50 protein-coding genes and 1 tRNA gene are annotated in these 57,671 nt (G+C 70.4%); 35 read left to right on the top strand and 16 right to left on the bottom strand.

What is annotated here, in order from left to right:
* The first annotated feature begins 91 nt into the window (after positions 1-91).
* From ACGFYV_RS14410 to ACGFYV_RS14390, 5 genes are all read left to right on the top strand, one after another.
* A complete protein-coding gene (locus ACGFYV_RS14410) occupies positions 92-658 on the top strand; it encodes a GntR family transcriptional regulator (protein ID WP_393878827.1) in 567 nt (188 codons plus the stop codon).
* Between the two features lie 270 nt (positions 659-928).
* Complete coding sequence (locus ACGFYV_RS14405) at positions 929-2,242, top strand: ABC transporter substrate-binding protein (RefSeq protein ID WP_393878691.1); 1,314 nt, start codon at positions 929-931, stop codon at positions 2,240-2,242.
* An 8-nt stretch (positions 2,243-2,250) separates the two neighbouring features.
* Complete coding sequence (locus ACGFYV_RS14400; RefSeq protein WP_393878690.1) at positions 2,251-3,231, top strand: carbohydrate ABC transporter permease; 981 nt, start codon at positions 2,251-2,253, stop codon at positions 3,229-3,231.
* The gene (locus ACGFYV_RS14395) at positions 3,228-4,121 is read left to right on the top strand and encodes a carbohydrate ABC transporter permease (protein WP_393878689.1); all 894 of its coding nucleotides are present in this window, start codon (positions 3,228-3,230) and stop codon (positions 4,119-4,121) included. Before ACGFYV_RS14400 ends, ACGFYV_RS14395 begins: the two co-directional genes overlap by 4 nt.
* Positions 4,122-4,325: 204 nt before the next feature.
* On the top strand, positions 4,326-5,768 hold the full coding sequence (locus ACGFYV_RS14390; protein WP_393878688.1) for an amino acid permease: 1,443 nt from the start codon (positions 4,326-4,328) through the stop codon (positions 5,766-5,768).
* 148 nt (positions 5,769-5,916) lie between these two features.
* Here ACGFYV_RS14390 and ACGFYV_RS14385 read toward each other — a convergent pair whose 3' ends face one another.
* From ACGFYV_RS14385 to ACGFYV_RS14375, 3 genes are read right to left on the bottom strand one after another with little or no spacing between them, the layout of a single operon-like run.
* Positions 5,917-6,828: a 1-phosphofructokinase family hexose kinase gene (locus ACGFYV_RS14385; protein WP_393878687.1), complete on the bottom strand. Its 912-nt coding sequence runs from the start codon at positions 6,826-6,828 to the stop codon at positions 5,917-5,919.
* A complete protein-coding gene (locus ACGFYV_RS14380) occupies positions 6,825-7,763 on the bottom strand; it encodes an ROK family protein (RefSeq protein ID WP_393878686.1) in 939 nt (312 codons plus the stop codon). The genes ACGFYV_RS14385 and ACGFYV_RS14380 overlap by 4 nt, the downstream gene beginning before the upstream one ends.
* Positions 7,764-7,768: 5 nt before the next feature.
* Positions 7,769-8,653, bottom strand: coding sequence for an SIS domain-containing protein (locus tag ACGFYV_RS14375; protein WP_393878685.1), 885 nt, complete (start codon positions 8,651-8,653; stop codon positions 7,769-7,771).
* Between the two features lie 153 nt (positions 8,654-8,806).
* Between ACGFYV_RS14375 and ACGFYV_RS14370 the strand changes: the two genes are divergently transcribed.
* From ACGFYV_RS14370 to ACGFYV_RS14350, 5 genes are all read left to right on the top strand, one after another.
* On the top strand, positions 8,807-9,604 hold the full coding sequence (locus ACGFYV_RS14370) for a DeoR/GlpR family DNA-binding transcription regulator (protein ID WP_393878684.1): 798 nt from the start codon (positions 8,807-8,809) through the stop codon (positions 9,602-9,604).
* Between the two features lie 292 nt (positions 9,605-9,896).
* Complete coding sequence (locus tag ACGFYV_RS14365; protein ID WP_393878683.1) at positions 9,897-10,907, top strand: ABC transporter permease; 1,011 nt, start codon at positions 9,897-9,899, stop codon at positions 10,905-10,907.
* Positions 10,904-11,857 (top strand): carbohydrate ABC transporter permease, encoded by a 954-nt coding sequence (locus tag ACGFYV_RS14360; RefSeq protein ID WP_393878682.1) that lies wholly within the window; start codon positions 10,904-10,906, stop codon positions 11,855-11,857. The genes ACGFYV_RS14365 and ACGFYV_RS14360 overlap by 4 nt, the downstream gene beginning before the upstream one ends.
* Positions 11,858-11,954: 97 nt before the next feature.
* Positions 11,955-13,604 carry a hypothetical protein gene (locus ACGFYV_RS14355; protein WP_393878681.1) on the top strand — a complete coding sequence of 550 codons (1,650 nt, stop codon included), beginning with the start codon at positions 11,955-11,957 and terminating at the stop codon, positions 13,602-13,604.
* Positions 13,605-13,655: 51 nt separating this feature from the next.
* Positions 13,656-14,843, top strand: coding sequence for a Gfo/Idh/MocA family protein (locus tag ACGFYV_RS14350; protein ID WP_393878680.1), 1,188 nt, complete (start codon positions 13,656-13,658; stop codon positions 14,841-14,843).
* Positions 14,844-14,963: 120 nt separating this feature from the next.
* Here the strand turns inward: ACGFYV_RS14350 and ACGFYV_RS14345 are convergent, their stop codons facing one another.
* Both ACGFYV_RS14345 and ACGFYV_RS14340 read right to left on the bottom strand, forming a co-directional pair.
* Positions 14,964-16,193, bottom strand: coding sequence for a cytochrome P450 (locus ACGFYV_RS14345; protein ID WP_393878679.1), 1,230 nt, complete (start codon positions 16,191-16,193; stop codon positions 14,964-14,966).
* 68 nt (positions 16,194-16,261) lie between these two features.
* The gene (locus tag ACGFYV_RS14340; RefSeq protein WP_393878678.1) at positions 16,262-17,353 is read right to left on the bottom strand and encodes a TOMM precursor leader peptide-binding protein; all 1,092 of its coding nucleotides are present in this window, start codon (positions 17,351-17,353) and stop codon (positions 16,262-16,264) included.
* A 481-nt stretch (positions 17,354-17,834) separates the two neighbouring features.
* On the opposite strand from ACGFYV_RS14340, the gene ACGFYV_RS14335 reads away from it, so the two are divergent.
* Both ACGFYV_RS14335 and ACGFYV_RS14330 read left to right on the top strand, forming a co-directional pair.
* Positions 17,835-19,547 (top strand): carbamoyltransferase N-terminal domain-containing protein, encoded by a 1,713-nt coding sequence (locus ACGFYV_RS14335; RefSeq protein ID WP_393878677.1) that lies wholly within the window; start codon positions 17,835-17,837, stop codon positions 19,545-19,547.
* Between the two features lie 10 nt (positions 19,548-19,557).
* Complete coding sequence (locus ACGFYV_RS14330) at positions 19,558-20,577, top strand: hypothetical protein (protein WP_393878676.1); 1,020 nt, start codon at positions 19,558-19,560, stop codon at positions 20,575-20,577.
* A 278-nt stretch (positions 20,578-20,855) separates the two neighbouring features.
* Here the strand turns inward: ACGFYV_RS14330 and ACGFYV_RS14325 are convergent.
* A tRNA-Pro gene (locus ACGFYV_RS14325) sits at positions 20,856-20,929 on the bottom strand.
* A 105-nt stretch (positions 20,930-21,034) separates the two neighbouring features.
* On the opposite strand from ACGFYV_RS14325, the gene ACGFYV_RS14320 reads away from it, so the two are divergent.
* Both ACGFYV_RS14320 and cobF read left to right on the top strand, forming a co-directional pair.
* Positions 21,035-21,628: a DUF309 domain-containing protein gene (locus tag ACGFYV_RS14320; protein ID WP_393878675.1), complete on the top strand. Its 594-nt coding sequence runs from the start codon at positions 21,035-21,037 to the stop codon at positions 21,626-21,628.
* Positions 21,629-21,728: 100 nt separating this feature from the next.
* A complete protein-coding gene (gene cobF / locus ACGFYV_RS14315; protein ID WP_393878674.1) occupies positions 21,729-22,502 on the top strand; it encodes a precorrin-6A synthase (deacetylating) in 774 nt (257 codons plus the stop codon).
* A gap of 35 nt (positions 22,503-22,537) precedes the next feature.
* Here cobF and ACGFYV_RS14310 read toward each other — a convergent pair whose 3' ends face one another.
* The 3 genes from ACGFYV_RS14310 to ACGFYV_RS14300 form a co-directional block, all read right to left on the bottom strand.
* Positions 22,538-23,284 (bottom strand): cobalt-precorrin-6A reductase, encoded by a 747-nt coding sequence (locus tag ACGFYV_RS14310; RefSeq protein WP_393878673.1) that lies wholly within the window; start codon positions 23,282-23,284, stop codon positions 22,538-22,540.
* 131 nt (positions 23,285-23,415) lie between these two features.
* Positions 23,416-24,189, bottom strand: a complete 774-nt coding sequence (locus ACGFYV_RS14305; RefSeq protein WP_393878672.1) for a sulfite exporter TauE/SafE family protein — start codon at positions 24,187-24,189, stop codon at positions 23,416-23,418.
* Positions 24,190-24,318: 129 nt separating this feature from the next.
* On the bottom strand, positions 24,319-25,506 hold the full coding sequence (locus ACGFYV_RS14300) for a thiolase family protein (protein WP_393878671.1): 1,188 nt from the start codon (positions 25,504-25,506) through the stop codon (positions 24,319-24,321).
* A gap of 187 nt (positions 25,507-25,693) precedes the next feature.
* On the opposite strand from ACGFYV_RS14300, the gene ACGFYV_RS14295 reads away from it, so the two are divergent.
* A complete protein-coding gene (locus ACGFYV_RS14295) occupies positions 25,694-26,509 on the top strand; it encodes an alpha/beta hydrolase (RefSeq protein ID WP_393878670.1) in 816 nt (271 codons plus the stop codon).
* 58 nt (positions 26,510-26,567) lie between these two features.
* On the opposite strand, the gene ACGFYV_RS14290 is transcribed toward ACGFYV_RS14295, so the two are convergent.
* Complete coding sequence (locus tag ACGFYV_RS14290; protein ID WP_393878669.1) at positions 26,568-27,443, bottom strand: Cof-type HAD-IIB family hydrolase; 876 nt, start codon at positions 27,441-27,443, stop codon at positions 26,568-26,570.
* 243 nt (positions 27,444-27,686) lie between these two features.
* Between ACGFYV_RS14290 and ACGFYV_RS14285 the strand changes: the two genes are divergently transcribed.
* The 7 genes from ACGFYV_RS14285 (at position 27,687) to ACGFYV_RS14255 (ending at position 36,035) form a co-directional block, all read left to right on the top strand.
* Positions 27,687-28,499, top strand: a complete 813-nt coding sequence (locus tag ACGFYV_RS14285; protein ID WP_393878668.1) for an SAM-dependent methyltransferase — start codon at positions 27,687-27,689, stop codon at positions 28,497-28,499.
* A gap of 38 nt (positions 28,500-28,537) precedes the next feature.
* The gene (locus tag ACGFYV_RS14280; protein ID WP_393878667.1) at positions 28,538-29,941 is read left to right on the top strand and encodes a glutamine synthetase family protein; all 1,404 of its coding nucleotides are present in this window, start codon (positions 28,538-28,540) and stop codon (positions 29,939-29,941) included.
* Positions 29,942-30,176: 235 nt separating this feature from the next.
* Positions 30,177-31,427 (top strand): amidohydrolase family protein, encoded by a 1,251-nt coding sequence (locus tag ACGFYV_RS14275; protein WP_393878666.1) that lies wholly within the window; start codon positions 30,177-30,179, stop codon positions 31,425-31,427.
* 16 nt (positions 31,428-31,443) lie between these two features.
* Complete coding sequence (locus ACGFYV_RS14270) at positions 31,444-31,971, top strand: NUDIX hydrolase family protein (RefSeq protein WP_393878826.1); 528 nt, start codon at positions 31,444-31,446, stop codon at positions 31,969-31,971.
* Positions 31,972-32,152: 181 nt separating this feature from the next.
* Positions 32,153-32,977 carry a hypothetical protein gene (locus ACGFYV_RS14265; RefSeq protein WP_393878665.1) on the top strand — a complete coding sequence of 275 codons (825 nt, stop codon included), beginning with the start codon at positions 32,153-32,155 and terminating at the stop codon, positions 32,975-32,977.
* 308 nt (positions 32,978-33,285) lie between these two features.
* Complete coding sequence (locus ACGFYV_RS14260) at positions 33,286-34,620, top strand: PP2C family protein-serine/threonine phosphatase (RefSeq protein ID WP_393878664.1); 1,335 nt, start codon at positions 33,286-33,288, stop codon at positions 34,618-34,620.
* Between the two features lie 167 nt (positions 34,621-34,787).
* Positions 34,788-36,035, top strand: a complete 1,248-nt coding sequence (locus ACGFYV_RS14255; RefSeq protein ID WP_393878663.1) for an MASE1 domain-containing protein — start codon at positions 34,788-34,790, stop codon at positions 36,033-36,035.
* A 1,282-nt stretch (positions 36,036-37,317) separates the two neighbouring features.
* Here ACGFYV_RS14255 and ACGFYV_RS14250 read toward each other — a convergent pair.
* Positions 37,318-38,472, bottom strand: coding sequence for a hypothetical protein (locus ACGFYV_RS14250; protein ID WP_393878662.1), 1,155 nt, complete (start codon positions 38,470-38,472; stop codon positions 37,318-37,320).
* Between the two features lie 7 nt (positions 38,473-38,479).
* Here ACGFYV_RS14250 and ACGFYV_RS14245 point away from each other — a divergent pair, with 7 nt between their 5' ends.
* The 13 genes from ACGFYV_RS14245 to ACGFYV_RS14185 all read left to right on the top strand — a co-directional run bounded on the left by ACGFYV_RS14245 (position 38,480) and on the right by ACGFYV_RS14185 (position 52,971).
* Positions 38,480-38,752 carry a hypothetical protein gene (locus ACGFYV_RS14245; protein ID WP_393878661.1) on the top strand — a complete coding sequence of 91 codons (273 nt, stop codon included), beginning with the start codon at positions 38,480-38,482 and terminating at the stop codon, positions 38,750-38,752.
* Complete coding sequence (locus tag ACGFYV_RS14240; RefSeq protein WP_393878660.1) at positions 38,749-39,324, top strand: DUF6624 domain-containing protein; 576 nt, start codon at positions 38,749-38,751, stop codon at positions 39,322-39,324. Before ACGFYV_RS14245 ends, ACGFYV_RS14240 begins: the two co-directional genes overlap by 4 nt.
* A gap of 74 nt (positions 39,325-39,398) precedes the next feature.
* Positions 39,399-39,866, top strand: coding sequence for a DUF6082 family protein (locus tag ACGFYV_RS14235; RefSeq protein ID WP_393878659.1), 468 nt, complete (start codon positions 39,399-39,401; stop codon positions 39,864-39,866).
* A 125-nt stretch (positions 39,867-39,991) separates the two neighbouring features.
* Complete coding sequence (locus ACGFYV_RS14230) at positions 39,992-40,177, top strand: FxLD family lanthipeptide (RefSeq protein ID WP_067382251.1); 186 nt, start codon at positions 39,992-39,994, stop codon at positions 40,175-40,177.
* 89 nt (positions 40,178-40,266) lie between these two features.
* The gene (locus ACGFYV_RS14225) at positions 40,267-42,306 is read left to right on the top strand and encodes a lantibiotic dehydratase family protein (protein ID WP_393878658.1); all 2,040 of its coding nucleotides are present in this window, start codon (positions 40,267-40,269) and stop codon (positions 42,304-42,306) included.
* On the top strand, positions 42,303-43,373 hold the full coding sequence (locus tag ACGFYV_RS14220; protein ID WP_393878657.1) for a lanthionine synthetase C family protein: 1,071 nt from the start codon (positions 42,303-42,305) through the stop codon (positions 43,371-43,373). Before ACGFYV_RS14225 ends, ACGFYV_RS14220 begins: the two co-directional genes overlap by 4 nt.
* A gap of 36 nt (positions 43,374-43,409) precedes the next feature.
* On the top strand, positions 43,410-45,446 hold the full coding sequence (gene fxlM / locus ACGFYV_RS14215) for a methyltransferase, FxLD system (RefSeq protein WP_393878656.1): 2,037 nt from the start codon (positions 43,410-43,412) through the stop codon (positions 45,444-45,446).
* Between the two features lie 4 nt (positions 45,447-45,450).
* Positions 45,451-46,584 (top strand): hypothetical protein, encoded by a 1,134-nt coding sequence (locus tag ACGFYV_RS14210; RefSeq protein ID WP_393878655.1) that lies wholly within the window; start codon positions 45,451-45,453, stop codon positions 46,582-46,584.
* 214 nt (positions 46,585-46,798) lie between these two features.
* Positions 46,799-48,739: an ATP-binding cassette domain-containing protein gene (locus ACGFYV_RS14205; protein ID WP_393878654.1), complete on the top strand. Its 1,941-nt coding sequence runs from the start codon at positions 46,799-46,801 to the stop codon at positions 48,737-48,739.
* Between the two features lie 60 nt (positions 48,740-48,799).
* On the top strand, positions 48,800-49,939 hold the full coding sequence (locus ACGFYV_RS14200) for an NUDIX domain-containing protein (protein WP_393878653.1): 1,140 nt from the start codon (positions 48,800-48,802) through the stop codon (positions 49,937-49,939).
* A gap of 56 nt (positions 49,940-49,995) precedes the next feature.
* Positions 49,996-51,489 (top strand): NUDIX domain-containing protein, encoded by a 1,494-nt coding sequence (locus tag ACGFYV_RS14195; RefSeq protein WP_393878652.1) that lies wholly within the window; start codon positions 49,996-49,998, stop codon positions 51,487-51,489.
* Positions 51,490-51,724: 235 nt separating this feature from the next.
* The gene (locus tag ACGFYV_RS14190) at positions 51,725-52,375 is read left to right on the top strand and encodes a carbonic anhydrase (RefSeq protein ID WP_393878651.1); all 651 of its coding nucleotides are present in this window, start codon (positions 51,725-51,727) and stop codon (positions 52,373-52,375) included.
* Positions 52,376-52,437: 62 nt separating this feature from the next.
* Complete coding sequence (locus ACGFYV_RS14185; protein ID WP_393878650.1) at positions 52,438-52,971, top strand: hypothetical protein; 534 nt, start codon at positions 52,438-52,440, stop codon at positions 52,969-52,971.
* An 89-nt stretch (positions 52,972-53,060) separates the two neighbouring features.
* Here ACGFYV_RS14185 and ACGFYV_RS14180 read toward each other — a convergent pair whose 3' ends face one another.
* From ACGFYV_RS14180 to ACGFYV_RS14160, 5 genes are all read right to left on the bottom strand, one after another.
* Positions 53,061-53,501, bottom strand: coding sequence for a GFA family protein (locus ACGFYV_RS14180; protein WP_393878649.1), 441 nt, complete (start codon positions 53,499-53,501; stop codon positions 53,061-53,063).
* Positions 53,502-53,648: 147 nt separating this feature from the next.
* Entirely contained in the window at positions 53,649-53,900 is a 252-nt protein-coding gene (locus tag ACGFYV_RS14175; protein ID WP_393878648.1) for a transposase, read from the bottom strand.
* 683 nt (positions 53,901-54,583) lie between these two features.
* Positions 54,584-54,892, bottom strand: coding sequence for a hypothetical protein (locus ACGFYV_RS14170; RefSeq protein WP_393878647.1), 309 nt, complete (start codon positions 54,890-54,892; stop codon positions 54,584-54,586).
* 75 nt (positions 54,893-54,967) lie between these two features.
* Positions 54,968-56,365 carry a DUF4331 domain-containing protein gene (locus ACGFYV_RS14165; protein ID WP_393878646.1) on the bottom strand — a complete coding sequence of 466 codons (1,398 nt, stop codon included), beginning with the start codon at positions 56,363-56,365 and terminating at the stop codon, positions 54,968-54,970.
* Between the two features lie 75 nt (positions 56,366-56,440).
* Positions 56,441-56,761, bottom strand: coding sequence for a hypothetical protein (locus ACGFYV_RS14160; RefSeq protein ID WP_393878645.1), 321 nt, complete (start codon positions 56,759-56,761; stop codon positions 56,441-56,443).
* Between the last annotated feature and the right edge of the window lie 910 nt (positions 56,762-57,671).

Here is a 57,671-nt window from a genome sequence, read left to right as displayed (position 1 = left end):
ACTTCACAAATAGGTCAGAATGTAAGCACAAATGATGGACAGCATCTGCCGTCCGCGCCTACACCTGAGAACCATGAGCCACTCCTACCCCGTGGCGAGGACCGGTGACCCCGCCCGTCCTGTGACCGCCCCCGTCACCGACCCCCTCGACCTCACCCTCGACCGCACGAGCCCGGCACCCCTCCACCACCAGCCGGCCCAGCAGTTGGAGGCGGCCGGACAGAGCCCGACCACCCGGGTGCTGCGCAACGAACGCGTCCCCGCCACCGCCGAGGTGGCCGCCGCCCTGGCCCTCCCGGAGGGCACCGACGTCACCGTGCTGGAGCGGCTGCGCGGCACGCACGGCCGGCCGGTGGCGCTCCTGCGCAACCACCTGCCCACGCCCCTGCTCCAACTCGGCACCGCACGGCTGGAGTCGACGGGTCTGTACCGGATGCCGCACTCGGCGGGCATCGCCCCGCACCGCGCCCACCAGAGCGTCGGCGCCCGCGGCGCCACCGCCGCGGAGGCAGCCCTGCTGGACGAGAAGGAGGGGGCGGCGCTGCTCACCACGCGGCGCACCGCGTACGACCGCACGGGCCGGCCGGTCGAGTACGGCAGCCACGTCCACCGGGCCTCGCACCACTGCTTCGACTTCCAACTGCTGGTCAGGCCCTGAATCGGAACCGCCCGTGTTCGCACAGCCCCCGCGGCCTCCCCCCGCCACGGGGGCCACCCACCCCGAGCCGCGCCGAATGCCCAGGTAACGATTGGGATTACGTTTCGGGCAAGAGACTCCCCAGTACCCACCGAGCTATTGACGCCTGCGCGGACATGGAGCTGTTATTACGCCCACGATGTTTGGTCGAGTTGGTTTCTGATCGGTTTCGTACACCTTCGGGAGTCGACTCAATCCCTTGACCGAACCCTGTACGCCTCAGGAGCCGCCATGCGCCACTCGTCGTCCGGTCTCTCCGTCCCAGGTCCAAGCCGTCGCTCGCTGCTGCGCGGAGCCGGTGGCGCGGCCGTCCTCGCCGGCGCCGGCATACCCCTGCTGAGCGCCTGTGGCGGCAGCGGTTCGGGATCCGACCCGAAGACCGTCACCGTGGGTTCCAACGCGTCGGACGCGGTGCCCAAGAAGGCGTTCGCGGATGTCTACGCGGCCTACAAGAAGCAGTCGGGCATCACGGTGAACGTGAACACGAAGGACCACAACACCTTCCAGGAGCAGATCAACTCCTACCTCCAGGGCACACCGGACGACGTGTTCAACTGGTTCGCGGGCTTCCGCATGCAGTTCTTCGCCGCCAAGAAGCTCGCCACGCCGATCGACGACGTGTGGCAGAAGATCGGGGGCAACTTCCCCGAGGCGATGAAGAAGTTGAGCAAGGGTGCGGACGGCAAGTACTACTTCGTACCGCTGACGACGTACCCGTGGGCGGTCTTCTACCGCAAGAGCGTCTTCCAGCAGCACGGCTACCAGGTACCCACCACCTGGGACCAACTCGTGGCCCTGTGCAAGCAGATGAAGAAGGACGGCCTGGTCCCGATCGCCTTCGGCGACAAGGACCAGTGGCCCGCGATGGGCACCTTCGACCAGATCAACTTCCGCCTGAACGGCTACGACTTCCACGTCGAGCTGATGGCGGGCAAGGCCGCGTGGACCGACGCCAAGGTCAAGGCCGTCTTCGACCACTGGACCGAGCTCCTGCCCTACCACCAGGACGGCTCGATGGGCCGTACCTGGCAGGACGCCGCGCAGACCCTGAACGCGAAGAAGGCCGGCATGTACCTCCTGGGCAGCTTCGTGGCCCAGCAGTTCACCGACAAGGCCGATCTGGACGACCTCGACTTCTTCGCCTTCCCGGAGATCAACCCCGCCTACGGCCAGGACACCGTCGAGGCTCCCACCGACGGCTTCATGGTCAGCAAGGCGCCGAAGAACCACGACGGCGTCGTCAAGCTGCTGGAGTACCTGGGCACCCCGGCCGCCGAGGAGCTCTACCTCAAGACGGACTCGAGCGTGGTGGCCGCCTCCGACAAGGCCGACACCTCCGCGTACTCGCCGTTGCAGAAGAAGGCGTTCGAGATGATCGGCGGCGCCAAGACCCTCACCCAGTTCATGGACCGCGACAGCCGGCCGGACTTCACCTCCACGGTGATGCAGCCGGGGCTGCAGAAGTTCATCCAGGACCCCAAGGGCGTGGACGGTCTGCTCTCGTCGATCGAGCGCCAGAAAAAGACGATCTTCGCGTCCGAGTGAGCGGCCTGATGACCACCGACACGACCGCCGAGGTCCCGGAGGCGGCCACCCCGCCGGCTCCGGGCGTCTCGTCCGCAAGCAAGCGGGCCACGCGGGGCCACCGGCGCCTGCTGACCCGCCGCGACCGATGGACGCTCGCCGTGATGGCGGGCGTACCCACGATCCTGCACGTGGCCCTGGTGTGGGTCACCGCACTCGCCTCCGTCGCCCTCGCCTTCACCACCTGGGACGGCATCGGGTTCGACTCGATCAAGTGGGTGGGCCTCGACAACTTCACCCAACTCTTCAACGACAACCCGCAGTTCTGGCCGGCCGTCCAGCACAACGTCATCTGGTTCGTGGTGCTGATCCTGATCCCGACGCCGTTCGGCCTGTTCCTCGCGATGCAGCTGGACAAGCGGATCCGGTTCAGCCGGGTGTACCAGACCGCGTTCTTCCTGCCCGTCGTCATCTCGATGGCGTGCATCGGTTTCGTCTGGCAGCTCGTCTACAACCCGGACACGGGCCTGATCAACAGCGTCATCGGCGCCAACAAGCCCGGACACTACATCGACTGGATCGGCGACCCGCATCTGAACCTGTGGGCGGTCCTCGTCGCCGCGTCCTGGCGGCACACCGGCTACATGATGATCCTTTACCTGGCCGGCCTGAAGAGTGTCGACCCGTCGCTGCGGGAGGCCGCCGCGCTGGACGGTGCGAGCGAGTGGCAGACGTTCAGGAGCGTCATCTTCCCGACCCTGCGCCCGACCAACACGGTCGTCCTCGTCGTCACCATCATCGAGGCACTGCGCGCCTTCGACCTGGTCTTCGTCTTCAACAAGGGCGCCCAGGGCACGGAGTTGCTGTCGATCCTGGTGACCAACAACATCATCGGCGAGTCCAGCCGCATCGGCTACGGCTCGGCCATCGCCGTCGTCCTGCTGGTCATCTCCCTCGTGGTGATCATCCCGTACCTGGTGGCCACCTTCCGGAAGGAGCGGCGTTCGTGAGCGCCTCGACCGTGACCGCTCCGCACAGGCGACGGGCCCCGGTCCGCCCGGCCCGGATCCTGCTGCACGTGTTCCTGGCCGGCACCGCCCTCGCCTGGCTGGCACCCCTGCTGTGGGCGGTCTTCTCCGCCCTGCGTCCGTACAGCGAGACCAGCGACAAGGGCTACGTCTCCTGGCCGTCCACGCTGAACTTCGACAACTTCACGAACGCGTTCCAGCAGTCGGACATGCTGCACTACTTCGGCAACACGCTGATCATCGCCGTACCGGCCGTGCTGCTGACGCTGTTCCTGTCCTCCTGCGTCGCCTTCTACGTGGCCCGCTTCGACTTCCGGCTCAACCTGGCGCTGCTGCTGGTGTTCACGGCGGGCAACCTGCTCCCGCAGCAGGTCATCATCACCCCGCTGTACCGGCTGTACCTGCTCACGAACCTGCCCGGCATCACGGCGAGCGGCAAGCTGTACGACTCCGCGCTCGGCCTCGTGCTGATCCACTTGGCGTTCCAGTCCGGGTTCTGCGCGTTCGTGCTGAGCAACTACATGCGTTCGCTGCCGCACGAGCTGACCGAGGCCGCGCTGGTCGACGGCGCGTCGGTGTGGCGGCTGTACTGGCAGATCACCCTGCCGCTGTGCAAGCCGGCGATGGCGGCCCTGGCGACCCTGCTGTCGATCTGGATCTACAACGACTTCTTCTGGGCCCTCGTGCTGATCTCCACCGGCGAGAACATGCCGATCACCTCGGCGCTGAACAACCTGTCCGGCCAGTACTTCACCGACCCCAACCTGGTCGCCGCCGGCGCCCTGCTCACCGCCATCCCGACACTGCTCGTGTACTTCGCGCTGCAGCGCCAGTTCGTCAGCGGCCTCACCCTCGGCTCGAACAAGGGGTGAGGCGGGCGGAAGGGTGAGGCCGCCAGGGTGGCGCGGACCGCAATATCTCCCGGCGGGGTGGCCGGGGCAGAGGGTTTTTCGCGTGATCAGGCACCCTTCGCAAGACAAGAACCGGTGATTTGGAGCCCGGTCGGGGCATCCCCGACCATGGGCTCGCCCCGGCGATCCCGGGGAACACCAGTTCTCTGAGAGGTACCCCCACCCATGCACGTCACCGGATCCGCCGCCCCACAAGCGGCTCCGGCGCCCTCGCCCACCCCCGAGATCTCCGGCCGGATGTCCGGCCGGATCCCCGGCGAGGACTCCCACGGCAGCAACGGCAGGCACGCCCGCCGCTTCGGACTGCCCGTCGCGACCGCCCTGGTCATGGGCAACATCATCGGCGGCGGCATCTTCCTGCTCCCGGCCTCCGTCGCCCCCTTCGGCACCGTCAGCCTGGTCGCCTTCGTGGTCCTGACCGTCGGCGCCATCGCCCTCGCGCTGGTCTTCGGCCGGCTCGCCGAGCGCACCCCGCTCACCGGCGGCCCGTACGTCTACGCCCGCGAGGCCTTCGGTGACTTCGCCGGCTTCCTCACCGCGTGGGCGTACTGGATCACCAGCTGGGTGTCCAACGCGGCACTCGCCGTGACCGCCGTCGGCTACCTCGACGTGCTGATCCCCGTGAACGCTCACCGCTGGACCGCGTGCCTGGCGGCCCTCGTCATCCAGTGGCTGCCCGCGCTCGCCAACTTCGCCGGCACCCGGTACGTGGGCGCCGTCCAGCTCGTGACCACGGTGCTGAAGTTCGCGCCGCTGCTGCTCGTCGCCGCCGGCGGGCTGTTCTTCTTCGACCCGCACAACCTCGGCCCGTTCCACGCGGGCGGCGGCAGCACGATGGGCGCGGTGTCCGCCTCCGCCGCGATCCTGCTCTTCTCCTACCTCGGTGTGGAGTCCGCCTCGGTCAGCGCGGGCGAGGTCGACAACCCCCGCCGCACCGTGGGCCGCGCCACGGTCATCGGCACGATCGGCGCGGCGCTCGTCTACCTGCTCGGCACGCTCTCCGTCTTCGGCACGGTCGCGCACAGCCGCCTGGTCACCTCCACCGCGCCGTTCTCCGACGCCGTGAACGCCATGTTCGGCGGGAGCTGGGGCGGCTGGGCCGTCGCGCTCGCCGCGCTCGTGTCGATCACCGGCTGCCTCAACGGCTGGACGCTGCTGAGTGCCCAGACCCCGTACGCGGCGGCCCGGGACGGCCTGTTCCCGGCCGCCTTCGCGCGCCGCCGGCGCGGGGTGCCGACCGTCGGTGTCCTCGTCACCGTCGTCCTCGCCTCGCTGCTCACCGTCTACAACTACGCGGCCGGCTCGGGCAAGGTCTTCGAATCCCTGGTGCTCATCACCACGTTCACCGCGACCGTCCCCTATCTGCTGGCCGCCGCCGCGCAGATCTTCCACCTGATCTCGGGCCGGCGCGAGAAGGTCGACCGGGCGCGGCTGGTACGGGACAGCGTGATCGCCGCCGTCGCCGCCGGCTTCTCGATATGGCTGGTCGCCGGCTCCGGATACGCGGCGGTGTACCAGGGCGTGCTGTTCCTCTTCGCCGGCATCATCGTCTTCGCCGTGATGGCGGCCCGCCGCACGGCAGCCGGCCGGCCCCAGCCCGAAGCCTGATCGCGGCCACCTGGGAGTCCGCCATGACGACTTCACGGCGTTCTCACTGATCCGGAGGAACACCCGCGTCCCGGCGCCCACTTCGGCTGCGGGCGGGCCGGTGGCCGCGAGGGGCACGGGTGTTCCAGGAAGAGCGGATGCCGGCACGTCAGGCCGAAGCGGCGCGCGTCGCTGCCGCCGCGAAGCGCCGATAGGCGCCCGGGTCGAACACCCCGGCGCGCGGAGCCAGCACGGTCGCCGCGGAGAGCGCGACCGCGTCGCCGAGCATGTCGGACCAGGCCGCGCCGTCGGCGAGGCCGGCCGCCAGTGCCGCGACCACCGCGTCACCCGCCCCTGCCGTGTTGCCCACCACCCGCTCCGGTGGCCGCGCCCGGAAGCGGCCGTCGGGAGTGGCGGCCAGCAGGCCGTCCGGCCCGAGCGAGGCCACCACCGTCTCGGCCCCCGCCGCCAGCAGGGCGGTCGCGGCCTCGGCCGGGTCCTCGATGCCGGTCACGGCGAGCAGCTCGGCGGCGTTCGGTTTGACGACCGTGGGCCGTGCGCTCAGGCCGGCCCGCAGTACCGGGCCGTCGGCGTCGAGGATCACCGGCACCCCGTGGTCCCGGGCGAGCCGGACCAGGTCCGCGCAGGTGTCCTCGGGCAGGCCGCGCGGCAGACTTCCGGAGACGACCAGCACCCGGGTCCGCGGCAGCAGGTCACGCACCCGGCCGCGCAACGCCGCCCATTCCGCCGCGCCGACCTCCGGCCCGGCCTCGTTGAGCATGGTGGTGTCGGCGGTGTCCGAGACGGCGACGGTACGGCGGGTCTCGCCGTCGATCGGTACGCGCAGGTGAGGGATCCCCGACCGGACCAGATCGGCCTCGACTGCCGTGCCGGTGGCACCGCCGAGCGGGAGGACGGCGATGGTCCTGCGGCCCAGCGCGTGCAGCACCCGGGCGACGTTGATGCCCTTGCCCCCTGCCTGCGCGGCGGTCTCGGCCACCCGGTGGGTGGTGTGCGGCCGGAAGCCGGGCACGGTGTAGGTGATGTCCAGGGCCGGGTTGGGGGTCACGGTGACGATCACTGCGCTGGCCCCCTCGCGGCCGTGGCCGCCGGTCGCAGGTCGGCGGCCAGCAGCCCGGCGCCCAGACAGCCCGCCCGGTCGCCGAGTTGTGCGCGGACGAGGTCCGGCACCACCGCGACGGCGGCCCGCTCGGTCATCCGGGCGCGCAGCGGGTCGAGCAGGAGGTCGCCGGACTCGGCCAGTCCTCCGCCGAGGACGACGAGCGGGGGGTCCACCACCGTGCAGCAGAGCATCAGCGTGTCGGCGAGGACGGAGACGGCCTCGTCCCAGACGGCGACGGCCGCCGGTTCGCCGTCGGCCGCCCGCCGGGCGATCAGCGCCGGGTCGGCGCGCACTCCGGTCGCGGCGGCGTAGCGGCGCTCGACGGCGGCGGCCGACGCGTAGTTCTCCGCGCATCCGGCGGCGCCGCAGGCGCACCGCTCCCCGCCCGGCCGCACGACGAGGTGGCCGATCTCGCCGGCCCGGTCGTTAGCACCGGACTCCGCCCGGCCGTCCGTCATGAGGGCCGCGCCGATGCTGGTGCCGACCGGTACGAACAGGAAGCGCCGCTGCCCGCGCCCGGCGCCCAGCCGCGCTTCGGCCACGCCTCCCGCGCGCACGTCGTGGCTCACGACGGTGGGCAGGCCGGTGCGCTCGCGGACCAGGTCGCGGAACGGGATGTCGCGCCATCCGATGGTCGCCGAGTGGACGCCGCGCCCGGTGGCCTCGTCCACGATGCCGGGGAGGGCGAGGCCGACCGCGGACACGGGGTGCCCGGCATCGGTCGCCTCGCGGTGCAGGTCCGCGGCGAAGTCCACGATGGAGCGCACCACGGCCTGCGGGCCGCGTTCCCGGCCGGTGGGCCGCCAGGACCGCTGGACGACCTGCCCGGCCCGGTCGAGCAGCGCGGCCTTGATGCCGGTGCCGCCGACGTCGAGAGCGATGACGTGTGCCATGGCGGTCAGGCTCCGGTGAGGATGACGGAGCGCGTCAGATGGCGCGGGCTGTCCGGGTCCAGGCCCCGGGCTGCCGATACGGCGATCGCCAGCCGTTGTGCCCGCACCAGTTCGGCCAGTGGGTCGAGCCGGCCCTGCACCCAGCGTCCGCCGGTGCCCCGGACCTGCTCGGCGAGACCGTCGGGGGCCTCGCCGAACATCCAGGTGGCGGTTGTGGTGGTGGTGATGCTGATGGGGCCGTGCCGGTACTCCGTCGCCGGGTAGGACTCGGTCCAGGACAGTGACGCCTCGCGCATCTTGAGCGCGGCCTCGTTGGCGAGGCCGACCGTCCAGCCCCGCCCGAGGAAGGTGAACTGCGAGCAGTCGGCCAGGCCTTCGGGGAGCGGTTCGGCCAGCGCGGTCTCCGCGTCCGCGACGACGGAGCCGGTGTGCAGGCCGAGGTGGGCGCGCAGCAGGGTGAGGGCGGTGGTGGCGAAGCGGGTCTGCACCACGGACCGCTCGTCGGCGAAGTCGAGCACCGTGACGTCGTCGGCCGCCGCCATGACCGGGGTCCCGGGGTCCGCCGTGATCGCCGCGGTGCGGACGGTGCCGCGCAGGTGTCCGAGCAGGTCCAGCACCTCGGTCGTGGTGCCGGACCGGGTCAGCGCCACGACCCGGTCGTAGCCGCGTCCGGTGGGGAACTCCGAGGCGGCGAAGGCGTCGGACTCGCCCTGGCCGGAGCCTTCGCGCAGCGCGGCGTAGGCCTGGGCCATGTAGTACGACGTGCCGCAGCCGACGACGGCGATCCGTTCGCCCGTGGCCGGCAGCGCGTCCCACCGGGAGGGAGCCAGGTCTGCCGCGCGACGCCAGCACTCCGGTTGGGCGGCGATCTCGACCTCGACATGGGACATCTCTGTGCTCCACCCTGAAGACTGAATGCTTGTTTGCGCACGATAGCCAGGGATTACGATCAACATCAAGCATCAATCTTGCAGTTCGTCTGCAGAAGCGACGCGCTGTGCGAGTCCTGGCGGCCGAGAGCCCCAGAGCGAGGGAGAGTGCCCGTGTCCAGGGAAGCCCGGTGGAACGCGCTGCTGGAGCTGTTGGCCCGGCACGGCCGGCTGGAGGTGGAGGAGGCCGCCGCCACCCTCGACGTCTCCGGCGCGACCATCCGCCGGGACCTGGACCAGCTCGCCGAGCAGCAGATGCTCACCCGCACCCGGGGCGGCGCGGTCGCACACGGCGTCTCCTACGAACTGCCGCTGCGCTACAAGACGGCGCGCCACGCCTCCGAGAAGCAGCGGATCGGCCGGGCCGCGGCGGATCTGGTGGCCGTCGGCGAGGTGGTGGGGCTGACCGGCGGCACCACGATCACCGAGGTCGCCCGCGCGCTCTCGGTACGGGCCGACGTCGCCGCGGACACGGCCGGCACGGGGCGCCCGCCGGCCCTCACCGTGGTGACCAACGCCCTGAACATCGCGACCGAGCTGGTGATCCGGCCGCAGATCAAGACCGTGGTGACCGGTGGTGTCGCCCGGCCGCAGTCCTACGAGCTGATCGGCCCGCTGGCCAGCGGGGTGCTTGAGGAGATCGCCCTGGACATCGCGGTGCTCGGGGTCAACGCGATCGACATCGAGCGCGGGGCGTACGTCCATCACGAGGGGGAGGCCACGATCAACCGGCTGCTCGCCGAGCGGGCCCAGCGGGTGGTCGTCGCGGCCGACTCCTCCAAGGTCGGCAAGCGCGCCTTCGCCCGTGTCTGTGGTCTCGGCCGGGTCGCCACGCTGGTCACCGACACCGGCATCAGCGCCGAGACCTCCGCCCGCTTCAGCGAGGCGGGCGTCAACGTGATCGCCGTCTGACACGGCCACGGGCCACCGGCCACCGCCCCGGCGGTGGACCCGCGACCCACACCTGCCGCAGGCCGCGCACCGGACCGGTACGCGCCCGCATGCTCATTGCCTGCGCACCCATGCGTGAAGCTGCAAGATTTAAAGAATTACCAATCAAGACTTGTCACCCGTGGGGGGACTGACGCAAGATTCCGGTACCTCGCGCCTCGGGCCGCAGCCCCGCGAGGGTCAGAGGTGTCCCACCCTCGCTCACCACACGACGCAGGAGGTGAATGTGTCGGCCGCTGCGTCCGCATCGCCCGTGCCCACATCCCAGACCCCGCCCGGCCAACTGCCCGACGCCCCCGGGACGTCGGGCAGGAAGAACGCGTCGTCCCCTGCGAAAGGGGCGCGAAGGCCCACAAGCCGGCGGCCCCTGCGAGAGCGCCTGAGGAAGGACCGGACACTGCTCCTGCTGTGCGTGCCGGGCGTCCTCTACTTCGCGGTCTTCTTCTATCTGCCGCTCGCGGGCAACAGCATCGCCTTCCAGGACTACCAGCCCTACCTGGGCTTCAAGGCGAGCCCGTTCACCGGCCTGGCCAACTTCACGGTCCTCTTCGAGGAGCCGGAGTTCTGGACGGCCGTCTGGAACACGCTGAAGATCAGCGCCGTCCAGCTCATCCTCTACTTCCCCGCGCCGATCGCCCTCGCGCTCTTCCTCAACTCACTGATCAGCGACAAGACCCGCCGGCTGATGCAGACCGTGGTCTATCTGCCCCACTTCCTGTCGTGGGTCGTGGTCGTCGGCATGTTCCAGCAGGTCTTCGGCGGCGCGGGCACGGTCACCAGCTACCTGAACGAGCACGGCGTACACGTCGGCAACATCATGAACAACCCCGACACGTTCATCTACCTGATCACCTCCCAGAGCGTCTGGAAGGACGCGGGCTGGGGCGCGATCATCTTCCTCGCCGCGATGGCCTCCATCGACACCTCGCTCTACGAGTCCGCGGCGATGGACGGGGCGGGCTGGCTGCGCCGCATGTGGCACATCACGCTGCCCGGCATCAGACCCGTGATGATCATGCTGCTCATCCTGCGCCTCGGCGACATCCTGTCGGTGGGCTTCGAGCAGATCCTCCTCCAGCGGGACAACGTCGGCGCGGACGCCTCCGAAGTCCTCGACACCTACGTCTACTTCCACGGCGTCGTCGACGGCGACTGGGGCATGTCCACCGCCGCCGGTCTGATGAAGGGCGTCATCGGCTTCGTCCTGATCGTCCTCGCCAACAAGGTCGCACACCGCCTCGGCGAGCAGGGGGTCTACCAGTGAGCACCGAGCCCGTCTCCACCACGCTGCCCCGCGCGAGCCGCGCGGACATCAGGAAGCGCCGCCGCTCCGCCCAGCGCCCGGCGTGGATGGAACAGCCCAACCCGGCGGCGCAGGCCCTCAAGTTCGTCGTCATCGTCGCGATGATCGTGGCGGTCGGCTACCCCTTCCTGCTCGCCATCGGGACCAGCCTGTCCACCAAGGCAGAACTCGCCGCGAACGGCGGCTACGTCCTGTTCCCCTCGCATCCCACCCTTGAGGCGTACCGCGTCGTCCTCTCCGGAGGCGTGATCACCCGCGCCGCGCTCGTCAGCGTGGGCGTCACCGTGATCGGCACGGCGCTGAGCCTGCTGTGCACGATCTCTCTCGCGTACGGGCTCTCGCGGCCCCGCACCTTCGCGGGCAAGCCGCTGCTCCTGATCGTCGTCGGCACGTTCCTCTTCACCCCCGGCATCATCCCCAACTACCTGGTGGTGGAGCAGCTCGGACTGCTCGACACCTACGGGGCGATGGTCGTGCCGATCCTGCTCAACGCCTTCAACATCATCGTCGTACGGGCGTTCTTCCAGGGCATCCCCGACGAACTGCACGAGGCGGCCCGCCTCGACGGCGCCGGTGAACTCACCATCCTGTGCCGGATCGTGCTGCCGCTGTCCAAGGCGGTGATCGCCGTGGTCGGCATGTTCTACGCGGTGACGTACTGGAACAGCTTCTTCAACGCGATGCTCTACATCAACGACCCGAACAAGCTGCCCCTCCAGGTCGTTCTGCGCTCGTACGTCCTTCAGGGCGACACGTTCAACGCGAAGGCCCTCGGCGTGAGCGTGCTGCCCGCGAGCACCTCCCTGTCGATGGCCGTGCTGCTCCTCGCGGTGCTGCCGATCATCGCCGTCTACCCCTTCCTCCAGAGGTACTTCGTCAAGGGCGTACTCACCGGCGCCATCAAGGCCTGATCCGTCACCGGGACCGAGCAGTCACCCTCACCCTCATCCGCCGCACGCCGAACGCCGCACGTTCCACGTTCCAGCTTCCACGTTCCTTAGGAGAGCCATGTCCGCCAGAGACCTCAACCGCCGCGGCTTCCTCGGCGCCGCGGGCGTCACCGGCCTCACCCTCGCCGGTGCCGGCACCCTCACCGCGTGCGGTTCCGGCGCCGCGTCGGGCGGCGGCGCGAAGGCGTCGGCCAAGCTCAAGCTGCCGACGTACGTCGCCGCCGACGTCCCGGCCCCGGACCTGCCGGGCAACGCCCAGGGCCTGGACCCCGCGTACCTGCGCTACCCCAAGTCCCCGGTGCGCAGCGCGAGCGGGACGCCGGGGGACGGCAAGCCGGTCACCGTGCTCACCGAGACGTTCACGACCGCGGCCCCGGCGATGAACCGCAACGCGTACTGGCAGGAACTCAACAGGCGCCTGGGCTCCGAACTGAGGATGACGATCGTCAACGGCCTCGGCGCCGACGACGTCTACCGCGCGAAGTTCAACGCGATCATCGCCGGCGGCGAGATGCCCGACCTGATGTGGTTCCCGCCGAACCAGGGCCTGAAGAACGTCCCGGCCCTCCTGGCGGCGAAGTTCCACGACCTCACCTCGTACCTCTCCGGCGACGCGGTCAAGAAGTACCCGAACCTCGCCAACATCCCCGAGTTCGCCTGGAAGACAGCCGTCTTCAACGGCATGATCTGGGGTCTCGCCGTCCCGTACGGCCGCATGGGCCAGGTCTACGTCGCCAACGAGGACTTCTGGAAGCCGGTCGGCGGTGTGCGGTTCGACAGCGCCCAGGACTTCTTCGACAAGGCGAAGGAACTCCTCGACGTCAAGCGCAAGAAGTACGTCCTGGAGCCCGCGTACGTGAACCACATCCTCCAGTTCGCCTACTGGCACGGCGCGCCCAACGGCTGGCGCATGGACGGCGGCAAGCTCACCCACTACTTCGAGACCGACGAGTTCCACGCCGGTCTGGAGTTCGCCCTCAAGTGCCAGAAGGCGCAGCTGTTCTGGCCGGACCCGAACCTGCCGACCACCCTGGAGAAGATGGAGGGCGGCTTCCTGGGCCTGCACGTCCAGTCCTTCCCGGGCTTCCTGAACGACAGCAACATGTACGACTGGCCGGAGAAGGTCGTCGTCCCGTTCGCCGCCGAGAAGGGCACGACTCCCACCTGGGGATACGGTTACGGCTCCGTCGGCTTCACCGCCATCAGCAAGAACGTGGACAAGGACCGTGTGGAGACCCTGCTCCAGATCATGAACTACCTGTCCGCCCCCTTCGGCACCGAGGAGCGGCTCTTCCTGGACAACGGTCTCGAAGGCACGCACTACAACCGCACCAAGGACGGCGACGTGGTGCTGAACAAGAAGGGCAACGCCGAGGTCCTCACCACCCGGCAGGCCATCAACTTCTTCGGCAACGCCCCGCAGACCCTCTACCTGCCCGGCAAGCCGGACATCACCCGCGGCGTCCACGAGACGGAGGTCGAGCTGATGAAGATCGCCCGGACCAACCCGACCACGGGCTTCTTCTCGGACACCAACGCGAGCAAGGGCGCCTCCTCGACCGACGAGGTCTACACCGCCGTCAAGGACATCGTCGCCGGCCGCAAGCCGCTCTCCTCCTTCCGGAAGGACATCCTGCCCAAGTGGCGGCGGACCGCGGGCGACGCCATCCGCCACGAGTTCGAGCAGGCCATCGCCGCGGCCAAGTAGCACCCGCCGGCACCCTCTTACGCAAGCCCACCCAGAACAGGACACCCGCACGTGGAAGATTTGCGCATCGCAGTCATCGGGCTCGGACTGCGGCGGAACCTGGCGACCGCCGCGCACCGGCCCGGCAAGGGCTCGGTCGTGGCGGCGGTCGCCGAACTCGACCCCGAGATCCGCGCCGAGGTACCCGAGTTGTACAAGGGAGCGGTGGCCGTCGAGGACTACCGGCGCCTCCTCGACGATCCCACGCTCGACGCCGTCATCGTGGCGAGCCCCGACGACACCCACGAGGCCATCGCCTGCGACGTCCTCGAAGCGGGCAAGCCGGTGTACGTCGAGAAGCCGCTCGGCATCACCGTCGAGCAGTGCGACACCATTCTGCGCACCGCCCACAGGACCGGCACCCGCCTCTACGTCGGCCACAACATGCGGCACATGGGTGTCGTCCGGCTGATGCGCGACATCATCGCGCGCGGCGACATCGGCGAGCCGAAGACCGTGTGGGTACGGCACTTCGTCTCGTACGGAGGCGACTACTACTTCAAGGACTGGCACGCCGACCGGCGGCGCACCACCGGGCTGCTGCTGCAGAAGGCCGCGCACGACATCGACGTCGTGCACTGGCTCGCCGGCGGCTACACGCAGCGCGTCAACGCCCTCGGCGACCTGATGGTCTACGGCGACCTGCCGCGCAGGGAGCCGGACACCCCGCGGCCCGACGGCTGGCTGCGCGAGTTCGACTGGCCGCCGACCGCGCGCAAGGACCTCCACCACGTGGTGGACGTCGAGGACGTGTCGGTGATGAACATGCGCCTGGACAACGGCGTGATCGCCGCCTACCAGCAGTGCCACTTCAGCCCCGACTACTTCCGCAACTACACGGTCATCGGCACCGAGGGCCGCCTGGAGAACTTCGGGGACCGCCCCGGCGACGAGGTGCGCGTCTGGAACACCGGCCCGACCGGCTACCGCTCCGACGCCGACGTCGTCCACCGCGTCCCCGAGGCGAAGGGCTCGCACGGCGGTGCCGACGAGCGCATCGTCGACGAGTTCTGCCGCTTCGTGCGCGAGGGCGGGCGCACCGACACGTCGCCGGTCGCCGCCCGGATGAGCGTGGCCGCGGGCGCCCTCGCCACCCGCTCCCTGCGCGAGGCGGGCATGCCGTACGACGTCCCGAAGCTCGACCCGGAGCTGCTGGCGTACTTCGACGGCGGACAGCTCCCGCGGGGAGCCGGGAAGTAGCGGCCAGGGCGTAGCGGCCAACGCATCAGGGGCCCTCCGAAGAGGGCCCCTGATCTGACGTGGGCCACCGGGCACACCGTGTGGCCCCGTTACCGCGCTCCGCGGCCGTGGGCGATCTGCTCACCAGGTGACAGGCAGGCTCTGCAGTCGAAGGGCGTTCTCGTCGTCGGCGAACGGCAGTGCGTCCGGGCCGGCGTCCACCCGTAGGTGGGGAAGGCGCCGCAGGAGGGTCTCAAGGCTCACGTGCAGTTCCATCTTGGCGAGGGCCTGGCCCATACACTTGTGTATGCCGTGGCCGAGGGCGAGGTGCCTTCGGGGTGTGCGGTGGATGTCGAAGGTGTCGGGCTCGGGGAACTGCTCAGGGTCGCGATTGGCGGCATCGAGCTGGATGAGGACGCCGTCACCGGCGCGGATCCGTGTGTCGCCGATCGTGGTGTCCGAGGCAGCAATCCGCGCGCGGCCGATGTGGGCGACAGTGACGTAGCGGAACAGCTCGTCCACGGCGCGCGCGAAGAGGCGGGGCTCGCGGCTCGCGCGAAGCCGGGCAAGTTGTTCGGGGTGGGCGAAAAGGGCGGCGATACTGGTGGCGATCATCGGTGTGGTGGTGCCGTGCCCGGAGGTGAACAGGACTTGCACCATCGTTGCGGCGTCCTCGCGGCTGAGGTCGCCGGCGTCGATGTGGGGTACCAGCGCCCGGCCGACGAGGTCGTCTGCGGGTGTGTGCAGGTGGTCATCGATCACCCCCAGGAAGTAGGCGTCTATGCCGTTCAGCGCCTGGGCGACCTCTTCGGGGCCGGCAGTGCGTGAGGCGAGGACACGGCTGAGCTCGTGCAGCACCAGACGCTGGTGATCGCTGACGCCCAACAGCGTGCACATCGTGCGCGTGGCGATGGGCAGCGCAAACTCGGGCATGAGGTCTGCCTTGCCCGGAAGGGTCAGCAGTGCATCGACCGTCTCGTTGACGATCCGTTCCACCGCGGGGCGCAGGCTCTCAATTCTTCGCGGGGCGAACTCATTGATGATCATGGCACGTTGGCTCTGGTAGGAGGCTTCGTCCCGGAAGAAGAAGGGCCGCACATGTTTGAAGCGGGTGGCGAACGCCGCCGACATCACGGGGAAGCCGGGAAGGTCGGAATCCACGACGAGTGCCGGGTCGTTGAGAGCCTGCAGTGCGTCCGCATGGCGGGTGACGAGCCAGGGCGTACTGCCGTCCCACACACGGACGCGGGTCAGAGGGGCGCGCTCGCGAAGTTCCCGGTAGAGGGTGGGAAGGTCGAAGGGGCACCTCGCGTCGCGAGAGGGCGGATAGTCGGGCGGCTGCAGCGTTTCAGGTGCCATTGTCTGCTCCACGAGGGATGGGGGCCTGGGTCCCGGTCTTCTGGTGGACCGGAGCGTGCACTGCGGTGGTGGCGCGTCGCCTAGGACGCGGCCGGCGAGCAGTCGGGGCACGCCGGGTCGCGTTCGACCGGCGTGATCGTGGTCGTCATGCGGAGCAGGTCGACGCTCAGCCTGCTGCCGCGGGACACGGCGTCAGCGATTCCGGTGAGGTGCTTGACCGTTTCGAGAGCCGCAAGGTGACCTACCATCCCGGCGACGGGAGAGGTGCAGGGGTTGACCGTTCTCTCCTCCATCTCCTTGATGATGTAGTCCTGCATCGTCTGGAATTCCAGGCGGTCCCGCTGTCTGATCTCGATGCACGTCAGGCAGGCCGTCTGGTGGGGAACGTGCAGTTGGAGGTTGACCATCAGGCCGTCGTTCGCCCCCCGCAGCCAGGGCGTCCCGGTCGCCAGTGAGGCGTGGTTCAGCCAGCGCTGCAGCAGGATCCTGGGCCGGTCCGCCGCGCAGATGAGCAGATGACTGTCCGTCATGTGCCGTTGGCAGTCCGCAGGGGACTCCATTTTCTCCTGGAATCCCGCGACGTCGACGTTCGGATTCATCTGCTTCAGGCGTTCGGCCGCGACAGCTGCCTTGGGGCGGCCGATGTCGCCTTCGGTGTAGAGGATCTGGCGGTTCAGATTGGCCAGTTCGACGACGTCGTGGTCCACAAGGTCGATACTGCCCACGCCGACGGCTGCCAGACTCAAAGCCACGTTGGTGCCGAGACCGCCGAGCCCCAGGACGGTGACGCGGGCTTGCTTGAGGCGCAGTTGGAAGTCCGCGCTCGTCGTCGAGGAGTCGGCGAAGTATCCGAAGAACTCGAGGTTCCTGTGATAGCGCTCGCGTTCGGAGTCGCTGAAGCGGTCAATCGGTCCGGGCGCGTCCGCATCCTCAAGGAATCCCGATGACTCCATGACACCGAGAGCGGCCTCGATGTCGTGCCGTTCCAGGACCGGGTCGAACTCCCGCATCTGGGTGAGCAGTTGGTCAGTGGTGCGGGTACCGTCGAGGAGTTGCAGGAGATGCCATATGTGCCCCTGCGCATCGTCTTGGATTTCACGCGCGAGACCTGCGCCGCTCCCGATCCTGATGCGCCCTTGCCCGGCGGGAATGGGCGGAAAGACGGGCTTCAAGCGTGGACGCCTCATGCATACCCCTCATTTACTTACCTGCGACTCAAAGGCATACATGGGACTACGTTCATGTTCCTGACCGCGGCGGATGTGACAGCCGGCGGCCCGCCTGTGAGCGAGATCCGCCGGCTTTCCGTCACCAGTCGGACAGGCTGCCCAGTGCAGAGAGGTCTTCCGTCTCTTCACTGCTGAGCTCGCGGATCACCATTTCCATTGATCCTCACTCCCATACCATTTGAGGGGTAAGACAGGCAAATGCCTGACAGTGCAGCCCAGTTGGGGACGCGCTCCGCCGAAGTCTACGACCACCGAAGGGATACGTGAAGCGTCGCATTGATCAGCGTTTGCTGACATGCTTGACCGGCGGCGCTCGGCCTTCGTCCGAGCGCGTGCGAAGTATCGGCTCGGACGACTCGACCCGGGCTGCCGGCCCACGGGACGGGCGCACGTCCGTACCGCAGCGCACAGGAAGGTCCGGCGAATGATCATCTGTGGAATCAAGGCATCGCACGACGGAGGCATCGCCCTCATCCGTGACGGTCGTCTCCTGTGCTGCGTAGAGGCGGAGAAGGTGGCCAACGGCCGCCGCTACAGCCCTCTGGGGTCACTCGCACGCGTGGAGGAGTTCGTCCGTTCCCAGGGCTTCGATCCCGCCGACATCGATCGCTTCGTCATCGACGGCTGGGGAGGCGCGCCGGGCACCGTCGAGCCCTCCGTGGACGTCGCCGGCAGTCATGGAACGTATCTGCCCGTCGCACCGTACGTCGACAGCGCAGGCGGTGACGTCCTGCAGCGCTACGAATTCGCGCCCATCTCGTTCGGCTCCGCCGCCCGGTCGAGGCCGTACACGAGTTACCACCATGCGAGCAACCACATCATGGGCGCATACTGCACGAGCCCTTTCGCGCAACGCCGGGAGGACGCCCTCGTCGTCGTCTGGGACGGGGGGATGGCACCACGTGCCTATCACGTGGACCCCGGGCGTCGCGAGGTCCGGTTCGTCGCCGAACTCCTGCCCGTCGTCGGCAACGCCTTCCCCGCCTTCTGCTCCCAGTTCGAACCGTTCCTGTGGGACGGGCAGAACGAATCCAGGGAGGCGTTCATCCGCCACCACCTCGAGATATCCGGAAAGGCCATGGCGTATGCGGCTCTCGGCTCCGAGGAGGAAGAAGCCGTCAAAGCCATCGACGCTCTCCTCGCCGACAGGCGCATAGCGATGTCCAACGTGTTCGACCTCGGACGGGAGGTGGCCACCGAGCACCGGAACAGCGTATTCGCGGGGATGAGCAACGCCGACCTCATAGCATCGTTCCAGTCCTACCTGGGAAGAAGGCTCATAGAGTCGCTCGCCCGTATCGTGCGCGCACGGTATCCCGACAGGCCGCCGAACCTGTGCTTCAGCGGCGGATGCGCTCTCAATATCAAGTGGAATGCGGGCCTGCGTGACAGCGGCCTTTTCCGTGAGATCTGGATTCCGCCGTTCCCCAACGACTCCGGAGCGGCGATCGGCACCGCCTGCTGCGAGATGTTCCTGCAGACGGACAGCATCGCGCTCGACTGGGACGTGTACCAGGGGCCCGCGCTCGTCCCCTCGGCGCTGCCCAGTGGGTGGACAGCCCGCCCCTGCGACGAGAAGGAGCTGGCCGAAGTCCTGCACGACGAAGGCGAGCCGGTCGTCGTACTCACGGGGCGGGCCGAACTGGGACCCCGCGCCCTGGGCAGCCGCAGCATCCTCGCGCCGGCCCACGACCCGGCGATGAAGAGCCGTCTCAACGAATTGAAGGGCCGTGCCGACTACCGGCCGGTCGCGCCGATGTGCCTCGAGTCACGGTCCGCGGAGGTCTTCAGTCCCGGAGGCCGTGACCCGTTCATGCTGTTCGAGCATCAGCTCCGCCCCGGCTGGGCCGAGCGCGTCCCCGCCGTCATGCACCTGGACGGCACCGCGCGCCTGCAGACCGTCGACGAATCCTCCCCTCATCCCATCGCCGCGATACTTTCCGCCTACGCGGAGCTCAGCGGCATACCTGTGCTGTGCAACACCAGCGCCAACTTCAACGGTTACGGCTTCTTTCCCGATGTCCGGTCGGCCGCGGAGTGGGGCAGGACGCAGTACGTCTGGTCGGACGGCACCCTCTACACCTGCGGACCGCCCGAGGCGACTTCCGGCACCGCCAGCACCACCAGCACCGCCTGAGGAGACCTGCGTGCGCGACCTGACGACGGGACCCTCCCTGGCCTGGACATCGCTTCAGACCTCCTCCGGCTGGAGCTCCGCGGTCCGGTTCCACGGCTCCCCGTCGGCCGACGAGCCGACGCTCGCCGTCCACGACGGGAGACTGCACTGCATCCAGCCGGACTCCGGACGGCTGTCGTGGACGTACTGCGACGAAAGCGCCGCCGGGATGCCGGGCACATGGTCCGCGCCGCGGGACATCGCTGTCGGTACGGCCGTGGTCGGGGCGCCCGTGATGGCGTCCTATCCGAAGCTTCTGCATTGCGTCTACCGCACACCGCACAAGGGCGCTTCGGTCATGTGGACGCTGGTGCTCGGCGAAGACGGAGCCTGGCTGCCCGGAGCCCGCCTCGTGGACGATGCTCTGTCCGACCCCGTGCTGTCAGTACACGACGGCCGTCTTCATCTCCTCTATCTAAGTGGCTCGAACCCCGCGCCCGCAGCGTCGAGGTTGCGGCACCGCGTCTTCGACGGGAAGGCCTGGAGCGAGGCGCCTGCCCCGCCGCTGTCCCCCGCGGAGAACTTTGCGGTCGCCTCCGGTGGGGGTGTGCTGCACTGCGTGAGCAGCAGAGCCATGGGGAACGGCGACGCGGAGCTCACGCACTGTACGTTCGACGGAGTGCGCTGGAGCGAACCCCGCTTGGTCACACGGCAGGTGGGCTCCAGTCGGCCCGGCCTGGCTGTGTCCGGCGGAACGCTGTATGCGGCCTATGCGGTGCCTGCGCCGTCCCATGGGGACGCTTCGCCGCAGCGGAGCGGCCGGGCAAGGACGTCACTCGCGCCGCCCGGCCGTGTGGCGACGGATCGCTCCGCGCCGGGCCGGCTGCCGGCGTGGGCGGTCAGGTACGTGGCATTCGACGGACTGACCTGGTCCGTGCCGCGAACCGTACCCATCGCTACGGACAGCAGCCGTCGCGATGCCGCGCCGCCGGTACTCACCGCCTGCCGCCGGGGGACGGATGAGGAGACCCTGCTGGTCTGTGTGAGATAGCGACAGGGTGCGGGCCTGCCAGTCTCTGGACTCCTCCGCGGATCCGTCCGGTGTTCCGTACTTCCCGGGGAACAGCCGCACTTGCTCGATGAGCAAGAGCAACCATTGCCGACGCCGAACACCTCAGCGTGCTGCGCGCACCCCGCTCGCTGCCGGGCCCGATCGTCGTGACCCGCTGAACCCGGTCAAGGGCACCGGTCCCCAACTGGTGCCCGAGCATGACCAAGGGCCGGTTTCGGATGCCTCCGAAACCGGCCCTGACCTGCGACTGTCTCCAGTCGGGACGACAGGATTTGAACCTGCGACCCCTTGACCCCCAGTCAAGTGCGCTACCAAGCTGCGCCACGTCCCGTCGCGCTCACGCGGGGTGACCCGCGTGATCGCGCGAACAGCACTTTACCCCACGTACGGGGCTGTGCCGAAGAGGGCCCCGCGCGCGGAGGGGACAATCGGTCGTATGGAAGACGCGGGCACGGTGGCAGGGAGTCCGGCGGACGGCCGGGACCGGGATGTGGCGGGGCGGGCGCGGAACGCCCGGCCCCGGGACGGGCTGGGCCGGCCGCTGCCGTACGGCGCCGAGGGGGTCGAGCGGCAGCCTGAAGGGGTCGTACGGACCCCGCGGGAGACGGTCGCGCAGGCGCAGGCGCTGCTGGACGCGGGGAAGCCGTTCCACGCGCACGAGGTGTTCGAGGACGCCTGGAAGTCGGGTCCCGAGGACGAGCGCGCGCTGTGGCGGGGGCTGGCCCAGCTGGCGGTGGGCCTCACCCACGCGGCACGCGGGAACGCCACGGGCGGGGCTCGGCTGCTGCGGCGCGGCGCGGGTGCGGTCGAGGAGTGGGCGGCCGGGCGGGTCGCCGGACCCGTCGCCGGCGAGGGCTCGGAGCACGGCGCCGAGCAGGGTTTCGACCAAGGCATCGACCAGGGCGTCGACCGGCCCTACGGCGTGGATCTCGGCGGGCTGGTCGTCTGGGCGCGGGAGCTGGCCGACCGGGTGGAGCGGGGGGCGGGTCCGGTCGACGCGGGCGCCGAGGCGCCACGGCTCGGTTCCTGAGCGCCGTCGGCACGCTGCGGCCGGCCCCCGAAAGGGCGTCGTCGCGGCCTGTGCGGAGGCGATGGACGCTCTGTCAGTGGCATGCGGCAGACTCGGGGACGTGCGAAAGATTCATGTCATCGGTATCGGCGCGGGCGACCCCGACCAGCTGACCCTGCAGGCGGTCAAGGCGCTGCGGAGCACGGACGTGTTCTTCCTGCTCGACAAGGGCGAGGTGAAGAGCGACCTGACCCAGCTCCGCCGGGACATCCTGGACGCACATCTGCCCGAGGGGTCGTACCGGGTGGTGCAGGCCCGGGATCCGGAGCGGGACCGCGGGGCGGGCGGGGCGTCGTACTCCCCGGCGGTCGAGGACTGGCGCAGCGCCCGCTCCGGGATCTACGAGCGTCTGATCGCCGAGGAACTGGGCGAGGACGGCACCGGCGCGTTCCTGGTGTGGGGGGATCCGTCGCTGTACGACAGCACGCTGGGGATCCTGGAGGAGGTGCTGGGGCGCGGCGCGGTGGAGTTCGCGTACGACGTGGTGCCCGGCATCAGCAGCGTCTCCTCCTTGGTCGCCCGGCATCGCACGGGGCTCAACCGGGTCGCCCGGCCGGTCCAGATCACCACCGGGCGCCGGCTGTCCGAGGGCTTCCCGGAGGGCGTGGACGACGTCGTCGTGATGCTGGACGCGCACCAGGCCTTCCGGCGGTACGCCGACGAGGACATGCACATCTACTGGGGTGCCTACATAGGCACCCCGGACGAGATCCTCGTCTCCGGCCCGCTCGCCGAGGCCGGCCCCCGCATCGAACGGCTGCGCGCGGAGGCCCGCGACCGCAAGGGCTGGATCATGGACACGTATCTGCTGCGCAGGCACCCGGACGAAGGCTGAGCCGGTCGAAGGCCGAGCCGGTCGAAAGCTGAGCGTCAGCCGCCGCCGAACCCCAGGTGGCCGAGCACGGCCGCCACGTCCGCCACGGCCGTGACGCCGGGCGGCAGTTCGGGGCGTCGTACGACGATCACGGGGAGACCGAGTTCGCGGGCGGCGGTCAGCTTCGGTGCCGTCGCCGCGCCGCCGCTGTCCTTGGTGACCAGCACCTCGATGCGGTGGGTGCGCAGGACGTCCCGTTCGTCGGCGAGGCCGAACGGGCCCCGGGCGAGCAGCACGTGGGTGTCGGGCGGCAGCGGCGGCTCCGGGGGCTCCACCGAACGGACGACGAAGTGCGGGTCCCTCAAGTGGGCGAAGGCCGCGAGGCCCAGGCGACCGGTGGTGAGCAGGACGCGGCGGCCGAGGCGTGGCAGGACGTCGGCGGCCACGGTCAGGGACGGGACGTCGTGCCAGCGGTCTCCGGGGACGGGGCGCCAGCCCGGACGGCGCAGGACGACGGCGGGAACCCCGGTGGCCCGTGCCGCGCGGGCCGCGTTCGCCGTGATCGACTCGGCGAAGGGGTGCGTGGCGTCGACCAGGGCGTCCACGTGGTGCGTGCGCAGCCACTCCGCGAGCCCCTCGGCCCCGCCGAACCCCCCGACACGCACCTCGCCGTCCAGCACCCCGGGCCGGGTGACCCGACCCGCGAGGGACGTGGTGACCCGCACGCCGGGCCGGGCGGCAAGGCCGGTGGCGAGACAGCGGGCCTCGGTGGTACCGCCGAGGATCAGAACGTGCCGGGACATGGGGCTGAGCGTAGGCGACGGGCGAGCGGGCGTCCCGGCCACGTGCTGGACTCGTTCGCGGACCTGCCCGGCCTGCTGGGGCTCGGCCAGGCCGGACGCCGGGGATCCGCTCCGCTAGGTCAGGAGCAGTTCTAGGTCAGGAGCAGTTCCACGGCGCCCACGACCGTTGCCACGATCACCAGTTGTTCGAAGAGTCGCTGGTTGATCCTGTTCACAGCCCATCTGCCGAAGAACGCACCGGGCACGACGAACACCACGAGCGCCACGTCGAGGAGCAGCGAGCGGCCGTCGATCAGGCCGAGGCCGGCGCTGAAGGGGACCTTCGACACGTTCACGATGAGGAAGAAGAACGCGGACGTACCGAGGAAGCCGAGCTTGCGGAAGCCCGCCGACAGGAGATACATCGACATCACCGGGCCGCCCGCGTTCGCGACCATGGTGGTGAACCCGCCGAGCACGCCGTACGAGCGCGCCTTGATCCGGCCCGCCCGGCCGGTGACCGCGTCCGGCTCCGCCGCCGTGTCCGCCCGGCGCCGCCGCCACAGCGTGACGCCGGTCATCAGCAGCAGGATCGCGCCGATCGAGGTCCGTACGATCCCGTCGTCGGCCCATATCAGGAACAGCGTGCCGGTCACCACACCGGCCGCCACCGCGGGGAACAGCCGCCACAGCGTGGGCCAGTGGGCGTGCCGCCGGTAGGTGAGGACGGCGAGCACGTCACCGGCGATGAGGACGGGCAGGAGCACGCCGGTGGAGGCGCGGGCGGGCAGGACCGCCGCGAAGACGGCGAGGCTGACCGTGTTGGCCCCGCTGACGGCGGTCTTGGAGAAGCCCACGACGAGAGCCGCGAGGGCCAGGGCGGCGAACTCCCAGCCGGATATGTGCCAGAGCGTCATCGTGTTCATGCAAAGACCGATGCTATGCGCACGCATCCTCACCGCATAACCGGCGTCCCCCGGGCCGAACCCGCTGCTCAGTGTCACCGGGGCCCTCGCCGCCGGCACCCCTTGCGGGAAGCCCCCGTCGATGTGTCGCTAGTCCCTCTCGACCAGCACCGCGCTCCCCTGCCCCACACCCACGCACATGGTCGCCAGGCCCCGCCGCGAGCCCGTGCGGCGCATGCGGTGCAGCAGGGTGGTGAGGATGCGGGCGCCGGAGCAGCCGAGGGGGTGGCCGAGGGCGATCGCGCCGCCGTAGGGGTTCACCAGGTCGGGGTCGATGCCCAGTTGGTCGACGCACGCGAGCGCCTGCGCGGCGAACGCTTCGTTGAACTCGGCCTCCTGGACGGCGCCGATGTCCCAGCCGACGCGGGCGAGCGCCTTGCGGGTGGCCGGGACCGGGCCGATGCCCATGACGTCGGGGTGGACGCCCGCGGAGGCGCCGGCGACGTACCGGCCGAGGGACTCAAGGCCCAGTTCTTCGAGGGCCTCCTCGCTGACCAGCAGGAGTCCGGCCGCGCCGTCGTTCATCGGTGAGGCGTTGCCCGCGGTGACCGTGCCGCCGGTGCGGAAGACGGGCTTGAGGCGGGCCAGTTTGTCCAGCGAGGTGTCCTCGCGGACGGACTCGTCCTGCTCGACGGTGATGCCGTCCGGGCGCTCGACGGGCAGGAGTTCGTCGTCGAAGCGGCCGTTCTTGCGGGCGGCGGCGGCCAGTTGGTGGCTGCGCAGCGCGAACGCGTCCTGCCGCTCGCGGGTGACGCCGTACCGCTCGGCGACCTCCTCGGCGGTCTCGCCCATGGCCAGCAGGCCGTGCAGGTCCTTCATGGCGGGGTTGACCAGGCGCCAGCCGAGCCGGGTGTCGTGGGTCTCCATGCGGTGCGGGAGGGCCTCGTCGGGGCGGGGCAGGACGAAGGGGGCGCGGCTCATGGACTCGGAGCCGCCGGCGATCACGATGTCGGCCTCGCCCGAGGCGATGGTGCGGGCGGCGGTGGTGACCGCTTCGAGCCCGGAGGCGCACAGCCGGTTGACGGTGGCGCCGGGCACGGAGTCGGGGAGGCCGGCCAGCAGTGCGGCCATGCGGGCGACGTTGCGGTTGTCCTCGCCGGCCTGGTTGGCGGCGCCCCAGTAGACGTCGTCGACGCGGGCCGGGTCGAGGGCGGGCATGTCAGCCACCAGACGGCGGATCACGGTCGCCGCGAGATCGTCGGGCCGTACGCAGGACAGGGAGCCGCGCAGCTTGCCGATGGGGGTGCGGCGGGCGGCGGCGAAATGGACGGGACGCACGGCGTGGACTCCTGACCTGCGACGCTGTGGATCGGCTGGGATCTCCGGCCTGTTGCAGCACCGCTTAATTAGCACTGCTAGTTTTCGACTATAGACCCCGGGCCCGCCCCCTGGGAAGATTCCCCCGCACCTTCACCCACCCACCCAGCCAGCCAGCCAGCCAGCCAGCCAGCCAGCCGGAGGAGAGATGCCCCACGTCCGCCCGCACACCCTGCCCGGCACCCGCGGTGACCTGGCCGTCCGCGAGTGGCCGCACCCGGCGCCGCGGTACCTCGCCCTCGTCGTGCACGGATACGGCGAGCACGCGGGCCGCTACGAGGAACTCGCGGACGTCCTCACCGGGCACGGAGCGGCCGTGTACGCCCCCGACCACATGGGGCACGGCGGATCGGCCGGGGAGCGGGTACTGATCGAGGACTTCGAGGACGTCGTCACCGATGTGCACGCCGTGGCGGACCTGGCCCGCGCCGCGCACCCCGGGCTGCCGCTCGTCGTGGTGGGCCACTCCATGGGCGGCCTGATCGCGGCCCGGTACACACAGCGGTACGGCGACGAACCGGCCGCGCTCGTCCTGTCCGGTCCGGTGATCGGCGCCTGGGAGCTGCCCGGGATGCTGCTCGCCCTCGACGAGATCCCGGACACGCCGGTCGGTCCGGCCGCGCTCTCCCGCGACCCCGCCGTCGGCGCCGCCTACGCCGCCGACCCCCTGGTCTGGCACGGGCCCATGAAGCGGCCCACGCTGGAGGCGTTCGCCCGGACCCTGGAGGCCGTCGCCGAGTGCGGTGGCATCGGCCCGGTGCCGCTGCTGTGGCTGCACGGGGACGACGACCGGCTCGTACCGCCGGCGGGCAGCCGGGTCGGGGTGGAGCGGCTGAGCGGCGGCCGGCTGACCGAGCGGATCTTCGCCGGGGCCCGGCACGAGGTGTTCAACGAGACGAACAGGGCGGAGGTCTTCGCGGAGCTGACCGGCTTCCTGGACGGCGTCCTCCCCGCCGCTCCCTGACCGGCACCCACCGTCGTCCCTGGGACAGCGGCAGCGGGACGCCCAGCACCCACCGTCCCTAGGACAGCGGCAGCGGCAGCGGGATGCCCAGCACCCGCGCGACGGTCCGCAGCACCCCGTTGTCGTTGTTGGACGGGGCGAGGTAGCGGGCGCGGCGGACGACGTCCGGGTGGGCGTTGGCCATGGCGAAGGACCAGTCGGCGGCGTCCAGCATCTCCAGGTCGTTGAGGTAGTCGCCGAACACCATGGTCTGCGCGGGCGTGATGCCCAGTTCGCGCTGGAGCCCGCGCAGGGCGGCGCCCTTGTCGGCGGTGCGGTTCATGACGTCGACCCAGTGCTCGCCGGAGACGACGACCTGATGGGTGGCGGCGAAGGCGTCGAGCGCGGGCGCGGTGCTGTGCTCGGCGGAACCGAAGTCGAACAGCGCCACCTTGATCACGTCGTCGTCGACGGCCGTGACGTCCTCGACGACGCGGTGCTCGACGTAGTACTTGCGGACCTCGGCGAGGAACGCCTCGTCGGCCCGCTCGACATACGCGGACCGCTTGCCGCAGACGACGGCGCCGACGTCCACCCCGTCCGCGACCAGCCGTCGTACCGTCCGCGCGATGTCCGCGGCGACGGACGGCCGCAGTGTGTCGGAGCTCAGCTCCTCGCCGTCGCGGACCACGTAGGTGCCGTTCTCCGCGATGAACGCCATGCCCTCGGCGACGTCCGCGAACTGCCGGGCCAAGGTGGCGTACTGGCGTCCGCTCGCCGGGGTGAACAGCACGCCCCGGCGGCGCAGTTCGCCGAGCATGGGCCACAGGCCCGCGGGGACGCGCTGGGCGTCGTCCAGCAGCGTGCCGTCCATGTCGGTGACGACGAGCCGGATGTCGGCCGGGCCCGCGGGGAGGCCGGGGAGGTCGAGGAGAGGGGCGGGCGTGGCGGACATGTCCTGCTTCCGGTCGGCGGCGGCGTACCCGGTCCAGTGTTCCTCATGCGGGCCGGGTCCCTCATGCGGGCCAGGTTCCGCATGCGGGCCGGACGCTTCGCCGGACGACCGGAGCGTGCCCGGAGGGGGATGCTCCGCGTTTTCCGGGACAGGGCGATCAAGGGGCGGCACAATGACCGCGGACAACCGCACGGACGAGACAACCGCACAAACGAGACAACCTCACGGACGAAGGGCGGCGACGTGAGCGAGAACGACTCCCCGACGGCCGGGCCGGCACGGCTGGACACCTCCGTGGCGCACAACGCGCGGGTCTGGAACTACTGGGTCGGCGGCAAGGACAACTACGAGATCGACCAGCGGGTCGGCGAGCACGTCGCCTCGATGTTCCCCGTGATCCGTGCCGTGGCCCGCGCCGACCGCGACTTCCTGGCCCGCGCGGTGCGCTTCCTGGCCGCCGAGCGCGGGATACGGCAGTACCTGGACGTGGGCACCGGGCTGCCGACCGTGGACAACACCCACGAGATAGCGCAGCGCATCGCCCCCGAGTCGAGGATCGTGTACGTCGACAACGACCCGATCGTGCTGACGCACGCGCGTTCCCTGCTGACCAGCGCCCCCGAGGGCGCGACCGACTACATCGACGCCGACGTGCGCGACCCGGACGCCATCGTCGAGCGTGCCGCCGGGACGCTGGACCTGTCGCAGCCGGTCGCCGTGATGATGCTGGGCATCCTCAACTTCGTCACCGACACCGACGAGGCCCGGGACATCGTGCGGCGGCTCATGGCGGCCGTCCCGGCCGGCAGCCATCTGGTGCTCACCCACCCGACCTACGACGCGGAGGTCGGCGGCGAGGGCAACATCGCGGCGATGGAGTTCTGGAACGCCAACGCGACCCCGCCGATCACCGCCCGTTCGCGTACCGAGATCGCCGGGTTCCTGGCGGGTCTGGAGCTGGTCGAGCCGGGTCTGGTGCCCTGTTCGCAGTGGCGCGCCGGGTCCGACTCGGCCGCGGCGGTACCGCAGTTCGGCGTGGTGGCCGTGAAACGCTGACCCCGACACGCGGGATCCGAGCGCGCCGAGGAGGACGTATGACCACCCTTGCCGATCCCGAGCCCGGTGGGCGCCCCGGTGACCTCGAACGGGTCGCCGCGCTCACCGCGGACCTCGCGGAGCGGGGCGTGCGCGGGATCGTGCTCGCGTACGTGGACACCGCGGGTGTCGGCCGGGTGAAGACGATCCCGACGGCGCGGCTGGAGTCCGCGGTGGCCTGGGGTGTCGGGATGTCGCCGGTCTTCGACACGTTCCTCGCCGACGACTCGATCGTCACCACCGACGTCCTCGGCTCCCCCGACGGCGATCTGCGTCTCTTCCCCGACCTCGACGGGCTGACCGTGCTGGCCGGGCAGCCGGGCTGGGCGTGGGCGCCCGTGGACCGGATCACGCAGGAGGGCGCCCGGCACCCGGGCTGTTCGCGCACCTTCCTGCGCCGGATCGTCGCGGACGCGGCCGAGCGGCACGGCCTCTCCTTCAAGGCGGCCGTGGAGATCGAGTGGGCCGTCGGGCTGGACTCCGCGCCCGCCGGGGAGTTCGTGCCGGCGGTGTCCGGCCCGGCGTACGGCGCGGTCCGGCAGGTCGAGCTGAGCGAGTGCACCGCCGACCTGCTGGGGGCGCTCGCGGCCCAGGGCGTGGACGTGGACCAGGTCCATCCTGAGTACGCGGCCGGGCAGTTCGAGATCTCGGTGGGCGCCCTCGACCCGGTGGCGGCGGCCGACCGGAGCGTGCTGGTGCGGCAGACGATCCGGGCGGTGTCGCGCCGGCACGGCCTGCGGGTGTCCTTCGCCCCGGCGTACGTCGCGGACGGCGTCGGCAACGGCGGCCACCTCCATCTGTCCTGCTGGCGCGGCGGGGAGAACCTGCACGCGGGCGGCGAGGGCCGGTACGGCATGACGGCCGAGGCGGAGTCGTTCGCGGCCGGGGTGCTCGCGCGGCTGCCCGCGCTCACGGCGGTGACCGCGCCCAGCCCGGCCAGCTATCTGCGGCTCAGGCCCTCCCGCTGGGCGGGGGTGTTCACCGCCTGGGGCCGGGAGACCCGCGAGGCCGCGCTGCGGGTCGTCACCGGTACGACGGGCCGCCGGGACCAGGACGCCAACCTGGAGGTCAAACCCGTCGACCTGGCCGCGAACCCGTACCTCGCCCTCGGCTGCGTCATCGCCGCCGGCCTCGACGGGATCGACGGCGCCCTCCCCCTGCCCCGGGAGATCACCGGTGATCCGGCCCGGTTCGACGCCGAGGAGGCGGCTGCCCTCGGTGTACGGCGGCTGCCGGTGTCGCTGCCCGAGGCCGTCGAGGAGTTCCGGTCCGACCGGGTGCTGCGGGACGCGCTGGGCCCGGTCCTGGCGGACGCGGTGAGCGCCGTACGGCTCGGCGAGGCGGCGGCTGCCGACGGACTGGACGACGCAGGGGTGGCGGCGGCCTATCGGTGGAAGTACTGAGTGGACGCACTCACAGCAGGAGGTACCGATATGAACCGGACCAACCCATGATGAACGGCACCGACTCACGATGAACGGGATCGACTCACGATGAACGGGATCGACTCAAGATGAACCGGACCGAGCCACGATGAACGGGACGGAACCGGCTCACGGTGAACCGGACCGACCGACGGTGAACCGGACCGAGCCACGATAAGGCGGACCGACCGACGATGACCTGGACGCACCGACGATGACCGCACCCGGCCCGCTGCACGAGGCCCTCGCGACGCTGCCTCTGGTGGACCACCACTGCCACGGCGCGGTCACCGCCGACCTCGCTCCCGGGGAGTTCGAGTCGCTGATCACCGAGGGCGCGGCCTGGCCCGGGATCTCCCCCTTCGACAGCCCCGTCGGCGTGGCCGTGCGCCGGCACTGCGCGCCCCTGCTGGACCTTCCCCGGCACGCGCCGCCCGCCGACTACCTGGCCCGGCGCTCCGCTCTCGGCTGGCGCGAGGTCAACCGCCGTTTCCTGAGCGCCGCGGGAGCCGAGACGTTCTGCGTGGACACCGGCTACGCCCCCCATCCCCTCACCTCCCCCGCCGAGTTGGCCGAGGCCGCCGGCGCCGTCGCGCACGAGGTCGTACGGCTGGAGCAGGTCGCGGAGGCGGTCGCCGCGCGGGGTGTGGAGGCGGACGCGTACGCGGCGGAGTTCCGGGCGGCGGCCGAGGAGGCCGTACGACGGCCCGGCGTGATCGCGGTGAAGTCGGTGGCGGCCTACCGCACCGGCTTCGCGCTGGACCCGCGGCGGCCCGCGGACGCCGAGGTGACGCGGGCGGCCCGGCGCTGGCTCGCCGACGGCGCCGGCCGGCTGGACAGCCCGGTTCTCGTGCGGCACCTGCTGTGGACGGCCGTCGATCTCGGTCTGCCCCTGCAGCTGCACACCGGGGTCGGCGACGCCGACGTACGACTGCACCACGCCGACCCGGCCCTGCTGACCGACTGGCTGCACCTGACGGCCGGTACGATCCCGGTCCTGCTGCTGCACTGCTGGCCCTACCATCGCCAAGCGGCTTACCTGGCCGCGGTGTTCGAGCAGGTGTACCTCGACGTCGGACTGGCCCTGCACTACTCGGGTCCGGCCCGGTCCCGTGCGGTACTGGAGGAGGCCCTGGAGATCACCCCGTTCCGCAAACTGCTGTACAGCTCCGACGCCTACGGTGTGGCCGAGTTCCACCACCTGGGCGCGCTGTGCTTCCGGCGGGGCCTTGCCGAACTGCTCCAGGCCCGGGTGGACGCCGACGAGTTGAGCCTGCCCGACGCCCTGCGCACAGCGGCCTGGACGGGCCGCGACAACGCCCGCCGACTGTACGGACTGCCCCGCGGGCCGTCCCACGAGCTGTCCCACGGACCGCCCCACGGACCGCCCCACGGGCCGTCCCACGGACTGACCTCATCCGAACCGGCCCGCGATGCCAGCGGGCGACCCACCCGGAAAGTATGATCAAGCAATGTCTGACATGACCGATACCACGCCCGGCTGGCTGACCTCGGACGAGCTGGAAATGGCCAGGGCCCGGATGCCGATCCTGTACGTCGAGGCCGTGCCCGTGCGCGTGGACGACAGCGGTGAAGTCACCAGCATCGGACTGCTGCTGCGCATCGGCCCGGACGGCACGGTCAGCCGGACCCTCGTCTCCGGCCGCGTCCTGCACCACGAGCGGGTCCGTGACGCCCTGCTGCGGCATCTGGAGAAGGACCTCGGCCCGGTGGCCCTGCCCCGTGTCCCCGCCTCCCTGCAGCCGTTCACGGTCGCCGAGTACTTCCCCACGCTGGGCATCACGCCGTACCACGACCCGCGCCAGCACGCGGTGTCCCTCGCCTACGTCGTTCCGGTGGCCGGCGACTGCCGCCCCCGGCAGGACGCCCTTGACCTGGTGTGGTTCAGCCCGCAGGAGGCCGCCTCGGAGGTCGTGCTGAGCGAGATGCCGGGCGGGCACGGGGTACTGCTGAAGCAGGCGCTGGCGCACGTGGGTGCCGTGACCTGACGGGCGCCTGCCGGACCGGCCTGTCTATCAGCCCTTCCCACGGGCCGACCAGGGCCTTCCCTCCGGCGTTCAGGTCGCGTTCAGGCTCGTGCGGGCCTGTGGCAACACCTGCACCACAAGTCCCAAAACAATGGCAAAGGGGGCTGGGGGAAGGACAGTTGGCCGTGCCAGGGTGCGGATCATGAGCACAGAGCACGTCCTCGACCGCCGGCCCCCTGGCCGTACCCGCGCGCGCGTGCGCGCCGGCGCGAACAAGGTGCCGGAGGTCACCGTCTACTTCTGGATCATCAAGGTCCTGACCACCGGAATGGGCGAGACGGCGTCCGACTTCCTGGCCCACCTGCTGGGCCCGATCCCGGCCGTCGGCATCGGCGCCCTCGCCTTCGTGGCCGCCCTCGTCCTCCAGTTCGCCGTCCGCCGGTACGTGGCCGCGGTCTACTGGACGGCGATCGTGATGGTCAGCGTGTTCGGCACGATGGCCGCCGACGTGCTCCACGTCGGCCTCGGCGTCCCCTACACCCTGTCCACGCCGGCCTTCCTGCTGGCCCTGGTCGCCGTGTTCGCCCTCTGGTACGCGAGCGAGCGGACCCTGTCGATCCACAGCATCCGCACCCGCCGCCGCGAGGCCTTCTACTGGGCGGCCGTGCTGGTCACCTTCGCCCTCGGCACCGCCGCCGGCGACCTCACCGCCACCATCGGCCTGGGCTACCTCGGCTCGGCCGTCCTGTTCGCCGTGGCGATCGCCGTACCGGCCCTCGCCCACCGCGCGGGCACCCTCGGCCCGGTGGCCGCCTTCTGGACGGCGTACGTCATCACCCGCCCCCTCGGCGCCTCGATCGCCGACTGGATGGCCCTTCCGCACACCCGCGGCGGCCTCGCCTGGGGGCTCGGCCCGGTCACCCTGTCCTGGACGGTGGCGATCCTCGGCTTCGTCGGCTACCTGGCGGCATCACGACGCGACACCGAGCCCGCACAGCCCGCACAGCCCGCCGGGACCGCCGGCTGACGAACATGCGGTGGCGGGGGGCGGGGCGCCGCACTCGACCGGGCGCGGCGGCGCGCAGAAGCCGACGGTCTTCTGCGCGTCGGCCGGGTTCGTCCGCCGGCCCACGGGAGTGCACGCGGTACCGTCTCTGGTGGACCTCGCCATCACTGGGCTAGACCCGTGATACGTTCGTGATCTGATGATCGCTCGGTATCGGCCCGGCACCCCCTGACGTACGGACCCCGCACCACACGTGTGCGGACCGGGCGGCGATGCCACAATCGAAAGTGCCGCACGCTGGTGCCCCGGGTCCATGTCAGGAGGCCGGAATGACCGGAGACCGGCAGGACAGACAGTGGCGGCAACCGGGCCTCCCCGACCTCCACGCGCGCCTGCGCTCCGAGCTGAGCCGGATCGACGAACAACTGCGCACCCTGCTGTCCACGACGGACCGGCTGCAGGGCCTGCTCGACGCCGTCGTGGCCATCAACCGCGAGATGGAACTGTCCGAGGTGCTGTGGCGCATCGTGACCACCGCGATGGATCTCGTCGGCGCCCGCTACGGGGCACTGGGCGTGCTCGACGAGTCCGGGGAGAGACTGCAGGAGTTCATCCCGGCCGGTCTGTCCGAGCGGGAGCGCGCCGCCCTGGCGAACACCGGCCTGCCGCGTGGCCTGGGCGTCCTGGGTCATCTGATCCGCTACCCGGAGCCCCTGCGGGTCGACGACATCGCCTCCCATCCGTCCTCCGCCGGGTTCCCGCTCGGCCATCCGCGGATGCGGACCCTGCTGGGCGTCGCCATCACCGTGCGCGGTGAGATCTACGGCGACATCTACCTCTCCGAGCGACGCGACGGACAGCCCTTCGACAAGCACGACGAGGACGTCGTCGTCGCGCTGGCCGGCGCCGCCGCCATCGCCATCGAGAACGCCCGGCTGTTCGAGCGGGTCCGCGTCGGGGCCGAGCAGTTCCAGCGGCTCCTGCTGCCCACGCTGCCCGACCTGGAGCCCTTCACCGCCGCCGCGATCTACCGGCCCGCCGCCGAGCCCAGTCAGCTCGGCGGGGACTGGTACGACGTCATCCCCCTCGCCGGCGACGTCGTGGCGGTCGTCATCGGCGACGTGGTCGGCCACGATCTGCGGGCCGCCGCCGCCATGGCCTCCACCCGCAACATGCTGCGCGCCCTGCTGTTCGACCGGAACACAGCGCCCGGCGAGGTCCTCACCCGGCTCGACCGGACCCTGGAAGCGATCACGAACAGTCCCGTCACGACCACCGCCCTGGCCCGCATCGAACCGGAGGGGCAGGGCTGGCGCCTGCGCTGGAGCACCGCGGGCCACGTCCCCGCCCTGCTCATCACCGCCGAGCGCCGGGCCTCCTATCTGCTCGGCGAGCCCGGCCTGCCGCTCGGCGTCGACACCACTCAGCCCCGCCCCGACCACTCCCGCTCCCTGCCCCCGGGCGCCACCCTCGTCTTCTTCACCGACGGGCTGATCGAAGATCCCGTCCACTCCATCGACGAGAGCCTCGACACGCTCGCCGACCTCGCCGCGGCGCACGCCGGACTCCCCCTGCCGCACTTCGTCCAGGCGCTGGCCGACCACCACCCGAGCGACGGCCACGACGACATGGCCATCGTCGCCCTGCGCACCCCGGACGCCTGACCCCGGGTCCCACGCGCCGCCCCGCCGCGCCACTCGCCCGTACCACTCACCCGTGGCGCTCCCCGTACCGCTCGCCCGTGCCGCTCGTCCGTGGCGTGGAGGATCCCGCGGATGGGGCGGATGATGGTCTGTGGGGTGATGTCGATGCCGACACCGGAGGTCGCCCGATGGCTGTCGCGTGCCATGCGCACCACGTACGACTGCGGCGCAGCGCCGTGGCCGCCCTGGAGATCAGCGCCATCGTCGTGCTGTACTTCGGCGCGGCCAGACTGGGGCTGATGCAACAGCTCGTGCGCGGCCAGGTCACGCCGCTGTGGCCGCCGACCGGCATCGCACTGGCGAGCCTGCTGCTGTGCGGGCGCCGGGTCTGGCCCGCGATCGCCATCGGCGCGTTCCTCGTCAACGTCCTGCTGGGCCCGTCGATGTCGGCCGTGCTCATGATCACGGCCGGCAACACCGTCTCGGCGCTCTTCTCGCACGCGATGCTCCGCCGAGCCGGATTCCACAACACGCTGGACCGCCTGCGGGACGCGCTCGCCCTCATCTTCCTCGGTGCGTTCACCGGGACCCTGGTCAGCGCCACGACGGGCACCGCGGCCCTCGTCCTGGCCGGTGTGCTCAGCCGTGGCGACTTCTGGCCGACGTGGTCGGTCTGGTGGACCGGGGACGCGATGGGCGTGCTGGTGGTCACGCCGGTCCTGCTGATCCTCCGCTCGGCGGGAAGACCGAGGGACCTGTCCCCGTACCGGTGGGCGGAGGGTCTGCTGCTCATGGCGGCCGTGGCCGGCGTCGGTGTCGTCGAGATGGGTCAGACGCCGCTGCTGTTCCTCGGCTTCCCGCTGCTGATCTGGGCGGCCTTCCGCTTCCAGCCGGCCGGGGCCGCGCTGTGCGCGCTGACCATGTCGACCTACGCGGTCATCGCCGCCGGCCGGAGATCGGGCCCGTTCGCCGGTCACAACCTGCTGACCAACATGATCACCCTGCAGGCGTTCAACGGCGCCGCCGCGCTCACCGCGCTGATGCTCTCCGCGGTCGTCTGCGAACGGAACCAGGCCCAGCGGGAGATCGCACGGGCCTGCGGCGACCTCGCCGGAATGGCCGCCAGGCTCGCCACCGGCGGCCACAGCGCGATGCTCCCGGCGGCGACGGTCAGCAGAGCCGCGCAGGCCGATGCGGCCGGGGGTGGCGTGGAGCCGGGGAAGGCCGAGGCGGTCAGGGGTGGCGCGGAGACGGGTAAGGCCGAGGACGCCCGGAAAGCCGAGGACACCCGGGAGGTCGAGGACACCCGGGAAGTCGATGAGGTCGGGGACGCGCCTGGCGACGAGGCACCCGCGCATACGACAAAGGTCGTCTCCCCATGTCTGGAAAGACGACCTCCGACCACCAACAAAGCTGGTCGGGACGACAGGATTTGAACCTGCGACCCCTTGACCCCCAGGAGTAGGGGTCACAGGTATTTTCTGGATATAACAGACTTAATCGGGGCGGATAAGATGCGTAACAGACTCCGTCGTGCACCATCGCGCACACCGTATGGTCCCCAACTGGTCCCCACGCCGTCCCCGTACAACTCTGTAACGGGCCCCAGACCTCGCCGCGCTCTCGCCAAACTGACACCTACCGCTCCACCGCCGGCTCGGGCCGCTACTGATGGTGCTGTTGGTGATTCTCGGTCGTCCCGAAGGGCGACCGAGAATCACCATGGAGGCGGTCAGACTGACTTCGCGCACCCTGTTACGCCCCTCGGTCGTCACGGAAGTCGGCCTCCACAAGATGATCGGCTGGCCGCCCAGCTGAAGGACGAAGTTGCAAACGCCGGTCGCCCCACCAGGTGGATGGCCGCGATCCCGCCGCCCATCCATTTATTGCGATTCTCGGCCGCCCCGGAAGACGACCGCCGCTACCGACGATGCCGGTGGGACAACCGTCGGTGTCGGTGTTGCCACACACGGTCAGCCCAGAGGGCGACCCCCATCGGGAGATGGTGAACACGACGTCGTGCCGAAGCTTGCTGCGGTCCTCGGTCGACCCGGTGGGCGACCGCTACCCTGTGCTGCCTCTATTCGGCCTTGCGGTACTCACGGTTGCGATCCTCGGTTGCCCTCGAGGGCAACCGCCGTACGCGAGCGCCACATACCCGTTCTACATGCTGCTCACGTTGCGATCCTCAGCCGCCTCAGAGGACGACCACCACGACCGGTTCGGTTTCCAAACACTCGAAGGTGGCGTGACCGTCCCGCGCTCTCACGCGGCAAAATCCACTCCCATTCACTTCCTGGACGCGATACCCGTGCACAGCCGGATCGACCGCGGCCGCATCTGCCGCCGCGGCTGCAGGGACACCCAGCATCACCAGCTCGGCGCCCACTGCCCTTAGCTGATCAGCGCCGACGAGCACGGTAGCTGGAGCTTCGCCATGGGTGTCCCTGCCGTCGACCACCACCGTGCCTCAGCGCGCCAGAGTGGTAGTGCCCATCAACTTACGTTAACCGCCATCTCTGATTTCGGCCTTGGGGCACATTCCCTCTTTACTCTGGTCGTCGCCGCCCTCACTTCGAGGCAGATCTGTGCATCGAACACTGGTCTCCAGAACTGGTCCCCAAGTCAACGTCGTTGATCACTCTGCCTAGTTGGAGGAGACGCTTGTGTCATCGCCGACAGGGCCTCCGTCACACCCGTTCGAGGGCCGCCGCCGGATCAGGAAGCGGGTTCGTCAGGGCCGGTCATGGCGTGAGATCTCGCGACTCGCCGCCTTAGCTCGCGGATGGTGTCCTGCCATTGCCAGGAATCACTGCCACACCACTCTGCTTCATCGACCGGCTGCCAGGCCGCCAGTTCGTCCAGGCGGGCGATCACCGTGGAGGTCTCGGTGTCGGGAATGCCACTCCCGCGGTCGAGTCGCCTCTTTATCTCGTGCAATCGATGAGCCGCACGATAGTAGGACAGTTGGGTGTCGCTGAGCCTGCGCATGGCGTAGCCACCACACTTGCTGCACCAGTCGAAGTCGGCGCGGGCCATGAGGTCAGCGACCGTGAGGAGGTCGTCGCCAGCCACAACCGCGCGTTCGTGGGCGTGCCGGCACAGCGGCGAGTGGCCCTTGCCCTCGACCAGAGGGCTGGCGTTGGTGGTGTAGAGCTGGACTGCGGCCAGGGGCCCCAGAGGGAGGCCGCTGCCACTTCGCCACCGCTCGCTGCCCGACTGCTGGAAAGGCAGGAGGTCGAGGCGGTCCTCCGTGAGCAGGCCGTGCCATACCTCCACCGGCAGCCCGCCAGGCTGTCCGGCATCCAGGCTTCGCAGGTCGTGCGCGCCGCGCGCCAGGGCCAGCAGGCGAAGATTCAGGTTCCAGTCTTCGGTGGCATAGGTCTGGCGGAGGGTCCGGCGTGTGCCCTCGGCAAGGCCCAGACCTTCGCCGAAATTCGGATCGTGCACGCCCTGGCCGCAGCCGGACAGCTGGGCCTCACCCGCCTCCGGCTCGGAACTGTGTTCCGGCTCCTCCGGGCCAAACACGCTTCCGGGCAGGTCACGGGCCCCTGCGATGAGGACGCCCAGCCACCCCTTGGCCAGCCGCTTCTCGACGGTGTCCAGAGGCAGTACTTCCGCTCCCCCGCTCGCCGAGAAGACAACGTAAAGCTCGTCGGCACCGGGCCCAAGCGTGCGCAGCGCACGGATGTGATCGAGGGTGACCGGGCGCCGGTCGAAGACCGGGGTGTCATCAAAGACACCCGGCCGAACGATGCCCGGCCGCCTTCCCGGACCGCGATCACGTTCGGGCAGATCCGGCGCCGCGGCGGCTGGACTGCACGGAAGGCTGCTCACCGGGCTCAGTAGCCGTTCGGCGACGGGATCGGGCACTTCCAGGGTGAGGACGCCGCTGCCCCCGGCCCGGCTCGACCTCCCGCTCGTACGGACCGAGGCACTGGCCCGGCACGCCCTCGAAGCCGAACCCGTGGCCGCCCTTCTGCTTCGGCTCACCGACATGGGCTGGGATGTACGGGGTTCCGGCACAGGACGAGAGGGTGACCGAGTCGCCCGCCTCGAACTCGCCGCCGAGCGCCGGTCCGGGCTGAGCGCACTGATCGGCTGTCGCGTCCACGAGCCGCAGGCACCCCCGAGCGAGCGGAACAGCGCGTGATGACCGCCGGCCCCCAGCGGCCCGACCTCGCCCGCGAGCTGATCGCCCGCGCAGCGGACTCGGCCGCGCACCGGGCCAAACGAGTGCGCAACCAGCTCGATGCCGTCCAACTCGGCCAGGGTCGGCATGCCGACCACGCCAACACCAAGGTGCTGCGCCGCATCCTGGCCGAGCACGACTGGCCCGGCCACCGCCTCGTCGGCCCTGACGCCGCTCGCGCCGCTTGGAGCATCGCCCTTCACAGCGACGACGAACCCGACTTCCAGCGCGCCGCCACCACCCTGTTGGAGCGTGCGGTCAGGGACGACGATGCGCTCATCCAGCACTGGGCGCACCTGCACGACCGCGCCCTGATCAACAGCGGGCACGACCAGGAGTACGGAACACAGCTCCTCCTGCGCGCGGACGGCGTCGAGCTGTGCCCGCTGCGCGTACCGGGATCACTGGACCAGCGAAGGGCCACCGTCGGACTGCCACCGATCGCCGTCGCTCTGAGGACAGTGCGCCGCCGGTACACCCCTGACGGCTCCGCCGGTGACGCCCCGACCGTCGTGCTCGCGGGGGCCGCATGAGGAAGCGGAGCCCCTGCATCTCCACCAGCCGGACGCCCGGCCACAACCCCGCTTTACGAAAGGAACGTTGACGTATGAAGCTCACCACCGCCGTCCTCGCTACCGGTGCAGTCCTCTCCCTCACCACCGCCGTGGTCGGAGCCGCCCGGCTCAGGCAGGACGCGCGGCACCAGGCCGAGCGGAACGAGGCGGTCGTCGCCCGGAACCAGCTCGACTGGCTGGCGCAGATGTCCACCAACGCCGACCTCGCCAAGCTGTGGAAGCCCGAGGATATGGACGTCGAGGAGTACATGCAGCTGCTGAAGGCCAACCAGCTCATCTGCACACTCAACCTGCGCGACCGCCTCGGCTTCGTCCGCGACGGGCATCTGCCGTTCTTCGCCTCGATGGTCATGAGTAGTGACGTCTGCCGACGCTACTGGCACCGATTCGGCGACCTCCGCGCCCGGGAGGCCGAGGGAGACGAGCGGGCCGAGCACTTCACCAGGGTGCTGGACCAGGCCGCGAAGAACCACCCGCAGGCGCAGCCCGCAGCAGCCTGACGGCACCACACACCCCCAGGCGCCACGGCACAGGCGACTTCGCCGGCCACCGCCGTCTGGCAGCAAGCTCCGGGACCCGACCGGGCCCCGGTACCCGCACCATCCACCACCCCTAGGAGGCATGCATGACCGCCATCCAGGCCGAGAGGCCGGCCGCTCCCGCGCAGGCGGACCTCGTGAAGACCGACGCCGACCCGTTCGGGCTCGACATCACCTTCATCGAGGGCACGCCGGCGACCGAGACGGTCCTGATGTGCAGCACGGGCGACACCTGCGGCAGCTCCTGCCCCAGCGCCTGCACCACCTCGTAAGCCGGGCCACCCCGGCAGCGCGGGCCGGACGGGGCTCTCCCCGTCCGGCCCGCCCCCGCCCGTCACGCCAGAAGATGAGGAGAGCGCTGATGACACGGCAACGGCCTAGCCTGTACCAGGGTGCGGGGCAGGCCATGCTGCGCGCCGCGGCGCACACGACAGAGCCCACCATGCCGCCCTGGCCGGCATCCACGGCGCCCGTGGAGCAGTGGCGCGCGTGGCTGAACACGGTGTGGTCTGACACCGACTTTCGCCGGACCGTGTCGCAGGCGAGCCCGCACCTCGTCGAGCAGGTGCAGGCCATCATCGACGGCCGCACGCCGAAGGTACGCCGGGTGCGCCGGGCAGCGCTGGCCACCGCCCGCTACGCGATCCGCTACGCCCGCCGCTCCACCCCCTACGGCCTGTTCGCCGGTGTTGCCCCGCTAGGCTTCGACCAGGCAACATCCGTGCGCTTCGGCGAGGAACACCAGGCCGTCACCCGCCCCGACCCGGTCGAGCTCGACGAGATGCTCAGTGCCTGGGAGAGCGACGTCGCGCGCATGGCCGACGCCGAGGTCTGCGTCAACACCCTTATCCGGCAGCGCGACCAGCACATCCACGTGCCGTCCGAGGGCGACGCCGAGTTCCGCCTCGCCCTCAGCCCCGCGCTGCGTCTCGTACTCGACCTGGCCCGATCCCCAATCGCGTATCGCCAGTTGGCCGACAAACTGGCTGCGGAGTTCCCCGCCGTGAGCGACACGGCGCGCGACCGGCTTCTCGGTGAACTGTTGCGGGTGCGGCTGCTGCGCTCCTCGCTGCGCGCGCCCGCCACCATCGCCGAGGCCGCCAGCGTCTTACCGCCTGCGGCGCACACCCAGGCAGCCAGCCTGCGGGCAGCGTACGACCTGCGGCTGGACGCCGACGTGCGGCTGCCCGAGCAGGTGCTGACCGAAGCGGAGACCGCGGCGACCATCCTGGCCCGCCTGGTCACCCATCCGAACGGGACACCGACCTGGCGCCGGTGGATCGAGCAGTTCACCGAGCACTACGGCGAGAACAACAACGTGCCGGTGGAGGCAGCAACAGATCCCAACCGAGGCGTCGGCTTCCCGGCAGGGTTCGTCACGGCGAGCGAACCGCCCCGGCCGATGTCCAGGCGCGACCGCCTGCTGCTGGAGCTGGCCGGCACCGCCGCCGCCGAAGGCAGCCGCACCATCGCGCTGACCGGGGCGATGATCGAGGAACTGGAAGCAGCGGCCGGCGACAAGCCCCAAGACCTGGCGCCCCACCTCGAACTGGCCGCACAGGTCCACGCCTCCTCCGTCCAGGCCCTGGACCGGGGCGACTTCCGGCTGCGCGTTCTGACCGTCTCCCGCTCGGCCGGATCGATGACCGGTCGGTTCTGGCACCTGTTCCCCGGCGCCGAGGAGGCGTACGCGAACCTGCCCACCGTTGATCCGGAGGCGGAACTCGCGCAGCTCTCCTTCCACGCCGGGCGGGTGCCGGCCGACCTGCTCACCCGCGCGCCGCAGGCCCTGCCCCGCGTCGTCAGCGTCGGCGAATTCCGCCACTCCGAACCGCACGTCCTCTTCCCTCGCGACCTGTCGGTCACCGTCGCCGACGGCCGTCCCCAGCTGGTGGAGTCCGCGACGGGCAAGCGACTGGAATTGCTGGCCCCCACCGCCATCAACTTCCTGTGGAACAACTACACCCCGCCGATGGCCCGCTTCCTCGGCGAGATCAGCCGGGCCGCATCCCCGCAGGTGAACTGGTTCGACTGGGGCGCCGCCTGGACCCTGCCCTTCACCCCGGCACTCACCTACCGGCGCACCATCCTCACCGCCGCCCGGTGGAAGATCCGCAGCCATATGCTGCCTGCCCGCACCGCCCCACTCCAGCAGTGGGCGGACCAACTCCATGTCTGGCGTGCCCGGTTCCGGGTGCCGGAGCAGGTCCTGCTCGCCGAGGACGACCAGCAGCTGCCCCTCGACCTCACCCGCGACGTCGACCTGGACCTCCTGCGCGCGTACCTGGACGCTAGCCCCTTCGGCATCGCCACTCTGCACGACGCGCCCCCGCCGGACGCCGACGGGTGGATCGGTGGCCGGGCCCACAGCATCGTTGTCCCCCTGGCCAGGCGCTCATGACCACGACGACCGTGCCCCGTACGCAGGACCTGTCCGAGGGCGCTCTGGGGATGGCCCTGCTCGACGTCGAGTGCCGTGACCTGTCCACCGCACGCCGCCACCTCACCCAGGCCACCGTCCGGGGCGTCAGCACCGGCAGCAACGCCAGCCTCTTCCACGGCGCACCCGCCCTGGAATTCGTTCTGGCCCGCGCCCACGGGGCCAGCGACGACGTCCGCGCGGCCGTCGACCGCGTCGTGGACGCCCGGCTCGCCGCCGCCCACCGCCGTCAGGCGGCCGGCGCTCTGCCCCACCTCGCCGAATGGGACCTCATCCGCGGCATGACCGGGCTCGCCGCACTGCTGTTGTCCCGCCGCCCGATCGCGACCCGGCTGCCCGACGTGCTCGCCTGTCTCGTCGCGCTCGCACACGCCGCCCGCGGTGAAGGCCGGATCCTGCCCGGGTGGTGGTCGCCGGTCGGCCCCGACGGGAAGGAGATGACCGGCGGACACGGCAACAACGGCATGGCCCACGGCATCGCGGGGCCCCTGGCCGTGCTCTCCCTCGCCCTGCGCGCCGGAGTCAGCGTCCCCGGACAGGAGGAGGCCATCGGCACATTCGCCACCTGGCTCGACCGGCACGGCACCCACTACTGGTCCACCGAGGCACACCTGGACGCCGACCAGCCGCCCGAAGCGGAACCGGCTCGCCAGTCCTGGTGCTACGGCCAGCCCGGCATCGCCCGCGCCCAACAGCTCGCCGCGCTCGCCCTCGGCGACCCCGCACGGCGCCAAGCGGCTGAGGACACCGTCGAAGCCATCCTGACCGACCCCCTGCGGCTCGCCCGCATCACCGACTCGACCCTCTGCCACGGCTGGGCCGGCCTGCTGACCCTCACCCGCGCGGTCGCCGCCGACAGCCCCGCTCCCGCACGCTTCACCCCCATCGTCCAGGGCCTGCACCGACGGCTGGCCGCCGACTGGGAGCACCTGCCCAAACCCGGATTCATGGAAGGCCGCGCCGGCGCCCAACTCGCTCTGACCGCCACCGACACCACCGGGTGGACCCGCGTCCTCCTGCTCGCCTGACCTCGCCCCCGCCGCCTCGCAAGGAGTTCCCTCCTCATGACTTTCGACGACGAGAACCTGCCGATCCCCACGGACACGTCCTGGTGGCACGCTTCCGTGGCCTTCCCCGACCAGCAGGCGGACGCCGCCCAGGCCCTGGCGACCGCGCTGGCCGGGCGCCGCTTCCACTTCCTGCGCAAGGACGCCGGCGTGCGCCTGCGCACCGAACAGCCCGCCACCGAACTGCTGGACCAGCTCGTCGCCGACCGCGTCGTCACCGGCTGGACGGGCGGGATCTACGAGCCGGAGACGCACGCCTTCGGCGGCCCCGAAGGCATGGAGGTCGCGCACGACTTGTTCTGCGCCGACAGCCCAGCCGCGCTCACCGAGACCGGCAACCCTGGCGCCCGTGAGCGCAGCGTGATGCTGCTGTCCGCCATGATCCGCGAGGCGGGACTGGACCCGTTCGAAGCCGGAGACGTATGGGCCCGGTGGGCCGCCCTGCGGCCCCCCGTTACCCCGCCCCAGGCGCCCGCGCTGGAGAGAGCCGTCTCCGCGATGCGGCGACTGATGAACGCGGACGCGGCCCTGCGTCCAGACACGGAAGCGGGCTGGGCCGAGCGCGTCGCCGCGTTCGAGGACGCCGGCCGTCGCCTGCGCCAACTCGCCGCCGACGGCCGACTGATACGCGGACTGAGGGGCGTCATCGCCCATCACGCGATCTTCGCGTTCAACCGCGCGGGCGTGCCAGCCGACGTGCAGGCCGCCACCGCGTGGCTCGGCCGTCACGTCGCCTTCTCCACCGGAGAAGGAGCTGACGTGTCTACCCGCAAGTCCGCATCCGCGGACCCTAGCCTCCCTCGAATGGAGACCACCGTGACACCCGTGACCGACCCCAACCAGCTGCGCGAAGCCCTCGCCCAGCGGCTCGTCGACAGCGGCCACCTGCGCAGCCAGGCGGCCATCGACGCCTTCAGCACCACCGACCGGCACGCCTTCCTGCCCGGCGTCGACCTGGAAGCCGCGTACAAGGAGGACGCGGTCCCGATCAAGCACGACGAGCACGGGGAGATGATCTCCTGCATCTCCGCGCCGTCCATCGTCGCCACCCAGCTCGAACAGCTCGGCGCCCAGCCCGGGCACAAGGTCCTGGAAGCCGGAGCCGCCACCGGCTACAACGCCGCCCTCCTCGGCAAGATCGTCTCCCCCGGCGGGCAGGTGTGGACCCTCGACGTCGACCAGGACCTCGTCGCCGGCGCGAGCAAGCACCTCGCCGAGGCCGGCGTCGACAACGCCACCGCGGTGATGGCCGACGGCGCGGCCGGGCTGCCCGAGCACGCCCCCTACGACCGGATCATCTTCACCGTCGGCGCCGGTGACGTACCCGTGAAGATCCTCGACCAGCTCGCACCCGGCGGACGCCTGGTCCTGCCGATGCGCATCCGCGGCAGCATCTCCCGCAGCTTCGCCTTCGAACGCGACGGGGACACGTGGAAGACCGTCTCCTGCGAGATGGCCACCTTCATCCCGCTGCGCAAGGGCGTCTGCGACGACGTCTACACCCTCGTGCCGATGGCCGGCGAGGGCAACGTGCGCCTGGAGACATTCAGCGAGCAGGACGTGGACCGCGACGCCCTGCGCTCCGTCCTCGACCAGCAGCAGACCAAGATCTACACCGGGGTGAAGTTCCGGCAGGGCTCCGCGTGGGAGTGGCTGTACCTGTACCTGGCCTGCGTGCTCCCCAACGGCCTCTCCCGGCTTCCGGGCCAACGCCCTGGCTTCACACCGCACTTCGGCTGGGGCTCCATGGCCGCCCTCGACGCCGGGTCGCTGGCATATCTGACCATCCGGGAGGGCGAAGACGAGAAGGGCCGGTACTGGGAGGTTGGCGTGATCGGCCAGGGTGAGGGCGGCGCCGAGCGCGTCGTGAACGAGATCCGCGCCTGGGACGCGAGCGGCGGCAACGACGCCCCCGAGCCGGGCTTCCGGATGGCCGTCGCGGACTCGCGAGGCCGGCTGACGGCGGACGATCCGCGCTTCGTCGTCGACAAGCCGTACAGCCGACTCGTCGTCGACTGGGCGCGCAAGGGCTGAACCGATGATCCCCGCGATAGCCAGCCGCATCCCCCTGGTCCGCCGCGCCAAGGCGCCCGCGCTCCCGCTTCAGGAGCGCATCAACCACCTCACCGGGCTGACCGTCGCGCCCGCAGGTGCGGGCCACCACGACCTGGTGGCCCGCGCCTGCGGGGTCCTCAACTACGCCGCGCTCATCGCCTCCGACGTCGGCCTGCCCGACCTGGCCACCGACCTGTGCTGGCGCCAGCACCAGGTCTTCGCCGACGCCGGATGCCTGAACGGACCGATCGCCGTCATGTCGCTGATGCCGCTGGTCAACCTCTCCCGGCTGCTGACCCGCGACGGACAGGGCGAGGCCGCCTACGACCTGCTGGTCCACCTCAACCACGCCGCGCGGCAGCGGGGGAAGACCGAGATCGACGGACGCACCGTCGACCTGTCGGCCCTGACCGCTACGGATGAGGAGCACCGCACAGTGTGCCAGGAGCTGTGGGTCACTCTGCTCGTGGACGGCGCCCGCGCTCTCGCCCGCATCGGCCGGTGGACCGACGCGGCCGAGGCCATGGCTCAGCACCGCGGCATCGGCAACCGGCTCCTTGACGGCCGCCAGATCAAGATCATGGCCCTGATGGAGCAGGGGCTGGACCAGCAGGCCCGCGACCTGATCGACACCACCCAGCCCACGGAGCCCTGGGAGAGAGCCATCGCCCTCCTCCTGCACGCCCACTGCCGTCCCGCAAACACACCTGTCGTCGAAGCCGACCTCGACCACACGATGCGCGAAGCCACCCTGCTCCTTGCCCACCCCGAACCATCGACCGCCGCCTTCCAGGCCCGGACGGGCCTATCTGCCCTCGAACTGGAGCCCGCCGGGCGGCACGCCGCCCCCATGCTCGACGCCCTCGTCGACATCGCCCGACTCGACGCCTACGCCGCACGCGACGTACTGCACCATCCCGTTGCCGCATCCGCCTTGAGTACCGGCCCGACCGACGCTCTCGGCGCGGTGATCACAGCGGCGGGACTGGGAGCCGGCTCCCTGCCCGCGCATCACCATGAGGCCCTGACCGGCGCGGTCGCCCACGCCGAGACAGAGCTGGAATGGCTGCTGGAAGCCGAGCCCGATCTCAGCCAAGCGGGGAGCCGACCGGGATGACCTGCCGCAATGCCCTCACAGCACGGCGGTGTCGGCGTTTCGGCCACTTCGGGCCCGGAGCCGCTCCCCACCAGACCAGGGATCCCGGACCCGCAGGGTCTCCTCGCACCGGAAATAGCGGGCTCCCAAGCACGACCGAATGACGTGCGTTCGAAATCGCTGCCGGGTCGTTGATCCTCACGACTCCGCCGCAGCGACCGTCCCAGGGGGAACGATGACCTCGGCCATTACGCAGGATCAGCCGCCACAACCACCGAAGGGCACCTCGCAGGACGACGAACCGCAGGGGGCCAGTGTTCGAGAGGAGGAATACCTCTACCGCGACGAGTCACGGCGCCAGGCCGGATCCCTGCTGACCTCCCGCACCATGGCGCGGCGCCTGCCCTCGCTCGTACGGCGCTCGGTGCAGATGGCCTGGCGGGTCGACCGCGGAGCGACCATCGGACTGCTGGTGTGCCAGATCGGGACGGGTGTCCTCGCGGCCCTTGGCCTCCTGGCCGTCACGGGAACGATCACCGCGCTGATCTCCTCGGGCGACATCACCGAGCGGCTGTGGGACGCTGCCCCGCAGCTGGCCGTCATCGCCGCGGCCACCGGCCTGCGTTCGCTGCTGGGCATCACGGTGGTCTGGCTGACTGGCCGTCTGCGCCCGGTGCTCGGCCGGGCAGCGGAGCTGACGATGATCGAGGGGGCGCTCGGCGCGGAACTGGCCGCCAACAACAAGCCCGGCTACAACGATGCCTACGACATCGCGGACCGCGGCGCCCAGGTCACGCCTGACCTGGTAGAGGAAGCACAGGACGTGCTCGCGGCGACCGCGACGCTCACGGCCGGCGCGGCCATCCTGACCGTCCTGCACCCGCTGCTCCTTCCCCTCCTCTTCCTCGCTTGCTTGCCACAGGCCGCCGCCTACGTCCGTTCCGCACGCGTGATCTACCTCGCCAGCCTGGAGACCTCCGGGAGGCGCCGGATGCTGGGCAAGCTGCGCTGGCACATGGCCTACATGGAGTCCAGCGAGGAGATGCGCGCCTGCCTGGCCGGCCCCTTCCTGATCGGCCGGTACCGGAAGCTGGCCGCCTCGGTCAACGCGGCTGAACGCAAGGCCGCGAACACGGGTGCCTGGATGGGGCTTGCCGGAGCTGTCGCCGGCGGGATCGCCTCGACCGCGGTGTGGGCGGCACTGCTGTGGCTCCTGGCCTCCGGGCGGATGAGCCTGGCGGCCGGAGGCGGCGCCGTCTTCGCCCTTCAGACGGCCACCGGCTCGGTGCGCGGCATCATCAACGGCGGGGCCCGCCTGGTGCGCACCGGCTGGTACGTGCAGGACTGGCAGAACTTCCTCGACAACGCCCACGGCCAGGCCATGATCGACTCCCGCGGGACCGCCGCCCTGCCCGCGGTCCCGGAGCGCTTCGAGGTCCGCGACGTCACCTACCGCTACGACGGCGCCCCGAAGGACAGCCTGAGCGGCGTCTCCCTCCACGTGCGCCGCGGCGAGATCGTAGCGCTGGTCGGGGAGAACGGCTCCGGCAAAACGACCCTCTCCCGCCTGCTGTGCGGGCTGCTCCTGCCCACCGAAGGCGAGGTGGCCTGGGACCACGTCTCCACGGCAGACCTGGATCCATGGGGGTCATGGGAGCACGTCGCCTTGGTCCCGCAGAAGTTCACCTACCTGCCGCTGACGATGCGCGACAACATCACCTTCGGGCAGGGCGACACCAGCGACGCGGCCCTGCTCGCCGCGTGCGAGGCGTCCGGCGCCGCGGAGATGCTGCCCAACCTCCGCTCCGGCCTGAACACCCTCCTGACCAGCGAGTGGTTCGGCGGGCAGCAGCTCTCCGGCGGGCAGTGGCAGCGACTGGTCCTCACCCGCGCCTTCCACCGGCAGGCGGCGCTCCTGGTGATGGATGAACCCACGGCCGCCCTCGACGCCCGTGCGGAGCACCGGATCTTTTCCGGCCTGCGCGAACTGGCCAAGGACCGCGCCGTCCTGCTGATCACGCATCGGCTCACCAATGTGGCCGTCGCCGACCGGATCGTGGTCCTGGACGAGGGACGGATCGTGCAGGAGGGCACCTACGCCCAGCTCACCCGGGAGCCGGGTCTCTTCCAGTCCTTGTGGGAGTTGCAGCGCCGGATGAGCGGCGACACTGCCTGATCACCACTCCCGGTCCGCGCCGGACATGCGCCCGCCCACCATTCTGAAAGGCAGAGCCTCGTGACCTCTCCCGTTTCTCCTTCGGATCACGTTGCACCGCGGGCTGCCCTGCCGGCAGCGCGCACGGCCGCGTCCCGGCACGCGGTGTGGCTCGGCGCCGCCGTGATCGTCACCGACCAGGTCGGCCGCGTCCTGCTGGTCCACCCCACCTACCACCAGGACGACCGGTGGCTGCTGCCCGGAGGCGTCGTCGAACCCGGCGAGCATCCGTTGGACACCTGCCGGCGCGAGATCACCGAGGAACTGGGCCTGGCGGACCTGCCTCTGTCGAGCGTGCTCGCCATCCACTCCCTCTCGCCGCACCACCCCGACATCAGGCCCGGCATGCCCTGCCCCGGAGAGATCCGGTACGTCTTCGACGGAGGAACCCTCACCGCCGACCAGCTCGCGGCGATCCGCCTGCCGCGCGACGAGCTGTCCGAGTTCGCCTTTCTCGAGACCCGGGACGCGGTGCAGCGGCTGCGCCCCGTGGACGGGCAGATCATGCTCGCCGCCTACCGCGCCCGGCTCGGGAACACCGCCACCGCCCACCTCGCCGACGGCCGGCACATCCTCGACGTCCCGGCGCTGGACCGGCACAACGTCCACGTCCGCTACCGGCCCCTGTGGGACAGCCCCCTCAACCGCGGCCCCGTCCCCGAGCCGCTCCCCGTGCAGCAAGCCTGGGCGTGGTGCTTCGTTCCCGACGGCCGGGTCGTCCTCGTTGCCGACCCCGGTCCCCGGGGTGCGCTGTCGATGCTGCCCGGCGGCACCGTGGAGAAGACCGACGCGACGCCCGAGGGCACCCTCCACCGGGAAGCCGCCGAGGAAGCGCAGCTCACTCTGACCGATCCGGTGCGACTGGGCTGGGTGCTGGATGAGACCGGCGAGGTCTACGGCGGGGTGGGGCCCAACGCCCGGCTCCGCCTGGCCGCCCGTGTCACCGGCATCGGGCCGGCGGCCGTCGACCCCGCCACCGGCCGCCCTTTCGCCCGCCTGCTCGCCACCCCCGCCCAGGCAGCCGCCCTGCTGGGATGGGGCCCGCCCGGAGCGCGGCAAGCCGGACTCGCTGCGGAGACAGCTCGGGAGCGCTGGGGCCTGCCTGTCGCTCCTCGCGCCGTGATCGAGGAAGTCCCCACGGAGGGGATGCGGCTGAGCTGACACGAACGACCACCCCGCCTCGACTCGTCCCGCACCGCTCCCTCTGAGGTACACCTATGCCGTTGTCGCACGACCACATCCGCACCACCGTCGAGACCTACCTCGCCCGCCACCCTCACGAGCGAGTACAACTCGGCGGCCTCCTGGACGCCCTCGACCGGCCCACCGACATCGCCAGCCGCTCCACCTTCACCGGACACGTCACCTGCGGCGCGATCGTCGTCGACCCACTCGGCCGCGTCCTGCACGTGCTGCACCTCGCGAGCGGGAAGGTCCTCGCCCCCGGCGGACACACCGAGCCCGAAGACGAGTCCCTGGCAGGGGCGGCTCTGCGGGAGCTGCACGAGGAGACCGGGATCCAACCCCAGGCCGTGGCACCGTGGCCCGGCTACGAGACCGTGCCGTTCGACATCGACGTCCACAACATCGACGCCCACCCTGGCAAAGGCGAACCCGGCCACCAGCATTTCGACCTCCGCTTCCTCTTCCGTCTGCACACCGCGACAGAAGTGCCGGTGGTGCTGCAGGAAGAAGAAGTCGCTGGCATCGAGTGGCGGCCCGTGGACAGGGTGACCTCCCCCTCCCTGCGCGAGAAGCTGCTCAAGCTCCCGCACGAAGCCGAACCGGAGACCGCCAACGCCTCCGCCCTCATCTACAACGACCGCGGCGAATACCTGCTCCACCTGCGCGACTACTTCCCCGGCCAGATCTGGGAGCCGGGCATGTGGTCACTGCTGGGCGGTGGCCGAGAGCCCAAGGACGCCACCCTGGAACACACCGTGCGGCGCGAACTGGACGAGGAAGCCGGCCTCCACATCGCCGACCTGACCCCGTTCGGCACCGAGGAAGCAACCGACAGCGCCGGCACGACCGTGCCCATCGCCATCTACGCCGGCCGCTGGAACGGCGATCCTCGCGAACTCCACCTGACGGAAGGGGTGATGCTGGCCTGGTTCGCCCCCGGCGACCTCCACCGCCTGCGCATCGCGCCCACCACCAGCGACCTCGTACGGCGTCACGCCGCCAGCCGCCCGGTAGGCGCATCCTGCACCGCGTCGCCGAGCGGGGCCGCATCGAACGAGGAGCGCCGCCCGGCCTCCCCGCACGGCACGGTCCTCAACGTCATCGGCGTCCACCTCTACCTGGAGCGCCCCGACGGGACGGTGCTGCTCGGGCTGCGCCACCCCGACTCCACGTTCGCGCCGTCCACCTGGCACGTCCTGGCCGGCCACTGCGAGCAGGAGAACGCCATCACCTGCCTGATCAGGGAGGCGCGGGAGGAAGCCGGCCTGTACATCGAGCGCCAGGATGTCGAACTTGTCCACGTCGTCCACCACATCGACAAGGCCGGGGACCGGCCTCGCATGGGCCTGTTCTTCCGCGCCCGTGCCTGGAGCGGCGAGCCGGAACTGCTCGAGCCGGACAAGTGCACCCAGTGGAGATTCTGGGATCCCGCCGCCCTCCCCGACGACCTCGTCCCCTACACCCGGGTGGCCATCGGAAAGATCCAGAACGGGGAGCTGTACAGAGAGACGGGCTGGCCCGCATGACCGGCACACCGAGCGGCGCACACCGTCGCGTGTCCACTGCAACTGCGGCCGGCCGTGAGAACACCCGCCTCGTGGTGATCCGCGGCAACTCGGCGTCAGGCAAGTCAAGCGTGGCCCAGGGCCTGCGAGATCACTACGGCCGCGGGCGTCTTGCGCCGGCACGCCTGGGGGCCGCCTGCCTCGCTCGGCGGCCCCCGCCGAGCGGTGGACTTGGTCAGGGCTTTACCCTGCCGCCATGACTGACACTGCCACTCCGACCCCGAGTGAAGCCTTCGAGATGCTGATGGCCGGCAACGATCGGTTCGCCGTCGGCACTCCCGAGCACCCGAACCAGGACGCCGCCCGCCGCGCCGAGATCGCTCCCGGCCAGCAGCCTTTCGCTGTCCTGTTCGGCTGTTCGGACTCCCGCCTGGCCGCCGAGATCATCTTCGACCGCGGTCTGGGTGATCTGTTCGTGGTGCGCACCGCCGGTCATGTGATGGGCCCGGAGGTTTTGGGCAGCATCGAGTACGGGGTGAGTGTGCTGGATTGTCCATTGGTGGCGGTCCTCGGGCACGACGCGTGCGGGGCAGTCGCCGCCACCCGGGCCGCGGTGGACGGGGGCACCACCGCGGACGGATTCGTGCGCGACGTCGTCGAGCGGGTCACTCCGAGCGTGCTGGCTGCCCGTGCCGCCGGCGCCAGCACCGACCAGGACTTCATCGCCGAGCACGTCCGCGCGACCGTCGGCCTGCTCACCGACCGCTCCCGGGTACTGGCCGAACAGGTCGCCGCCGGACGGACGGCCGTCGTGGGCCTGTCCTACCGCCTGGCCGACGGCCGCGCCCACCTGGTCGCCGCTCACGGCCTGGACCTCCCAGTCGGCCAGCAGTCCACCATCGCCTGACCGCCCGCATCACCCGGCTTCAGGATTCAGGGGGCCGGCGGCAGGCCAAGCAGCAGCACGCCGTGTTCGCCGCCATCGAGCAGCAAGGGGAGCGGTGGACGGTGAAGGCCGACATGATGACCGCCCCGCAGCATGCCGTCGACGACTCGGTGTACGACGCCATCCGCGCCGCGGTCATCCGACTGATCCGCTCCCGCGAGATCCGCCCGGACTCCTCGGCGGGGCCTGTGTACTTCGTGCTGTACGACGTCGAAGGCGAGCAGCGGGCCCGCGAACTCGCCGCCGCACTGCACGCCGCCCTGCACGCAGACCTGAACCACTCACCCACGCGGTGCCTGAAGCCTCCGAGTGACCCCGCCTACGTCGCGCTGCCAGCCATCCACACCAGCAGGGTCTTCCCGTCATCGGGGACCGGCTTGGCCGGCGGCCCGACCACGACCGTCCTGACCACCGAGAGCGGCAGCACGCCCTCCCAGCCGAGGAGGCGTATCGCAGCGACACCATCGCCACGGATGTGCAATCCGGCGATGGCGGTCTCAGCCCACCCACGGCTCTCCTCGCACGCCATGCCTCATCATCTACGGGGCCTGGGCTGATTCACCTCGGACACTCCGAGCCGATCCGAGCGTGATCAGACCGGGACCATCGAGTGTGTGGGTGGAGGCGCCGGCCAGTGGACGGGCGGTCAATCGGCCGGGCTGTGCTCAGTCTCCGGCACCGGGGGCAGCCAGTGCACGGCGTTGTTGCGGAAGGACGCGTGGATCGGCACAAGGTCCGTGCCGCTGGTGTCGTCGAGGGCGGTGACGTTGACGCCGATCTCCGGGATGTCGCTGTCAATCGCCGCGACGCGGCTACCGCAGGTCGGGCAGAAGCCGCGCTTCGCCTCGCCTTCGAAGGTCTCGTACCAGGTTGGCTCGCCACCCTCACCGGTCCAGATGACCGTCTCGAAGCCCACCCACCACATCACTGGTGTGCCGCCGAGCTTCTGACAGTGGGGACAGGCACAGGTGTGGGCAAAGACTGCCGGACCCCGAGTGGTGAAACGGATGCGGCCGCACAGGCAGCCGCCGGTACGGTCCCCATCCGTGTTGGCTCCCTGGGTGTCGGCGGCGAGGGTGGCATTCATATGGTGATCTCCCGGGCGCTCTGGGCGAGTTGGGCCATCAGTGTGCCATCGCTTCCGTGATCGCCAGGACGCTGTTGGCGGCTCTGGTGAGGAAGCGCCGGGGTTCTGATCCACTTCCTGTGGGGCGGTTGCGGAGGGTGACGTCCTTCAGTCGGCGAGAAGTATCTGCAGGCGAAGGAGGTCGAACCCGGCGCGACCGTACCCGTCCCTCTTGATCCGTTTCGCCCGATTTACATTGCCCTCGACCTTGCCGGAGCTCCATTCCAGGGTGAGGTCGGCGGTGACGGCGTCGAAGTCCTGCCGTAGGCCACGGGCCAGGCTCTGCAGCGACTTCATCCCGGTGGCCTCGGCGCTGGCGAGCCAGCTCTCCAGATCGCCGCCTCGGCACTCGGCCACCATCGTGGAAGCACGGCCGGGGCCGCTGGCAGTGATGTTGAACAGGTTGCGGCCCAGGTGTGATGTGACGGTCCTTGAGCGGGGACAGCTGCTCTCCGCTCCTCCTCACTCCCACACGGTTGAAAGCTCCAGGATCTGGGGCGAAGAGCCCTCCTTCACGTTACCCATCAGGTGAGTCTCCCCGCAGTCCGATGCGGACAGCGGAATGGGGATGACCCACTGATCGCCCGGGTGTATCGGGGAGACTCATTGCGGCTGAGTTGGGGCTAGGCACGCGGCAGACAGTCCGTGGTCCGTCATGCGGTGGTGCATGCCGCTGGCTGTCACCGACAGCCAGTCGCGCAGCGTCAGGCCACCCTTGCCGCTCCACGCTGAGTGAGCGACAGCCGCCAGGAGGGCGCAGATCCAGCAGCCGGGCACGGGAAGGAAGGCATTCGCCGGAGCTGTCACGTGAGAGCGATCGGGGTTCATGGAGCAGCGGTTCTCCAGCTCATGGCATGACGAAGAGATCTATAAGGGCGTTTGCCGATCGGACTGGCCGCTTCATGCGCTGTCGTCTGACATGGCGTAGCTGTTCCTGCGGATGGAGCGGGCCTTCCGAACATCCGCCGGCAGCAGCAACTGCAGGGCCATCGCCAGGTACAGCCGGTGACGTGTAGCGCATGAGTCATTGGTGGAGGCGCGTGTTACCAGTGGTATTCGGTGACGCCTCCGCCGGTGAGCGTGACGGATCCGTGGGCGGTGCCGTCGTTCTTCCAGACGGTGTAGGTGCCGGCGGGCAGGGGGTGGATGAGGACGCAGTGGATGGTGCGGTCTGCGAGGTGGCGCGGACGTACGGCGGCGTGGGTGCGCTGCTCGGGCCGGTCGACGGGGCTGACGTGGATTTCGAGTCCGTTGTGGTCGGGGGCTGTGTGGATGATGAGCGCGGCGGTGTCCTCGCCGATGTCCAGGACGACGCTGCCCTGGGTGGAGGGGTGGGAGGTGTGCTGGTGCATGCGGGGTTCTTTTCGCTCGGGGTGGTGGCGGGGCCGCCGTTGCCGGGAGGGGCGGCCCCGCCGGTCGGGTGGGGGTCAGGAGGCGGGGTGGTGGTAGCCGTCGTAGGGGACGCCGAGGTAGGGGAAGGAGTTCAGGTAGGGGTTGGTGACGTCGGCGGGGGTGAGGCCGTCGGTCACCTTGGCTGCTGCCGCGTCCGGAGTGAAGCTCTTGTCGACGAGAGGCAGAGTCGCGCCGGCGAGGGCGCGCAGTTCGACGGTGACGACGTCGTCGTAGACGCGGCGGCCGTTGGGGAAGCCGGCCGGGTCGCCGCCGATGAGGCCGAGGATGTTGGGTTTCCTGGCCGGGGGGATGGCGGTGTTGAGGCGGATCATGTCGGCCTGGGTGGGGCCGGTGTAGTTCTGGAAGCCAGGGACGACGCCCGCCGGGATGCCGGTGAGCAGGATGGCGAGCAGGTCGGCCCGGGGCTTGCCGGACTTGTTGTAGGCGTCCAGGTGGGGGAAGACGCCGGGGTAGAGGGTCGGCAGCAGTTTGGCGAGTTCGGGGTGGGCGACGTAGGTGGCGAAGCGTTTGTCGTCGGCTGGGGGCAGGGCGTTCCACTCGTCCTTGTGGCCGAGTGGGACCAGGACTTCGTTGAAGAGGGGGTTTCCGAGGCGGGAGACCTGGGTGTAGGGGCCGGTCTCGAGGTCCCGGCCGTGGCGGGGTTCGATGACGCGGGCGCGGCGGCGGCTTGCGGATGTCCATACGCCGATGGTGGCGTGCGGGTCGGTGACGTCCCGGATCCGGCGCCCTTGGTGGGTGAGGTCGGTGACGGGCACCTGGATGGCGAGGGAGTGGACGTTGAGTTCCTTGGTGGTGTTGACGCCGTCGGCGGGCTGGGTGAAGACGCTCATTCCGAACTGGTTGTGCAGGTTCTGGAAGGGGCGCAGGGTGCCGAGGTCGAAGATGGCGCCCAGGTCGACGTAGAAGCCCTCGGCGCGCTGTCCGGCGAATACGGTGCGGTGCTTGCCCAGGGTGTGGACCGCCTGCTGGGCCAGCCGCTGGTAGTTCGGGGTGGACAGCGGGCCGATGTTGCAGGGCGGGCAGGTCAGGTGGCGGCCCAGCACCGAGCGTCGGCCGCTGCTGTCGCAGCGGGTGAGGGTGTAGGTCTGGTAGCGGTTCCAGTTCGGTGAGTCCAGGCTGAGGATGGGCCCGGTGTTGTAGAGGAAGCTGTCGGGGTGCCGCAGCTTGGTGGTGAACTCGAACTGGTAGGTGACGTCCGCGCGGCCGTCGCCGTCGTTGTCGATGTGGATCTCGTAGAGCACGTCGTCGCCGAACTCGTAGAAGTTCGGGCCGCCCGCGGGGTTCTGCAGCGGGATGTAGTTGGCGATCAGCGTGACGGTCTCGGGAGCGTCGGGGCTGACGAATGCGTACACGTCGGTGCTGTCGGCGACCGGGTCCTTGGAGATCTCCGGGGCTTCACGGTGGGAGGACATCAAAACCTCACTTGTGTCGATGGGTGCGTTGCGCGGGCAGCATCAGCTGCTCGGTGAGTGGGGGGTGTCGTCCGGTCAGCGCGTGTGACGCAGCAGCGCCGCGGCCAACCCCCGGTCGACTACGTGGTGATGCCGCTCTCCGTGGAAGAAGTCCAGTTCGCCCGTAGAGGCGTCGCGCACGTGCACCACCAACGGCTCGTGCGGGCCGGCCGCCTCGGCGGGCGCCTCGGCCACCGCTTCGTCCCGGCGCGGCGCAGCCGCAACAGCCGGCTCCGCAGCACCCAGGACCACACCCGCGGCGAGGCCCGCGAGGCCCAGCTGCGTCGCCCCGCGCATCACCCCCCGGCGGTCGAGACCGGAAGGTGCCTCCTGCTGAGGCCGCTGGGAATCGTTCATGATCACTCCTGTCGACTGGGGCCGTGGGGAGCGACTCGCTTCAGGCAACCGGCAGTCCGATCGCCGTACAGGGGGATCGAACCAACGAGAAGACACGGGTCACCCTCAGAGGGCGCTCCCACGGTCTGTGCGATGAGACGGAAGGCGCCGAAGAAGCGTCTGACGGCAGACGCTCAGGGCCTGTGGCAGAAGAGGCCGGCGCTTCGCCCCGAATGAAACGCCCAGCATCGCCCTCCGTCAAGCCTGCCTCGCCGCAGCGTAGTTGACGCACCCCCGTGTACATCGTTGTCACCGCAGCTCAAACCCCAAGCGGATCGGCCGAACGGGGGAATTCCGCTTTCTCTCCCCAGTCGACCAAGCCGGCACCGGACCTGCATCGGATTACTACCGGCAGAAGAACGACAGAAGAAGGTGATCACTGGGCAACCGTCAGGTATGGGCAGCGTGCAGCAGCACCTCTCACCAGCTGGTTCACCAGCCGTGCGCCCCAAAACGGGGGTACAACAGGCAGGTTCCGCCGCCGGATCAACCCGTCCTACCCATTTACGGAACGCTACGCACTGATCGAGCAGTCCGCGGTCGCGAAAGGAAGGGCCCGGCTGCCCGAATTCGCCATCGCACTGATCACCGCGAACTCGGCGGCTGACATCGTGCTAGCTGAAAAGGGGCAGGCAGTCCAGTGATACTCCTGTTGGTTCTGCTCCTTCGCGCGGACGTGTTCGTGTCTGTTTTCTATAAACGCAGCAGCGGGCCAGCTCACGGCCCGTGACCACTTTCCTAACACAGGCAGCGAATACAAGGCGCCCGCGGCGGCGGGGGGGGTGCCTCTATGTCCTTCGTCAAGGCGCCCCTGTCGGGTGTGGTGTGGTTCGGGGTGCTGGGGTTATGCGGCGAGCTCGACGTCCTTCGG

This window comes from Streptomyces sp. NPDC048297 (assembly GCF_043201585.1).
Taxonomy (GTDB): Bacteria; Actinomycetota; Actinomycetes; order Streptomycetales; family Streptomycetaceae; genus Streptomyces.
This window is presented reverse-complemented; position numbering and strand designations above follow the sequence as displayed.

Bases quoted from the DNA above. Each gene is read 5' to 3' on its own strand.
- ACGFYV_RS14405 (WP_393878691.1), top strand. From the start codon at position 929: ATGCGCCACTCGTCGTCCGGTCTCTCCGTCCCAGGTCCAAGCCGTCGC.
- ACGFYV_RS14235 (WP_393878659.1), top strand. From the start codon at position 39,399: ATGAAGCTCACCACCGCCGTCCTCGCTACCGGTGCAGTCCTCTCCCTC.
- ACGFYV_RS14175 (WP_393878648.1), bottom strand. From the start codon at position 53,900: ATGGTGGCCGAGTGCCGAGGCGGCGATCTGGAGAGCTGGCTCGCCAGC.
- ACGFYV_RS14335 (WP_393878677.1), top strand. From the start codon at position 17,835: ATGATCATCTGTGGAATCAAGGCATCGCACGACGGAGGCATCGCCCTC.
- ACGFYV_RS14275 (WP_393878666.1), top strand. From the start codon at position 30,177: ATGACCGCACCCGGCCCGCTGCACGAGGCCCTCGCGACGCTGCCTCTG.
- ACGFYV_RS14160 (WP_393878645.1), bottom strand. From the start codon at position 56,761: ATGAACGATTCCCAGCGGCCTCAGCAGGAGGCACCTTCCGGTCTCGAC.
- ACGFYV_RS14190 (WP_393878651.1), top strand. From the start codon at position 51,725: ATGACTGACACTGCCACTCCGACCCCGAGTGAAGCCTTCGAGATGCTG.
- ACGFYV_RS14295 (WP_393878670.1), top strand. From the start codon at position 25,694: ATGCCCCACGTCCGCCCGCACACCCTGCCCGGCACCCGCGGTGACCTG.
- ACGFYV_RS14225 (WP_393878658.1), top strand. From the start codon at position 40,267: ATGACACGGCAACGGCCTAGCCTGTACCAGGGTGCGGGGCAGGCCATG.
- ACGFYV_RS14390 (WP_393878688.1), top strand. From the start codon at position 4,326: ATGCACGTCACCGGATCCGCCGCCCCACAAGCGGCTCCGGCGCCCTCG.
- fxlM (WP_393878656.1), top strand. From the start codon at position 43,410: ATGACTTTCGACGACGAGAACCTGCCGATCCCCACGGACACGTCCTGG.
- ACGFYV_RS14280 (WP_393878667.1), top strand. From the start codon at position 28,538: ATGACCACCCTTGCCGATCCCGAGCCCGGTGGGCGCCCCGGTGACCTC.
- ACGFYV_RS14195 (WP_393878652.1), top strand. From the start codon at position 49,996: ATGCCGTTGTCGCACGACCACATCCGCACCACCGTCGAGACCTACCTC.
- ACGFYV_RS14180 (WP_393878649.1), bottom strand. From the start codon at position 53,501: ATGAATGCCACCCTCGCCGCCGACACCCAGGGAGCCAACACGGATGGG.
- ACGFYV_RS14220 (WP_393878657.1), top strand. From the start codon at position 42,303: ATGACCACGACGACCGTGCCCCGTACGCAGGACCTGTCCGAGGGCGCT.
- ACGFYV_RS14260 (WP_393878664.1), top strand. From the start codon at position 33,286: ATGACCGGAGACCGGCAGGACAGACAGTGGCGGCAACCGGGCCTCCCC.
- ACGFYV_RS14375 (WP_393878685.1), bottom strand. From the start codon at position 8,653: ATGTCCCATGTCGAGGTCGAGATCGCCGCCCAACCGGAGTGCTGGCGT.
- ACGFYV_RS14265 (WP_393878665.1), top strand. From the start codon at position 32,153: ATGAGCACAGAGCACGTCCTCGACCGCCGGCCCCCTGGCCGTACCCGC.
- ACGFYV_RS14355 (WP_393878681.1), top strand. From the start codon at position 11,955: ATGTCCGCCAGAGACCTCAACCGCCGCGGCTTCCTCGGCGCCGCGGGC.
- ACGFYV_RS14310 (WP_393878673.1), bottom strand. From the start codon at position 23,284: ATGTCCCGGCACGTTCTGATCCTCGGCGGTACCACCGAGGCCCGCTGT.
- ACGFYV_RS14270 (WP_393878826.1), top strand. From the start codon at position 31,444: ATGACCGATACCACGCCCGGCTGGCTGACCTCGGACGAGCTGGAAATG.
- ACGFYV_RS14205 (WP_393878654.1), top strand. From the start codon at position 46,799: ATGACCTCGGCCATTACGCAGGATCAGCCGCCACAACCACCGAAGGGC.
- ACGFYV_RS14290 (WP_393878669.1), bottom strand. From the start codon at position 27,443: ATGTCCGCCACGCCCGCCCCTCTCCTCGACCTCCCCGGCCTCCCCGCG.
- ACGFYV_RS14380 (WP_393878686.1), bottom strand. From the start codon at position 7,763: ATGGCACACGTCATCGCTCTCGACGTCGGCGGCACCGGCATCAAGGCC.
- ACGFYV_RS14305 (WP_393878672.1), bottom strand. From the start codon at position 24,189: ATGAACACGATGACGCTCTGGCACATATCCGGCTGGGAGTTCGCCGCC.
- ACGFYV_RS14170 (WP_393878647.1), bottom strand. From the start codon at position 54,892: ATGCACCAGCACACCTCCCACCCCTCCACCCAGGGCAGCGTCGTCCTG.
- ACGFYV_RS14165 (WP_393878646.1), bottom strand. From the start codon at position 56,365: ATGTCCTCCCACCGTGAAGCCCCGGAGATCTCCAAGGACCCGGTCGCC.
- ACGFYV_RS14230 (WP_067382251.1), top strand. From the start codon at position 39,992: ATGACCGCCATCCAGGCCGAGAGGCCGGCCGCTCCCGCGCAGGCGGAC.
- ACGFYV_RS14255 (WP_393878663.1), top strand. From the start codon at position 34,788: ATGGCTGTCGCGTGCCATGCGCACCACGTACGACTGCGGCGCAGCGCC.
- ACGFYV_RS14210 (WP_393878655.1), top strand. From the start codon at position 45,451: ATGATCCCCGCGATAGCCAGCCGCATCCCCCTGGTCCGCCGCGCCAAG.
- ACGFYV_RS14400 (WP_393878690.1), top strand. From the start codon at position 2,251: ATGACCACCGACACGACCGCCGAGGTCCCGGAGGCGGCCACCCCGCCG.
- ACGFYV_RS14320 (WP_393878675.1), top strand. From the start codon at position 21,035: ATGGAAGACGCGGGCACGGTGGCAGGGAGTCCGGCGGACGGCCGGGAC.